General features: G+C 64.9%; 43 protein-coding genes. 34 read left to right on the top strand and 9 right to left on the bottom strand.

The features are described 5' to 3' along the window. Positions 1-1,298 (top strand): ATP-binding protein (locus VME63_RS12100; RefSeq protein WP_325433605.1); only part of this gene is annotated, 1,298 nt, incomplete at its 5' end. Positions 1,299-1,334: 36 nt separating this feature from the next. Next, entirely contained in the window at positions 1,335-2,093 is a 759-nt protein-coding gene (locus VME63_RS12095; protein ID WP_325433604.1) for a hypothetical protein, read from the top strand. A gap of 104 nt (positions 2,094-2,197) precedes the next feature. Here VME63_RS12095 and VME63_RS12090 read toward each other — a convergent pair whose 3' ends face one another. The 7 genes from VME63_RS12090 to VME63_RS12060 all read right to left on the bottom strand — a co-directional run bounded on the left by VME63_RS12090 (position 2,198) and on the right by VME63_RS12060 (position 8,404). Beyond that, positions 2,198-3,319, bottom strand: coding sequence for a hypothetical protein (locus VME63_RS12090; protein WP_325433603.1), 1,122 nt, complete (start codon positions 3,317-3,319; stop codon positions 2,198-2,200). 131 nt (positions 3,320-3,450) lie between these two features. Beyond that, positions 3,451-3,960 carry a peptide-methionine (S)-S-oxide reductase MsrA gene (gene msrA, locus VME63_RS12085; RefSeq protein ID WP_345786036.1) on the bottom strand — a complete coding sequence of 170 codons (510 nt, stop codon included), beginning with the start codon at positions 3,958-3,960 and terminating at the stop codon, positions 3,451-3,453. Positions 3,961-4,180: 220 nt separating this feature from the next. Further along, positions 4,181-5,464, bottom strand: coding sequence for an EAL and HDOD domain-containing protein (locus VME63_RS12080; protein ID WP_325433602.1), 1,284 nt, complete (start codon positions 5,462-5,464; stop codon positions 4,181-4,183). A 74-nt stretch (positions 5,465-5,538) separates the two neighbouring features. Continuing rightward, positions 5,539-5,985, bottom strand: coding sequence for a flagellar protein FlgN (locus VME63_RS12075; RefSeq protein WP_325433601.1), 447 nt, complete (start codon positions 5,983-5,985; stop codon positions 5,539-5,541). A gap of 3 nt (positions 5,986-5,988) precedes the next feature. Beyond that, positions 5,989-6,297 (bottom strand): flagellar biosynthesis anti-sigma factor FlgM, encoded by a 309-nt coding sequence (gene flgM / locus VME63_RS12070; protein WP_325433600.1) that lies wholly within the window; start codon positions 6,295-6,297, stop codon positions 5,989-5,991. 107 nt (positions 6,298-6,404) lie between these two features. After that, complete coding sequence (flgA, locus tag VME63_RS12065) at positions 6,405-7,097, bottom strand: flagellar basal body P-ring formation chaperone FlgA (protein WP_325433599.1); 693 nt, start codon at positions 7,095-7,097, stop codon at positions 6,405-6,407. Further along, positions 7,094-8,404: a methyl-accepting chemotaxis protein gene (locus VME63_RS12060; protein ID WP_325433598.1), complete on the bottom strand. Its 1,311-nt coding sequence runs from the start codon at positions 8,402-8,404 to the stop codon at positions 7,094-7,096. The genes flgA and VME63_RS12060 overlap by 4 nt, the downstream gene beginning before the upstream one ends. A 209-nt stretch (positions 8,405-8,613) precedes the next feature. Here VME63_RS12060 and VME63_RS12055 point away from each other — a divergent pair, with 209 nt between their 5' ends. The 12 genes from VME63_RS12055 (at position 8,614) to flgL (ending at position 20,113) form a co-directional block, all read left to right on the top strand. Continuing rightward, positions 8,614-9,540 (top strand): chemotaxis protein, encoded by a 927-nt coding sequence (locus tag VME63_RS12055; RefSeq protein ID WP_325433597.1) that lies wholly within the window; start codon positions 8,614-8,616, stop codon positions 9,538-9,540. A 182-nt stretch (positions 9,541-9,722) separates the two neighbouring features. Then, complete coding sequence (gene flgB / locus VME63_RS12050) at positions 9,723-10,139, top strand: flagellar basal body rod protein FlgB (protein ID WP_325433596.1); 417 nt, start codon at positions 9,723-9,725, stop codon at positions 10,137-10,139. Continuing rightward, positions 10,139-10,576 carry a flagellar basal body rod protein FlgC gene (gene flgC / locus VME63_RS12045; RefSeq protein WP_325433595.1) on the top strand — a complete coding sequence of 146 codons (438 nt, stop codon included), beginning with the start codon at positions 10,139-10,141 and terminating at the stop codon, positions 10,574-10,576. The genes flgB and flgC overlap by 1 nt, the downstream gene beginning before the upstream one ends. Positions 10,577-10,591: 15 nt before the next feature. Continuing rightward, on the top strand, positions 10,592-11,278 hold the full coding sequence (locus VME63_RS12040) for a flagellar hook assembly protein FlgD (protein WP_325433594.1): 687 nt from the start codon (positions 10,592-10,594) through the stop codon (positions 11,276-11,278). A 49-nt stretch (positions 11,279-11,327) separates the two neighbouring features. Further along, on the top strand, positions 11,328-12,554 hold the full coding sequence (locus VME63_RS12035) for a flagellar hook protein FlgE (RefSeq protein WP_325433593.1): 1,227 nt from the start codon (positions 11,328-11,330) through the stop codon (positions 12,552-12,554). Between the two features lie 20 nt (positions 12,555-12,574). Next, entirely contained in the window at positions 12,575-13,315 is a 741-nt protein-coding gene (flgF, locus tag VME63_RS12030) for a flagellar basal-body rod protein FlgF (protein WP_325433592.1), read from the top strand. A gap of 16 nt (positions 13,316-13,331) precedes the next feature. After that, entirely contained in the window at positions 13,332-14,117 is a 786-nt protein-coding gene (gene flgG, locus VME63_RS12025; RefSeq protein WP_325433591.1) for a flagellar basal-body rod protein FlgG, read from the top strand. Positions 14,118-14,128: 11 nt separating this feature from the next. Then, positions 14,129-14,827, top strand: a complete 699-nt coding sequence (flgH, locus tag VME63_RS12020; RefSeq protein WP_325433590.1) for a flagellar basal body L-ring protein FlgH — start codon at positions 14,129-14,131, stop codon at positions 14,825-14,827. After that, positions 14,827-15,963, top strand: a complete 1,137-nt coding sequence (locus VME63_RS12015) for a flagellar basal body P-ring protein FlgI (protein ID WP_325433589.1) — start codon at positions 14,827-14,829, stop codon at positions 15,961-15,963. The genes flgH and VME63_RS12015 overlap by 1 nt, the downstream gene beginning before the upstream one ends. Before the next feature lies 1 nt (position 15,964). After that, positions 15,965-16,930, top strand: a complete 966-nt coding sequence (gene flgJ / locus VME63_RS12010; protein ID WP_325433588.1) for a flagellar assembly peptidoglycan hydrolase FlgJ — start codon at positions 15,965-15,967, stop codon at positions 16,928-16,930. Between the two features lie 40 nt (positions 16,931-16,970). Then, on the top strand, positions 16,971-18,869 hold the full coding sequence (flgK, locus tag VME63_RS12005; RefSeq protein WP_325433587.1) for a flagellar hook-associated protein FlgK: 1,899 nt from the start codon (positions 16,971-16,973) through the stop codon (positions 18,867-18,869). Next, positions 18,869-20,113 carry a flagellar hook-associated protein FlgL gene (gene flgL / locus VME63_RS12000; protein WP_325433586.1) on the top strand — a complete coding sequence of 415 codons (1,245 nt, stop codon included), beginning with the start codon at positions 18,869-18,871 and terminating at the stop codon, positions 20,111-20,113. The genes flgK and flgL overlap by 1 nt, the downstream gene beginning before the upstream one ends. 225 nt (positions 20,114-20,338) lie before the next feature. On the opposite strand, the gene VME63_RS11995 is transcribed toward flgL, so the two are convergent. Both VME63_RS11995 and VME63_RS11990 read right to left on the bottom strand, forming a co-directional pair. After that, positions 20,339-20,530 carry a hypothetical protein gene (locus VME63_RS11995; RefSeq protein WP_325433585.1) on the bottom strand — a complete coding sequence of 64 codons (192 nt, stop codon included), beginning with the start codon at positions 20,528-20,530 and terminating at the stop codon, positions 20,339-20,341. After that, positions 20,515-25,518, bottom strand: coding sequence for a glycosyltransferase family 92 protein (locus VME63_RS11990; RefSeq protein WP_325433584.1), 5,004 nt, complete (start codon positions 25,516-25,518; stop codon positions 20,515-20,517). The genes VME63_RS11995 and VME63_RS11990 overlap by 16 nt, the downstream gene beginning before the upstream one ends. A gap of 527 nt (positions 25,519-26,045) precedes the next feature. Here VME63_RS11990 and VME63_RS11985 point away from each other — a divergent pair. The 20 genes from VME63_RS11985 (at position 26,046) to fliR (ending at position 44,031) form a co-directional block, all read left to right on the top strand. Beyond that, positions 26,046-27,296: a flagellin gene (locus tag VME63_RS11985; RefSeq protein ID WP_325433583.1), complete on the top strand. Its 1,251-nt coding sequence runs from the start codon at positions 26,046-26,048 to the stop codon at positions 27,294-27,296. 194 nt (positions 27,297-27,490) lie between these two features. Continuing rightward, a complete protein-coding gene (gene fliD / locus VME63_RS11980) occupies positions 27,491-28,972 on the top strand; it encodes a flagellar filament capping protein FliD (protein WP_325433582.1) in 1,482 nt (493 codons plus the stop codon). A gap of 30 nt (positions 28,973-29,002) precedes the next feature. Continuing rightward, positions 29,003-29,431, top strand: coding sequence for a flagellar export chaperone FliS (gene fliS, locus VME63_RS11975; RefSeq protein ID WP_325433581.1), 429 nt, complete (start codon positions 29,003-29,005; stop codon positions 29,429-29,431). Further along, positions 29,428-29,733, top strand: coding sequence for a flagellar protein FliT (locus tag VME63_RS11970; RefSeq protein WP_325433579.1), 306 nt, complete (start codon positions 29,428-29,430; stop codon positions 29,731-29,733). The genes fliS and VME63_RS11970 overlap by 4 nt, the downstream gene beginning before the upstream one ends. Before the next feature lie 120 nt (positions 29,734-29,853). Continuing rightward, complete coding sequence (locus VME63_RS11965; protein WP_325433577.1) at positions 29,854-30,438, top strand: PilZ domain-containing protein; 585 nt, start codon at positions 29,854-29,856, stop codon at positions 30,436-30,438. 363 nt (positions 30,439-30,801) lie between these two features. After that, the gene (locus VME63_RS11960) at positions 30,802-32,256 is read left to right on the top strand and encodes a sigma-54-dependent Fis family transcriptional regulator (protein ID WP_325433575.1); all 1,455 of its coding nucleotides are present in this window, start codon (positions 30,802-30,804) and stop codon (positions 32,254-32,256) included. Between the two features lie 36 nt (positions 32,257-32,292). Then, positions 32,293-32,637 (top strand): flagellar hook-basal body complex protein FliE, encoded by a 345-nt coding sequence (gene fliE, locus VME63_RS11955; RefSeq protein WP_325433573.1) that lies wholly within the window; start codon positions 32,293-32,295, stop codon positions 32,635-32,637. 51 nt (positions 32,638-32,688) lie between these two features. Beyond that, positions 32,689-34,386: a flagellar basal-body MS-ring/collar protein FliF gene (fliF, locus tag VME63_RS11950; protein ID WP_325433570.1), complete on the top strand. Its 1,698-nt coding sequence runs from the start codon at positions 32,689-32,691 to the stop codon at positions 34,384-34,386. Beyond that, positions 34,376-35,383, top strand: a complete 1,008-nt coding sequence (gene fliG / locus VME63_RS11945; RefSeq protein ID WP_325433568.1) for a flagellar motor switch protein FliG — start codon at positions 34,376-34,378, stop codon at positions 35,381-35,383. The genes fliF and fliG overlap by 11 nt, the downstream gene beginning before the upstream one ends. Positions 35,384-35,535: 152 nt before the next feature. Then, positions 35,536-36,177 (top strand): FliH/SctL family protein, encoded by a 642-nt coding sequence (locus tag VME63_RS11940; protein ID WP_325433566.1) that lies wholly within the window; start codon positions 35,536-35,538, stop codon positions 36,175-36,177. Next, a complete protein-coding gene (fliI, locus tag VME63_RS11935; protein WP_325433564.1) occupies positions 36,174-37,541 on the top strand; it encodes a flagellar protein export ATPase FliI in 1,368 nt (455 codons plus the stop codon). The genes VME63_RS11940 and fliI overlap by 4 nt, the downstream gene beginning before the upstream one ends. Beyond that, positions 37,538-37,972 carry a flagellar export protein FliJ gene (gene fliJ / locus VME63_RS11930; RefSeq protein WP_325433562.1) on the top strand — a complete coding sequence of 145 codons (435 nt, stop codon included), beginning with the start codon at positions 37,538-37,540 and terminating at the stop codon, positions 37,970-37,972. The genes fliI and fliJ overlap by 4 nt, the downstream gene beginning before the upstream one ends. Before the next feature lie 70 nt (positions 37,973-38,042). Then, entirely contained in the window at positions 38,043-39,524 is a 1,482-nt protein-coding gene (locus VME63_RS11925; RefSeq protein ID WP_325433560.1) for a flagellar hook-length control protein FliK, read from the top strand. 389 nt (positions 39,525-39,913) lie between these two features. Next, positions 39,914-40,405, top strand: a complete 492-nt coding sequence (locus tag VME63_RS11920; RefSeq protein ID WP_325433558.1) for a flagellar basal body-associated FliL family protein — start codon at positions 39,914-39,916, stop codon at positions 40,403-40,405. A 13-nt stretch (positions 40,406-40,418) separates the two neighbouring features. Then, entirely contained in the window at positions 40,419-41,435 is a 1,017-nt protein-coding gene (gene fliM / locus VME63_RS11915) for a flagellar motor switch protein FliM (RefSeq protein WP_325433556.1), read from the top strand. Beyond that, positions 41,432-41,797: a flagellar motor switch protein FliN gene (gene fliN, locus VME63_RS11910; protein WP_414648252.1), complete on the top strand. Its 366-nt coding sequence runs from the start codon at positions 41,432-41,434 to the stop codon at positions 41,795-41,797. Before fliM ends, fliN begins: the two co-directional genes overlap by 4 nt. Then, positions 41,794-42,177, top strand: coding sequence for a flagellar biosynthetic protein FliO (gene fliO / locus VME63_RS11905; protein ID WP_325433554.1), 384 nt, complete (start codon positions 41,794-41,796; stop codon positions 42,175-42,177). The genes fliN and fliO overlap by 4 nt, the downstream gene beginning before the upstream one ends. After that, entirely contained in the window at positions 42,174-43,001 is an 828-nt protein-coding gene (gene fliP / locus VME63_RS11900; RefSeq protein WP_325433552.1) for a flagellar type III secretion system pore protein FliP, read from the top strand. The genes fliO and fliP overlap by 4 nt, the downstream gene beginning before the upstream one ends. Further along, positions 42,998-43,267 carry a flagellar biosynthesis protein FliQ gene (fliQ, locus tag VME63_RS11895; RefSeq protein ID WP_325433550.1) on the top strand — a complete coding sequence of 90 codons (270 nt, stop codon included), beginning with the start codon at positions 42,998-43,000 and terminating at the stop codon, positions 43,265-43,267. The genes fliP and fliQ overlap by 4 nt, the downstream gene beginning before the upstream one ends. Beyond that, complete coding sequence (fliR, locus tag VME63_RS11890; RefSeq protein ID WP_325433548.1) at positions 43,264-44,031, top strand: flagellar biosynthetic protein FliR; 768 nt, start codon at positions 43,264-43,266, stop codon at positions 44,029-44,031. The genes fliQ and fliR overlap by 4 nt, the downstream gene beginning before the upstream one ends. The last annotated feature ends 241 nt before the right edge of the window (positions 44,032-44,272 follow it).

Genomic DNA, 44,272 nt, shown 5'->3' with positions numbered 1-44,272 from the left:
CAGGGGACGAACGCATGAAGCGCAGCCCGTCCACCTTCTCGCTGATCCTGGGCCTGCTGGTGCTGGCCCTGTTGCTTGCGCTGACGCTGGCGTCGATGCTGTCCACGCGCATCACCCTGCGCGCCGGCAGCGAAACTTACGGTCACCTGGTCGTGGTGGCGGCGCTGGCGGCGGACGAGCTTGCGATGCACAAGGATGTGGATTCGGCACAGACCATCGGCCGCATGGACGAAGTGGGGCTGCACTTTTCCGACACGCCGCCGCCTCCGGCGACGGTCCGCCTGTCGCCGATGGTGACCGACGTTGGCCGCGAAGTGGGGGCGATCCTGGGCGATCCCTCGCGCGTGGTCGTCACCCAGACGCCCGCGCCGCAGATCTGGATCCGCAGTGCGCACGATCGGAAACGCTGGATTGTGTTGCATGCGTTGAGCTATCGGCGCCAGGTGATCGTATCGAGCATGCTGGTGATGATTCTGGCCGGCGTGATCGCGCTGGTGATCGCCTCGTTCGCCGCGCGCATGCTCACGCAGCCGCTGGAACGCCTGGCCACCCACGCGCGCGGATTGCTGGCCGGCGAGCCGGTGTTGCAGACACAGCTCACCGGCAGTCCGCGCGAAGTGCAGCAACTCGCGCTGGCGATCGGGCAGGCCGGCGAGCGCCTGCGCCACGCCGCGCGCGAACGCGAGCTGATGCTCGCCGGCATCTCGCACGATCTGCGCACGCCGCTGGCACGCCTGCGGCTGGCGCTGGAGCTGGGCGACGCCAGCGACGCGCAGCGCCGCCAGGCGATGGTGACGGATCTGGAAGAACTCGATAGCGCGCTGGAGCAGTGCCTTGCGTTTGTGCGCGATGGCCGCGACGAGCCCAGCCGCGACATCGACATCGTCACCCTGATTGGCCAGTTGCTGGCCTTGCGTGCACATTCGGACGACTGGCAATGGCACGGCCCGGCGCTGTTTTCGGCCAGGATCAAGCCGAGCCTGCTGCGCCGCGCAATCGGCAACCTGATGGACAACGCCGAGCGCTACGGTGCGGCGCCGTTCGAAGTACGGCTGCAAACCGATGCCACCTCCTGGACGGTCAGCGTGATCGATCAGGGCCCGGGCGTTTCGCACGAACAACTGGAATGGCTGGGGCGGCCGTTTCACCGCGGCGACCAGGCGCGCAGCGGCAGCGGCACGGGACTGGGCTTGAGCATTGTCGCGCGCGCGGCGGAGATTCATCGCGGCGAGCTCAATTGGCGCAACGGTACGCCGCGCGGCTTTATCGCAAGCATCCGGATTCCGGTGCAGGCATAACGTCATCGGCGCGATGAGATCGCAGCGGGAGCGCATATGCAAAAACGTCTATCCATGTTCATCGGCGCGTTGGCGTTGGGCGGGGCCACTGCCGCGATGGCGCAGTCATTCCCCTTGTGGGAACAGGCGTTGCACGACTACAGCAGCAAGACCGACCAGACACCGGTGCCATCGATGAAGATGGGCAAGCATATGCAGATGTCGCTGAAGGCACCCGCGCAACCGGGCGACGAACAACGCGCCACCGCCATCGCCGCCGCCGCCAAGCGTGTGCTGGCGCACTACGCGGACGTCAATACCGCGCTCGCCGACGGTTACAAGCCTTTCTTTCCCAGCGGCAAGATGGGTGAGGAGGTGCATTACACCAGCTATCGCTACACCCGGCTCGGGCGGCAGCACATTGATTACGATCACCCCGGTTCCATCCTCTACCGGCGCACGCCGCAAGGCATGCAGGCAGTCGGCGTGATGTATAGCGCCGCGCAAAACGCCACTGCCGAGCAGTTGAATGCCATCGTCCCGCTCAGCATCGCCACCTGGCACCGCCATGTGGATTTCTGCGGCGCTCCGAAGAATCTGCCGCTCGGCCAGCAGTACGGGCCGCATGCGGCATTCGGCCCGCAAGGCAGCATCCATACCGAACAGGCGTGCGAGGACGCGCATGGCTTGTGGTTGCCGGTGGTGTTCGGCTGGATGACGCACGTTTATCCCAACGCCAAGAATCCCGCCGATGTGTGGGCGGGGATGACCATGCATATGGATATGAGCGATGACGACAAGGCGCCAGGGACGTAGCGCGCCGCAACTTCGCCCATGCCGCTTCCCGCGCGCCTTCTCGACATCATGCCGCTTGCGAAGCGCATTCCAAGGGGAGAAGGAAAAGCTGGGGCGTGTTTGCCCTAGATGCGCAGCACGGCAATCACGATCTCCACCACGATCAACGCGATAATGGCGATTTCCAGCAACTCCGCGCGCTTGCCGGACGCTTCCTCGTAAAGCGCATCGTACGTATCGCGGATGATGGCCAGCTTCCGGTCCACCGCTTCGCTGACGTGCCGCACGCGAAACAGATCCAGCGCCGAGGCATAGACACGCGCCAGATAAACGTCCTCGGTCACTTGCAGCGCGTTGTCGACTTTCTCGGTGACTTCGGTGACTTCGGCCACCAGCGTATAGAGCTTGCGTGCCAGGTCGGCGAAGCGGCGCGAGGCCAGCGGGTTGCCGGCATGGTGCGCCGCTTCGACCATGTCGTACATGCGCGGCAGTTCAGCGTCGAGCAGTTCGTCGTAGAAGCGCATTTCCAGCAGCTGCGCATTGGCCACTTCCAGAATGTCCGTCACATCCGAATCGCGGCGCGGCTCGTACATGAAAGCGCGGTCCCAGGTCAGCACGACCAGGTCGTCCACGTAGTAGGAAAAGCGCTGCTGCAATAGATCCTTGCGCGCCTGTTCCGATAGCGCACGCTGTTCGCCGGAAAGCAGCGGCACCAGGTCGATGCGCTCGTGCATGCTGCCGGCCGGTATCGCCCTATCGAAGGCATGCACGATGCCCAGCAGGTAATCCTCGTGCAGCGAGGCCGGGCTGGGCCTGGTCAAGCTTGACAGCAGCACGGCGCGTACGGGCTCCAGCAACTGCATCCATACGGGACTGTCGGCGCCGGGTCCGAGCAGGGCATCGACCGCATTGACCAATTGGGAAAATGCCGCCCAATCGCACGACGCCACCGGCACCTGGATCGAAAACGCCGCGGCGCCGAAATCGTACAAACGTACCGTGACCTGGGCGCGGTACGCGCTTCCCAGCAGCGTCAGATCCAGCGGATCGAGCGTCAGCAGCAAGGGCGGCACCCCGAACGTCACCGCCTTTGGCGGCGTGCTGCTGAGTTTGCTGCGCACGCCGGCCGGGCGCTTTTGCTTTTCCCACAGCGCTTGCGCGCCGGGAAGGTCGATCGCATCGGCGATGTCGATCATGTGCATGGCGATCACCGCGGCCGACTGAACAATGGGCTGTTCGTACGTCATAAACACCAGCGACCAGGATGGATGCGCAGAACCGTACTACGAGTACATGGCCGGCGTACAAGCGCGCTACCGGGCAAAGCGGTAGGCGCCGGTCGCCCGGGTCCAATCGGCGGCCGTTCGCCTCGCAGGCTTTATCCCGCGCGCCTGGGCAACTTCCAATCCGGGCGGATGAAGTGGCAGGTGTAGCCGTCGGGGTAGCGTTCCAGGTAATCCTGATGCTCCGGTTCGGCCTCCCAGAACGGGCCGGCGGGGGCGATCTCGGTGACGATCTTGCCGGGCCAGAGGCCGGAGGCGTCGGCATCGGCGACGGTGTCTTGGGCAATGTCTTTCTGCTGGTCGTCCAGATAAAAGATGGCCGAGCGGTAGCTCATGCCCATGTCATTGCCCTGGCGGTTCTTGGTGGTCGGGTCGTGGATCTGGAAGAAAAACTCCAGGATCTGCCGATAGCTGATGCGGCTGGGATCGAACACGATCTCGATCGCCTCGGCATGCGTGCCGTGGTTGCGGTAGGTGGCGTTGGGTACGTCGCCGCCGGAATAGCCCACGCGCGTGGACAGCACGCCGGGGTAGCGGCGCAGCAGGTCCTGCATGCCCCAGAAGCAGCCGCCGGCCAGGATCGCGGTTTGGGTTTGGGTGGACACGGGGCGCTTCCTCTGGGGTCGTAGCCGTTTCGGGCGGGAAGCTGAATATGGTTTTGGTGGGGCGGCAATTCAATGGAGGGGCGTGCCGCCCCTGTGCGGCGCACTCGCTACCACGCACCCTCAGGGCGCGCGGGGACAACCGATAGATCGCGGCCTTTCGGGGGCGAGGCGAGGAACCGTCACGTTAAGCGGCAAAGCCGCCGCCAGCGAAAACCGCCCGTTACTGCGTCCGCTGCTCGGCAAACGAATAAACCTGATCGGCCCACTGCGTAGCCTCGAAATACGCCCCGGCCATGCGCCGGATGTCCTGCGGCTGCATCTGGCTATGCTTGAGGTCGCCCGCCTCCCACACATAAATCTGCGCAAGCAGCGGCGCGAAGGGACCGCGGTCTTCCACCAGCGCCTCGCGAATCTCCGGCGCCAGCGGCAGGTGGCTCAGCACAAATTCCATCGGCGCGCACAACAGCGTGTCCAGCAGCGAGAGCAAGCCGGCCATGAAGGCCATGTCCTGCTGTTCGGTCGGCATGCCTTGCGCGAGTTTTTCGCACATGTGCGCGCGGATCAGCGCGGTGCGCAGCAATTCCGGCGGACGGTCGTCCATGCTGCTCAGCGCCATGGTATTGATCCAGTTGCGCATGCGCGCCAGGCCGAAGAAGATCGCCGCCTGCTGGATCGACTTGAGCTGGCGCGGCAGGGCGAAATACGCGGAGTTCACGCAGCCGAGCAATTTGTAGCTGAGCACCGCGTCGTCGCGGATGATCTCGCCCAGCTCCACCGGGCCGGCGTTGCTTTCCTGCAATGCACCCATCAGGCGCAACAGGCTCAGTCGGCTGGGGGTGAGCACGGGTACTTCGATCTGCTGCGGCACCAGCAGGTAGCGGCCCTGGATGGCCTGGAACGGCAGGTTCTTGCAGCGCGCATAAGTGAGGTGATCGTCGACGTTGCCGGCGATGACGCCCAGGCCGCGTTCGTACAATTGCTTGCAGCGCTCGGCCAGGCTGTCGGCGTCCAGCGCCTTGGCATCCAGGCGCACGTAGCGCACCAGGCGCAGCAGCGGTTCGAGCGGTCCGTAAGGTTCGCAGGCGGACGGATCGCAGGCGCCCAGGTCCAGCATCAGTGCGCAGTTGCGCAGCGCCAGTTGCTGCAGGCGCTGCACCAGCGCCACGTCGCGCACCTGGAAGGGATCCACGATCACGCCCAGGCGTGGCGTGTGCGAGAGAATGTCGGTCTGTTCCAGCAGCAGCGAGCGCGATACGCGCATGAAGGCGCGGTTGCCGCGCACCAGCCGCGTGATCGCGCCATCGGTGATACCCGACACGATGCCGCCCTGCAGCGTGGTGTCGGCATCGGTGCCGGCGCCCTGTCGATAGAACACCAGTTCGTAGGCGAACAGCTCTTCTTCGGTATCCAGCATCGGGCTGCGCACCACCGGCAGCAGCATGTCGCTAAGCGTGGTGGAAACTTCGTGCTGCGGGGCGGGCGCTGTGGCTGTGCTGGTCGTCATGCGTCGATACCGTGCGAGGGTGAAGCAACTTCCATGCGCCGGGCACCGCGCCCGACGCACCAGGGGACTGCTTTTCAGGCCTGGGCAAGCGGTACGGAACGATGCGTGCCCTGGACTGCTCCACTTTGACTGTAAGTGCCCGTTTGCGAGTCGGTGCCGGTGAGCACCGAAAGCGCACGCCGCACTTGTGTCAATCGCTGGCCCACGAGCGCGCCATTGCGCTGGTTCTTGTCGCGGCAGGCGGCGAGCGATTTCAACAATTCGCGCCACGTGCCATCCATCTGCTGCGCGGCTTCGGGGGAAGTGCTGCCAAGGTGCAGGCGTTCGGCATCGAGCTGTTCGAGCCTGCGCATCAGCATCTGCTTGGCTTCGCCGGAGCGGTTTAGCGCTTTGGCGTCGGCGCACATCAGCGCTTCGCGTTCCTCGTCCAGGACGGTGATGAGCTGCGCGATGGTCGCGCTCATCTCGTCCAGGACGGTGCGCAGCGCGGCACCGAGTTCAGCCTGCAGATTCGGACTCATGGCTTACTTGTTGCCGATTTGGTTTTCGATCGAGACGAGGCGGTCGGCGATGGCGTTGGGGTTGACCTGGTAGGTGCCCGCCGCGAGCGAGTTCTTGATCTGCTCCACGCGTGCGGTATCGACCGGGCTGTCGGTGCTGCTGGCCTGCTGCAGGGCGCGTGCCGAGTCGGTCAGCTTCACGCTGTCGTCGGGCGGCGAGGCGGCCGCGTTCGACGACGACGTGCTGGCCGTCTGGCTGGAGGCGCTGCTGTCCGTGCTCGTGGTCGGGAGCGGGAGTTGCGGCAGTCCGTTGGATGAAATAGTTGTGTTCATAGCGCTCGGGATTCTCTGTTCGAAGTGAGCTCTGTTAGGGTTATCGGCGCGGTACGGAGAAACTTTAATCCTGCCGACGGGGGCCAGCATGTCCGCGTGCGGAAAGCTTAGGGCAGTGCCTGCACTTCCCCCTCGCCGACTACTATCCCATTGATAATACGGCCGGAATCTCCGTTCCGCACGCGCAGTTGGGCACCCGTGTCGCCGCCGTCCAGCGCCATGCCGGAGGTGCGTACTTCTATGCCGTCGAGCTGGGCGATAAGCGACACCTGCTCGCCGGCGTGCACGGTCTGGCGCCCGTTCAGGTCGCCCGGCTCCAGCACCACCCCGGCGATCAGCGGGTGGGACAGCGAATGGCCGGCGATCTGGTCGAGGCTTTCCACATAGCCGTAGCCCAGCCGGGCCACGTCGCGTTCTTCGCGGTGCACGTCGGCCGGGCCGACGATGTCCCCGCGCGCCAGCGGGCGGCTGGTTACCAGCACCTGGCGAAACACCTGCATCTGCACGGGCACTTCGATGGACCAGCCCGGGCTGCCGTTGCAGCTCACCGCCACCGCCACGCGCGAGGGCGTGCCCTGGCGCGCGGGCAGGTGCGTCTGCAGCGGATGCGCACACGCGGCCAGCCGCAGGCGCCGGTTGAGCGCGGCCGGCACGATCACCACCCGGCTGCCTGCGTCCGCGTATTGGGCGCGCACCGCTGCCTGGGCGGCGGCGCGCAATTGCGCGGGCGTGGTCGTGGCGCCCGGCGCGGTTTTCGCGCCGGCGGCGACCATCAGCAAGGTGGCGATTAGCGCGGTCATGTCAGGTCGTCGGTGAGGATCGCGGCGAGTTGATGGTTGATGGCTTCACGTTCGGCTTCGAACTTGCCGCACAACTTCTTGGCCAGGTCGAACTGGCCGGTGTTGACCAGTTCAAGGAAAGCCTGGCCGTGTTCCTGCAGGCGCGCGGCCGATTCGCGCAAGCCCTGGTTGGATGGGTGCTGGCTGTGTCGCGCGGTGAGCCGGTCCAGGCTGCGCACCAGCACGTCGGTGTCGAACCAGCGGCGGTCCAGCGAGGTCGGTTCCTGCAAGGCCAGCTCCACGCTTTGGCGCAGGCCCACCACCGATTCGCGGACGGTGAGGCTGAGGCTGGCGGTGTCGTTGCCGCTTTCACCTTCCAGCCAGCCCAGGCTGGAGCGATGCGCCAGCGCGGCGGCGCGGCCGAGCGCTTCGCCGAAGCGGCGTGTCTCGTAGGCGCGGCGTTGCAAGGCGCCCAGCGTGGCTTTCATGGTGGTGGCGCGCACGTGCGAGGCGTCCTGCGCTTCGCGCAACGCACGCAAACGTTCGCCGCTGTGCTTGAGCGATTGGCCGCCTTGCTGCAGCGAGCGCTCGGTTTCGCCGATGCCCGCCTGCGCGCGCTCCAGCCGCTGCAGGCCCAATTGCACGTTGCCGTTCATCTGCAGCGAGAACTCGCCGATGGAACTGGTGACCGATTCGATTTCCGCCGTGGCCTGCGCGGTTTTCTCGGCCAGCTGTTTCACTTCGTCAGCCACCACGGCGAAGCCGCGGCCGGCATCGCCGGCGCGCGCCGCTTCGATCGCGGCGTTGAGCGCCACCAGGTTGGTCTGGTGCGCGATTTCCTGCACGCTGGTGGTCAGCGCGCGGATCTGCGCCACCTGTTCGGTCAACAGGCTCTGGTTCTGGTTCATCGCCGAGAGCGCGCTGCGCAGCAGGCGCAGCTGGCCGTTCAGTTCGCCGACGCTGGCCGTGCTCAGGCCGCCGGCATCGGCGGCCTGGTCGATGCTGCCCTGGGCCTGCTGCAGCATCGTCGACATCCCGGCGCTGTAGTCCGTCAACTGGCTGACGCTGCCCTGGGCCTCGCCGATCGAGGTTTCCAGTGAAAGCTGATCGCGATGCAGGGTCTGCGCATGGTTCAGCACCAGGCTTTGCTGCTCCAGCGACTGCAGCGCCACCGCCGCCGGCGCACGCGGCGCCAGGCGCGCCAGCAATGGCGCCAGCAGGCTGGCCGCGGTGGGATGCTTGCGGCTCAATCGCGCCACCTCGGCCTGGTTGCCGGCGAGGTTGGCTTGTATCAGGGCGGCCAGATGCTGGCTGCGGATCAGACTCATAAGCGAAGCATTTCCGTTCGTAGGTTCCCTGAAATCGTCGGGAAGCGTTGGAACTTGAGGAAGCAAGGCGTGTGCCATGTGCGGAGCGGTTGTTCCTCCCCCCGCTTGGAGGGGGAGGGGGTCAGTCCTCAAGTCCGCCGCCACTGGCGCCGATAAAGGCGCACGAGCCGCTGCGCGCGGCGCAAGGCGCAACCTTTAAGAGGAACACCATGACGGCCGGGGCCCTACTGGACAGCGTGGAAAGTCACACCCGGCTGGCCGGTCACAATCGCGTGGCCATGCTGCTGTTCCGGCTGGGCGATGCGCAGCTGTTTGGCATCAACGTGTTCAAGGTGCGCGAAGTGTTACGCAAACCGCCGATGGAACGCCTGCCGGGCATGCACGAGCTGCTGGCCGGCAGTTTCGACTATCGCGGCAAGACCATTCCGGTCATCGACCTGGCCGCCGCGCTGGGCTACCGGCCGCTGGTCGATGACGATTCGGCACACTTGGTGGTGACCGAATTCAGCCGTTCGATGCAAGGTTTTCTGGTCACCGACTTCCAGCGCATCGTCCATTGCACCGGCCAATCGCTGGAAGCGCCTCCCAGTACGCTGGGTTTCGGCAATCGCGTCAGCGCGGTGTCGCGCGTGGATGGCCGCCTGATGGCGGTGGTGGATGTGGAGCATGTGCTGGCCAGCATCGATGGCGCACCGGCCGAGCTTTCCGCGCATATCCAACAGGAAGCCGAGCACCGCGAACTGCCGCAGCGGCGCATCATGGTGGTGGACGACTCGACCGTGGCACGCCTGCGCCTGGTCAACCTGTTCAAGCAGATGAACATCGATTGCCTGGTGGCGCAGGACGGCTGCGAGGCGCTGGACATGCTCAACCAGCTCGCCGAAAGCGGCGAGGAGATGCTCAAGCTGGTGATCTCCGACATTGAGATGCCGCGCCTGGATGGCTATGCGCTGACCCGCGCGATCCGCGACACGCCCGCCTTGCGCGGCTTGAAGGTGGTGCTGCACAGCTCGCTCAGCGGCGTCTTCAACGAAACGCTGGTGCGCGAGGTGGGCGCGGACCGCTTCATCGCCAAATTCCAGCCCGATTTATTGGCCAAGACGGTGCTCGAGCTGATGCTGCCGTCAACAAATTGACGGTCGTCCTGGCGGCGAAATGCCGTCGGGATTCCGTCCTCGCCGCGCCGGTATACCGTCGCCGCGCTTGGCGCCGCACTGCTGTGTGATGCGCCAAATGGCCGCGCCATGCGGTTTTTTGCGCGTGGCATGCAACTTGCTCCTGATCCTTCGCAAGCAGTCAACGCTGCGAGGAATCGATCATGGGCATCGTCAGTACAGTGCTAGACAACGTCTTCGGGCTGAGCGGCCAGGCTCTCGGGCTGTGGCAGCAACGCTCGGAAACGATCGCATCCAATATCGCCAATGCCGACACGCCTAACTATAAGGCGCGCGACGTGGATTTCCGTTCGGCCCTGCAACAGGCCAGCGGCGATTCGACCAACCTGCAGCTGGCGACGCCCAGCGAAGGGCAGATCGGCAGCGACAGTACCACCTCCACCGACGATCTGAAGTACCGCGTGCCGCTGCAGCCGTCGATGGACGGCAACACCGTCGACACGCAGGTGGAGCAATCGCAGTTCGCCAGCAACATGGTGCATTACCAGGCGAGCCTGAGCTTCATCAACAGCTCCATCCAGACGCTGCGCCTGGCCATCAACGGCGGAGGCCAAAGCTGATGTCGCTGATGAAAATCTTCGACACGGCCGGTTCCGGCATGGCCGCCGAATCGCTGCGGCTGAACACCGTCGCCAGCAACCTGGCCAACGCCGACAGCGTCAGCAACAGCGCCGACTCTGCCTACAAGGCGAAGGAACTGCTGTTTGCACCGACCCAGGACGGCGATGGCGTAGGCGTCACCGGCGCATCCAGCGACGGCGCCGTCAACAATGGCGTGCGCATGGTCGGCGTCACCGAAAGCCAGCAGCCGGTGGAGTCGCATTACGAGCCGGGCAATCCGATGGCCGACGCGAACGGCTACGTGTACGGCAGCAACGTCAATCCGATCGATGAGCTGGTGAACATGATTTCCGCTTCGCGTTCCTACCAGAACAACGTCGAAGTGATGAATACCACCAAGCAGCTGATGATCAAGACCATCGATCTCGGCAGTTAATTTTCGGAGTCAACCATGTCCGCCGTAGGCAGCAGCACCAGCAGCAATTCCGTTACCGGCCTGAGCCTGACCGGCAGCACGGTCACCAGCACGCCGACCGGCTCGACCATGACGCAATCGGATTTCCTGCAGCTGCTTACCACGCAGTTGCAGGACCAGGATCCGACCCAGCCGATGGACAACTCGCAGATGGCCGCGGAGCTGGCGCAGTTCGCCACGCTATCGACCGACCAGGACATCGACACCAACGTGCAGACGCTGAACAGCAACCTCAGCAGCGGCATGCAGACCTCGCAGGTGCTGAGCGCGTCCAACCTCGTCGGCAAGCAAGTGCTGGTGCCCTCGTCCACGCTCGATTACAGCGGCAGCGCGGTCAACGGCGGCGTCAACGTCACCACCGCCGGCGACGTCGTCGTCACGATCAAGGACAGCAACGGCAACACCATCGACACCATGGACCTGGGCACGCAGCCGGCGGGGCTGGCGCAGTTCAGCTGGAACGGCACCGACAGCAATGGCAACGCGGTGGCCAACGGCACCTACAGCATCTCGGCCAACAGCGGCGGCAGCAGCACGGCTTTGACCACCTACGCCTCCGGTGCGGTTACCGGCGTGGGCTACGGCGGCAGCAGCACGGGTACTTACCTGCAGGTGGCGGGCGTCGGCGGGGTGCCGCTGAGCCAGGTAGCGCAGATCAATTGACGAACGTTCGGCGTTTCGCTCGCCGGTATCTCATTCCGAGGAATACAGCATGGCTCTCAATCAGGCACTCAGCGGCATCAACGCAGCCGAATCGCAGCTCAACGTCATCTCCAACAACATCGCCAACGCCGGCACCGTGGGCTTCAAGGGCTCCACCGCGCAGTTCGCCGAAGTGTATGCGGTCACAGGCTTGAATCTCAGCTCCGCGGCCGTGGGCAGCGGCGTGGAGATGACCGGCTCCGAGCAGCAGTTCGCCCAGGGCGATCTGGAAACCACCAACGGCAGCCTGGACATGGCGATCAGCGGCAACGGTTTCTTCGTGGTCAACAACGGCAGCGGCAATCAGTACACCCGCGACGGCGCGTTTACCGAAAACAGCCAGGGCTACGTGGTGGATGCCAGCGGCGGCTATCTGCAGGTGTATCCGCCCAATGGTTCGGGCACCGGCTTCAACACCAGCACGCTCAGCAATCTGCAGCTCAACACCTCGCAGGCGGCGGCCACCGCCACCAGCACCATTACTTCCACGACCAATCTCGACGCATCCGATTCGCTGCCGACCGACACGCCGTTCAGCACCACCGACGCGAACAGCTACAACAACGCCTCCACCTTCACCGTGTACGACTCCCAGGGCGGTTCGCACAACGCCACGGTGTACTACGTCAAGACCGGCAACAACACCTGGGACGCCAACCTGTACATCGACGGCAACAGCGCCGGCACGGCGACGATGACCTTCAACAGCGCCGGTACACTGGTGTCGCCGGCCAACGGCAACCTCAGCTTCACGCCGACGCAGCCGTCCAACGGCGCCACCTTCCCCGCCACCATCACCATGAATGCGTCGAACATGACGCAGTACGGCTCGGCCTATTCGCCCGACTACGACCAGAACGGCTACGCGGCCGGCGTGCTGGAAAACGTGGAGGTCGGCACCGACGGCATCGTCACGGCCATCTATTCGAACAACGACACGGTGCAGCTGGGCCAGATCGCCGTGGCCAACTTTCCCAACCTCAACGGTCTGCAACAGGTCGGCAACAACAACTGGGTGGCGACGCAGGCGTCCGGTATCGCGACCATGGGCACGGCCGGCGTGGGCCAGTACGGCGACATCGAGCAGGGCCAATTGGAAACCTCCAACACCTCCGACACCACCGCGCAGCTGGTGGACATGATCCAGGCGCAGCAGGACTACCAGGCCAACTCGCAGATGCTCGGCACGGTCAGTTCGCTGGACCAGGCGCTGTTCCAGGCGGTTGACCGCAGCTAAGCCAGATAAGGCCCTGACCCATGGATCGTTCCGTCTACATCGCGATGACCGGCGCCACGCAGATCATGCGTGCGCAGGATGCGGTGAGCCACAACCTGGCCAACGCATCCACGGTCGGCTTCAAGAGCGAGCTGGCCTCGTTCCAAAGCGTGCCGGTGCTCGGCCCTGGTGCCCAAACGCGCATCAACGCCGTGGCGCAGGGCGTGGGACAGGACGAAACACAAGGTTCGATCCAGCACACCGGCCGCTCGCTCGATATCGCGGTGAACGGCCCGGGCTGGATCGCCGTGCAGGCCGCCGACGGCAGCGAGGCGTACACGCGCGCGGGCAACCTGCAACTGGATGCGCAAGGCAATCTCACCGATAGCCGCGGCAATCCGGTGATGGGCACCGGCGGCCCGATCACCGTGCCGCAGAGCGCACAGATCAGCATCGGCAAGGACGGCACCATTTCCACCGTGCCGCTGGGGCAGGGGCCCGACACCATCGCGGCGGTGGGGCAGATCAAGCTGGTCAATCCCGACGTGACGCAGATGTCCGAAGGCGCCGACGGCTTGATGCACATGAACGATGGCAGCACCGCCGATGCCGACGACACCGTAACCGTGACATCCGGCGCACTGGAAGCCAGCAACGTCAATCCATCGTCGGAGCTGGTGAAGATGATTTCGCTGTCGCGTCAATACGAAATGCAAGTGCGTTCGATCAAGACCGCCGAAGACGACGCCGACAGCAGCACCAAACTGCTGCAGACCAGCTAACGATAGGAGCTAATCGATGTTTTCCTCTCTTTGGATCGCCAAGACCGGCCTGGACGCGCAGCAGACGGAGATGGATGTCATCTCCAACAACCTGGCCAACGCCAGCACCACCGGCTTCAAGGCCTCGCGCGCCTCGTTCCAGGATTTGATGTATCAGAACGAAGGCCAGCCCGGCAGCCAGACGACCGAGCAGACCGAGGCGCCGTCGGGCTTGTTGCTAGGCACGGGCGTGAAAGTGGTCGGCAGCGAAAAACTGTTCACCCAGGGTGCGGTCACGCAGACCGGCAATTCGCTGGACGTGGCCATACAAGGCAACGGTTTCATCCAGGTAAGCCTGCCCGACGGTACGGTGGCCTATACGCGCGACGGTTCGCTGCACGAAGATTCCACCGGCCAGATCGTCACCGCCGACGGTTATCCGCTGGTGCCCTCGATCACCCTGCCGGCCAACGTCAACAGCGTCACCATCGGCACCGACGGCACGGTCAGCGCGACCAGCAACGGCTCCACCGCCCCCACCCAGATCGGCGTGATCCAGCTGGCCAACTTCGTCAATCCCGCCGGCCTGGAAGCGATGGGCCAGAACCTTTACCTGGAAACCGAATCCAGCGGCACCGCGCAGACCGGCCAGCCCGGCGTCAATGGCATGGGCACGCTCGCGCAGGGTTCGCTGGAATCGTCCAACACCAACGTGGTTGAGGAAATGGTCAACATGATCCAGGCCCAGCGCACGTACGAAATGAATTCCAAATCGATCAGCGCCGTCGACGACATGCTGTCGTTTGTCATCCAACACACCTGAGTCGTATCGCCATGTCTTCTTCTTCTTTTTACGCGCGTATCGTTTTGGCTTCGCTGGCGCTGGCTGCGCTGGCCGGCTGCGGCAGCATGCAGGAGCGCAACAAGCAGGAAGAGGCCGAATGGGCCGCCACCGCGCCGGTGCAGCAGACCACGCCGCCGCCGGCCGATGGCTCGATCTATCACGACATGCAGAACATGGAGCTGTTCAACGACCCGCGCGCGCACCGCGCGGGCGACATCCTCACCATCAACCTGGTCGAGGCGATGCAGGCGAGCAAAAAGTCTGAAACCACCACCGCCAAGACCGACAAGAACACGCTCAGCGCGCCTGAACTGCTGGGCCATACCTTGAGCGTGAGTGGCGGCAACACCGCCGACAGCAATCTCAACTCGGCCAACAGTTTCGACGGCGCCGGCAGCAGCACGCAGAGCAACCAGCTCACGGGCGAATTCACCGTCACCGTGGCGCGGCGCCTTTCCAACGGCAACCTGATGGTGCGCGGCGAAAAGTGGCTGACCATCAACCAGGGCCAGGAGCTGATCCGCCTGTCCGGCATCGTGCGCCCGGAAGATATCGAGCAGGACAACTCGGTCGATTCCACCCGCGTGGCCGATGCGCGCATCACCTACACCGGGCGCGGCGTGCTCAACAGCGCCAACCAGCAAGGCTGGCTGGCACGGTTCTTCAATTCCAAGTGGATGCCCTACTGATGAACGCATCGTGGCGCAAACGCATTTCCCTGGGCACGGTCGCGGCGTTGCTGGTGTCTTCGCTTGCGTTCGCGCCCAACGCACACGCCGACAAAGTGCGCGACCTGGTGCAGGTGGCCGGCGTGCGCAGCAACCAATTGGTCGGCTACGGCCTGGTGGTGGGCCTGGACGGCACCGGCGACCAGACCACGCAGGCGCCGTTTACCACGCAAAGCCTGGAAAACATGCTGAAGGAATTTGGCGTGTCCATTCCCAGCACCGGCATCCAGCCGCAGCTCAAAGACGTAGCGGCGGTGACCATTACCGCGGAACTGCCGCCCTTCGCCAAGCCGGGCCAGACCATCGACATCACCGTTGCCTCGATCGGCAACGCCAAAAGCCTGCGCGGCGGCGAATTGCTGATGACACCCCTGCGCGGCGCCGACGGCAACGTCTACGCGATGGCGCAGGGCAGTGTGGTGGTCGGTGGCGTCAGCGCATCGGGCAAGAGCGGTTCCAGCGTGCAGATCAATGTTTCCGCCAGCGGCCGCGTTCCCAACGGCGCCTCGGTGGAACGCACGGTGCCCAACTCGTTCAACAAGCCCGGCGACATCGTGCTCAATCTCAACAGCGCCGATTTCACCACGGCGGGGCGCATCGCCGATGCGATCAATCATCTTTATGGCGCCGGCACCGCCCGTCCGCTCGACGGCGGTTCGGTGGCGGTGCGCGGTCCGGCCGATGCCAGCGAAAAAGTCGCCTGGCTCGGCGCGATCGAGTCGCTGGACGTCAATCCGGGCGACGCGCCCGCGCGCGTCATCGTCAACTCGCGCACCGGCACGGTGGTGATCGGCTCGGATGTGCGCGTAAGCGCCGCCGCGGTGGCGCACGGTTCGATCCAGGTCACCATCAGCGAACAGCCGCAGGTGAGCCAGCCCAATGCCTTTAGTAACGGCGGGCAGACCACGGTGGTGCCCAACAGCTCCGTGTCGATCAACCAGTCCGGCGGGCACATGTTCAAGTTCGGTCCTGGCGCGAGCCTCGATTCGATCGTGCGCGCGGTGAACCAGGTGGGTGCGACACCGACCGATCTGATCTCCATTCTCGAAGCGCTGAAACAAGCCGGTGCTTTGCATGCAGACCTCGTGGTGATATGAGATGGCCGATATCGGCAACGCCGCCGCGCAAAGCCTGAGCACCTGGACCGACCTGTCCGGGTTCAGCGCCTTGCGCCATCAGGCCGAAACCGATCAGAACGCCACGCTGCCCGCCGTCGCCAAGCAGTTCGAGGCGATGTTCACGCAGATGCTGCTGAAGTCGATGCGCGAGGCGAATTTCGGCGACCCGCTGTTCGAAAGCCAGGCCGGCGATCAGTGGCAGGACATGTATGACCAGCAGCTCTCGCTCAACCTGTCGCAGCATGGCAAGGGCCTTGGGATTGCCGAGCTGCTGATCCACCAGCTTGGCGGCCACAACGCCCATGGCGCCGACCATAGCGGCGCGGTCGATCCCAGCACCACCGGCATGGTGGACAACTGGAAGCAGCGCCTGTACGACCTGGGCGACGCGGCCCGCTCCACCGGCCGCGCGATCATGTCCTGGGTGCCGGCCGATGCGGAGACCTTCGTACGCGAACTGGCGCCGCAGGCCAGCATCGTGGCCAAGCAGCTGGGCCTGTCGCTGCGCACCGTGCTGGCACAGGCGGCGCTGGAAACCCACTGGGGCAAGCACATGCCCACCCACGCGGACGGCAGCAGCAGCTTCAACCTGTTCGGCATCAAGGCCGGCAGCAGCTGGGGCGGCGGGCGCGTGAGCGTGCCCACGCTGGAATACGAGGGCGGCATCCCGGTGCGCAAGCAGGCGCAGTTCCGTTCCTACAAATCCACCGCCGACTCGCTGGCCGACTACGCCGACCTGATCGTCAGCGACCCGCGCTATGCGCAGGCGCGCGGACGCGGCGACGACGTGCTCGGCTACGCCAAGGCACTGGTGGAGGGCGGCTACGCCACCGATCCGGACTACGCGGGCAAGGTGGCGGCCATCGCCAACAGCTCCGTCATGCGCCAGGCGCTGGATGCGCTCAAGAAAACCCCGTCCCCGCCGACACTTATGCGTGACCCCTGACGTTCGCGCGACCTAAGGCCCTGTTACTAAGGATTGCTCCATGTCTAGCATGCTCAACATCGGCATCTCCGGGCTCAATGCGGCCCAGGTAGCCCTGAGCACGGTCAGCAACAATATCGCCAATGCCGGCACCAGCGGCTACAGCGAGGAAAGCGTCGAGCAGGCCGAAAGCTACACGCAAAGCAACGGCGTCTACACCGTGGGCAGCGGCGTCGATGTGGTCGCCGTGCAACGCGCCTATAGCCAGTACCTGACTGCCGCGCTGTGGAGCAGCAACAGCAGCATGCAGGGCGCCACCACCACCAACGATCTGGCCAGCACGCTCAACAGCGTGTTCAGCGACAGCGGCAACTTGCAGACGGCGCTGGACAATTTCTACAGCGGCTTCAGCAATGTGGCTTCCTCGCCCAGTTCCAGCTCGGTGCGCACCGCGGCGCTGGGCGATGCGTCCTCGCTCGCCAGCGTGTACAACACGCTGGGCCAGCAGCTCAGCGAACAGTCGAGCCAGGTCAACGTGCAGATCGCCAACACGGTGACCAGCATCAACAGCTTAAGCTCGCAGATCGCCGCGCTCAACGGGCAGATCCTGCAGGCCGGCACCAACGGCAACCCCAACTCGCTGCTCGACCAGCGCGATCAGCTAGTGCAGCAACTCGCCGGCCTTACCGGGATTTCCGCCACCACCAACAGCAACGGCTCGGTCAGCGTGTACACCTCGGCCGGCGAATCGCTGGTCAGCGGCACGCAGTCGTATGCGCTGTCCTCCGGCGGCAACCAGTACGACCCCACCAGTACCGACGTATTCGACAGCTCCGGCAACGACGTCACCGCGCAGATTTCCGGCGGCACGCTGGGCGCCTTGATCGACTACCGCGACACCGTGCTGGAGCCGGCGCAGAACGCGCTGGGCCAATCGGCGATCGGGCTGGCCTCCAGCGTCAACGGACAGCAGGCGCAAGGGCTGGACCTCAGCGGCAACCAAGGCCAGGCGATCTTCAGCGTCGATTCGCCGACAGTGCTGCCGTCCAGCAAAAATTCCAGCGGCGGCGCAACCATCAGCGCCTCGGTCAGCGACGCCTCGCAACTGACCTCCTCCGACTACATCCTCACCTACACCGGCTCGGGCACCGGCACCAACGGCTGGAGCCTCAGCACCACCAGCGGCCAGAGCGTGGCGCTCACCGCCAACGCGAACGGCACGCTGTCCGCCGACGGGCTTACCTTCAGCGTGTCCGGCACCGCGCAGACGGGCGACAGCTACGAAATCGAACCCACGCGCAACGCGGCCACCTCGCTCAGCGTAAGCTTGACCAGCGGCAACGGCATTGCCGCCGCCGCGGCGCTTACCGCCACCGCGGCGACCAGCAACACCGGCAGCGGCGCGGTCGGCAGCGTCAGCGTGACCGATACGACCAACGCGAACCTGCTCTCCGGCGCCACCATCACTTTCGGCAGCGGCGGCAGTTACACCATCACCGACGGCAACGGCAACACCACCACCGGCACCTACACCTCCGGCCAGCCGATCACCGCCGACGGCTGGAGCTTGAGCCTCAGCGGCACGCCCGCCAGCGGCGACACCTTCACCGTCGCGGCCAACACCAATGGCCTCAACGACAACACCAATGCCAACGCGCTGGCCGCGCTGTCCGATGCCGACGTGCTCGACGGCGGCACCACGTCGGTGGTCGGCAGCTACACCAACCTCACCACGCAGGTCGGCGACGCCGGCAGCCAGGCCAGCAGCAATCTCACCACGCAGACCAATCTGTACGACGAGGCAGCCAGCAACCAGCAAAGCGCCGCGGGTGTGAACCTCAACCAGGAAGCGGCCAACCTCGTGCAATTCCAGCAGGCTTACCAGGCTTCGGCGCAGGTCATTACCACCGCCCAGCAGATCTTCAACAGCCTGATCACCGCGATACAGGACGGCGCCTAATGATCCGCATCTCCACCAGCTGGATGTACCAGCAATCGGTGTCCACCATGCTCGCCCAGCAAAGCGAGTTGAACGAGACGGAAAACCAGGTGAGCACCGGCATCGCCATCAACGTGCCTTCCGACAATCCGACCGGCGCGGCGCAGATCGTGGGGCTGAACCACATCATGGCCGAAAACACGCAGTACAGCACCAACATCACCAACGCCAATACGCAGCTGTCCACCGAATCGAGCACGCTCAGCTCCGTCACCAACCTGCTCAACAGCGTCAACGACGTGGGCCTTTCCTCGATCAACGGCACCATGTCGCAAAGCGACCTGAGCAACCTGGCCACGGAACTCACGCAATACCGTGACCAGCTGCTGCAGCTGGCCAATACCACCAATGCGAACGGGCAATCGCTGTTCGCCGGCACCAGCACCGCGACCACCGCGTTCACCCAGGACAGCAGCACCGGCGCGGTCACTTACGCCGGCAACGACCAGCAAACCTTTACCACGATCGGCAGCGGCCTGCAGGTTGCCACCGGCGACCCGGGCAGCTCCCTCTTCATGGACATTCCCGCCGGCAACGGCTCGTTCGTGGCCAGCGCCAACAGCAGCAACACCGGCACCCTGGTGGTCGGCGCCAACAGCGTTACCGATCAAAGCGCGTGGAACGCGGCCAACGCCTCGGGCCCGGTGGACGACACCATCACCTTCGGCGCCAACGGCACCTACAGCGTGACCGATGCCAACGGCAACCCCGTCACCGACAGCAGCGGCAACCCGATCACCGGCACCTACACCGCCGGCGGCAGCATCAGCTTCGACGGCGTATCGATCAGCCTGAGCGGCACGCCCGCTTCGGGCGACACCGTGAACGTGCAGGCCGACACCGCGTCCAACACGCAGAGCGTGTTCACTACCCTCAACAACATGATCAATGCGTTGCAGAGCGGCGAAAGTTCCACGCAGCTTACCAACACCATGAACCGCCAGCTTGAATCGCTCAGCCAGGCGATGAGCGCGGTGTCCAACACCAGCGTGTCGGTCGGTACGCGCATCGATACGCTGACCCAGCAAAGCTCCGATTATTCGGATCTGAACACGACCTACCAGACCGCACTGACCTCGGTGCAGGACGTGGACGCGGCCACGGCCATCAGCAACCTGTCGCTGCAATCGACCGCGCTGCAGGCGTCGCAGGAAGCCTTCGCCAAGGTTCAGGGCAACAGCCTGTTCAATTATTTGCAAGGCTGATCTTGCGCCGGGCGCAGCCCGCCGAGAGTGCCATTTCCTTGCAGCGGTCAGTGCGGTTTGCTCGCCGCCGTCCTGGGGCGTATCAGCGCGCGATCAAAGCCGCCTCGCCCGATCCGGCGGTGGCGCTGCGGGCCGCCAAGGCGGATTTTGCCATTCGCCGCCGATAGCCGGGCAAAAAAAGGGGCGCGCAAGGTGCCCCGAAATTCCAGTCCAAACTCAGTTGCGCTAGTGGCGGTGAGCCTTGGTCGCGGGTAGGGTGTAGGCATGCACCGCGTCGTAAAGCACGCCGTGGCGGCGTTGTTGTTGCATGCGTATCTCATGCGGTCCGGGTGTCTGCTTCAGCCACAGGTTCACAAACTGGCTGTGTTGCATCACGGAAGGGGAGAGGGTGGTGCGGCGGTTTAGTTTGGTAGCCATGCGGTGCGCCATTCGATGAGTTTGTCTTCGCTCAGCATCCAGTCTTTGTGCACGGCGTCGCGCAGGGCGTCGCCGGTGCGTGCGGTTTGGTCGAGGTCCGCCAGGTGCATGCGGATGGCGTCGACCCAATCTTTGTAACGGTTCCTGACGCGGGTCACGGGCAGATCGGTCTGGTAGCAGACGATATCGGTGGCGATCACGGGGAAGCCGCACGCGCCGTACTCCAGCAGGCGCAGGTTGCTTTTGCATTCGTTGAAGATGTTGTTTTCCAGCGGGGCCAGCGCAAGGTCGAGGTTGAGCGAGGCGAGTTTGCGTGGGTATTCTTCGATCGGCACGCCGTTGTGGAATTCGTGGATGTAGGGGCGCAGTTTGTCCGGACACATGCCGAAGAACACCCATTCCACTTCGTCGGCGAGATCGCGCACCACGTCGGCGATCAGTTCCAGATCGCCACGGTGGCTGGAGCCGCCGCCCCAGCCCACGCGCGGCTTGCGTCCCACGCGGCGCTCGCTGGCGGGCAGGTTGCCCCACCAGTCGGTCGGCAATCGGTTCTGCACGACGCGGATGTCCGCATGGAAGCCCTTGAACTGTTCGGCCAGCGCATCGGTGGAGACCACGAAGCGATCCACGGTGGAGAGCGAACGGCGCAGCGACTTGACGATGTCCTTGGGCATCAGGCCGTGGAAGTGGCTCTTGATCGGAATCTGCTGGATCAGGTCGTCCAGTTCGAACACCTTGAACGCGCGCGAGAAGTCGCGGTAACTCTCCAGCAGCTTGATCTGCTGGTCGGTGACCTGGCGCTGCAGCACCAGCGAGGTCGGCTGGAAGCGTTCCATCGCCACCGGCGACAGATGCACGCCGGCAATCATGCCTTCGGCCAGGCCTTTGCGCTGCATCGAGTTGAACGGCTGCACGATGCGATAGTGGCCGCAGCCGTGCGAGTCGGCCGCCACGCAGAACAGGCGCGGCAGCAGGGGCTTGCTGAAGGGCTGCCAGCCTTTGACGCGTTGTGCGTCCAGTTCAAAGCCCATGCCGTCGATGCTCAGGTTGATGCTGTAGGCGGGGTCTCGCGCGATGCGCGGCAGCCACTTGCGGTACATCGCGTTCTGCTCGCCCTGGAAGCGCTTCTGCTTGGCGTCTTGTGCGGTCTTGTCCACCTTGGTCTGGCTGACGCTGCCCAGGTGCATCAGCCGGGCATACGGCGTCCACACAGTGAGATAGCCGGCCTTGTCCACCTTCAGGCACAGATCGACGTCGTTGTAGGACACCTTGAAGTCCTGCTCGTCGAGCCCGCCTACCTGCTCGTACACCGATTTGCGGATCATCAGGCAGGCGGCGGTGACGGCGGTGTAGTTTTGATCCACGCGCAGGCGATGCATATAGCCGTCCGCTTCCATCGGCTGGCCGATGAAGGGATGGTCGGCCGGGCCGCGCAGGCCCAGCACTACGCCGCCGTGCTGGATGCGGCCATCGGGGTAATGCAGCTTGGCGCCGACGATGCCCACTTCCGGCCGCTGCGCGTGATTGAGCAGCGCTTCGATCCAGTCGCCGTGCAGCACGGCGGTGTCGTTGTTGAGCAGGATCAGGTATTCGCCGCGCGCCTGCGCGGCGGCGAAGTTGTTGATCGCCGAGTAATTGAACGGATGCGGATAGCGCAGCACGCGCAACTGCGTGCTGTGGAGTTGCTCGATGCCGGCCAGATACGCGAGCGCGGCCGGTTCCTCGGTGTTGTTGTCCACGATCAGTACTTCGTAGTTCTGATACGTGGTCTTGGACAACAGGCTGTCGAGCAGGCCGTTGAGGATCGGCAACTGATCCTTGGTCGGCACGATGATCGATACGGGCGGCTGCCGATGGTGCTGGTACAACACGCGATTGAAGCCGGGCAGGGCGCCGGGTTCCATCGTGTGCGCAATGCCCAAGCGCTGCAAATGACTGGATACGATGCTGGCGCTATGCACCTTCACCGCTTCGCCGGCCAGCCACTGCGCATACGGCAACGCGGCGCGATGCATCACCTCGCCAATGTGACCGATCGCATGCAGGCCGTCCGCTTCCAAAAGGCGAAACAGCAAGTCGTAGCTGGCCAGATCGCCGTAGTTTTCCTGCAGCCCGCCCAGCGCGACGAAGCGTTCGCGCTTGAACGCCAGCGCGCGGCCGGCATAGGGGTAGCTGCGTAGCATGTCGAGATTGAAATCGGGCTTGAAGATCGGCTGTTCGAACACGCCTTTGTTGTGCGTGTCCTCGTCGAAATAGATCGCCCCCAGCTGCGCCTGCGTGGCTGCGCGTTCGGCCAGGAGCAGCAGCATCGCCGGATGCAGCATGTCGCCCGCGTACACCACTTGCACCCAGTCGGCGTCGCTGTCCTGGATCGCGCGGTTCAGGCGCGGTATCAGGTCCTCGTCTCCGGAAAGGACGGCGAGCCGGTGCTGCGCGTAGTGCTGTGCCGCGAGGCTGGCCTCGGTGAAGGCCACCGCATCGGCGTCGCCGGCCGGGTCGATCACCGCGATCAGAATACGTGGCGTGCCATGGCGCTCGATATGCCCCAGCGCCTGCTTGATCGCTACGTCGCTCAGTTGCTGCTGTGACTGCCAGTGCTTGTATAGATCCGACGGCGGTGGCGGCACCAGCCAGTCGGGCAGCACTTTCAGGTGGCGGTCGGTGCGGTTCCAGCAATCGCCCTCGTGAATTTCGCGCGCGAACGATTCGTTGATGTTGCGGCCGTGGCCGATCCACTCGGCGGAGGCGTCGATCAGCAGGCGCTTGCACAGCCAGGTAACGCGCTGTATCGGCGAGGCGATGCCCAGCAGCGCTTCCAGGCCGTCTTCGTAGGCGATCTGCCACAAGCCCACGTACACCGGGATCTGTTTCTCGATCGGCTGCTGCGCGCGCCATTCGCCGTGGCGGAACGCCAGGCCGCCGTCGGTGCCGATGAAGACGTTTGCGGGCAGGGCATCGAGCCATTCGGGTGGAATCTTGTCTTCGTCGTCGGCTTGCGCGTAGACCAGCGCGCCCCACTGGCGCAGCAAGGCAATCATGCGATCGGTGCGGCGCGCGTGGATGGCTTTGCGGATCTCCACCAGCAGCGAACGATCGTCGTGCGTGTAGGCGTGCGCTTGGTGTACCTGTTCGAAGCCGGCGGTCTGCCAGTGCAGGTTGGGCAGCAACGGACGCGGCACCACGTCGATGCCATCGCCGCCGCGCAGGTAATCGGTAACGGTATTGAGCGCAGGGACGCGGTTGTCCACGTAGACCTGTGCCAGCAAGTGGGCACGCAGCGGCGAGGGTACGCCTTCACGACGCGCCACCAGCAGCAGGCCCGGCGCGTATTGACCCAGGGTGCCTGCTTCATGGTGCCGTGCCCATTGCGCCGCCTCCTGGCCCGCATCGCGCAGCAGCGGGCGCTGGGCGATCAGTTCGTCCACGCGCAGGGTGCAGTCCGCGGCAAGCGCCGACGCGGCGATCAGCAGTTCGGGCAGCTGTGCATCGGGGAAAGCCAGGTGCGTGTCTATCTGCACCAGGCCCGCCGAATGCAGCGCCGCTTCCAGTTGATGACGCGTAAGCAGCGTGCCGTTGCCCGGATCGGCCATGCGGTTGCCCGCCGACAGCCACAGCACGCCGTCCGGTTTGAGCGCACGGGCGGCGACGGCGATGGCTTCGCGCAAGGCATCGCCGCGTGGCCATGCTTCGGCGTAATCGTTGTTGAAATCCAGTGCGACGAGGTCGTATTCGGGCCGCAGTTCCAGCTCGCGCAGGCTGGCCTGGAACACGCGCGCGTTGGGCTGCTCGCGCAGGCGCGCGGCGGCAACGCGTGCCCAGTGCGGCGCAAATTCCACCGCATCGACATGGCAGCCGCGTTCGATCCACGCCTGCGCCAGCACGCCGCCGCCGACACCTAATTGCAACACGCGGCTGCCGATGGCGATGTCTTCGAGCGCATGCAGGGCGTTCGCGCGCCGCGGCGACAGCTGCGGTGCGGCGGTGCGGCCATGGATTTCCTTGGCCAGCACCGGCGAAAAAAGGCTGGTATCGGTGGATTGTTGCATCACGTCGAACAGGCGCATGGCGGTGCCATGGATGCCCTTGTGCGCGGGGCGGTCGCGCAGCGGCGAGTGATACACGCCTTCGTCGTTGCGCACGAAGCTTTCCAGCGGCCACGTGGGCGGCTCGGTGCCGAGCTGCGCGACCACGCGCAGCACGGTGTCGTCGTGCACGCTGTTGAGTACTTCCTCGTGCAGCAGGTATTCGTTCCAGTCGCGGCTGCCGTTGCCGTCGGCGAAGCCTTTGCTGAACTTGTAGCGGCACTCTTCTTCGGACTTGCTCCAGTAGTGGTTGATGCGCAGGTGCTGCACCGACACCGTGTCGGTGAACGGGCCGTCGATCGGCCGGCCGTTTTCGTCGACCGCGCGCGCATCGTTCTTGTAGAGCATATAGTGCGGATTGGGGCAGCTGGCCACCTTGGACGGCTGCACGATGCTCTTGATGTGCGAATTTTCCGAGCGGTAGCTGCCATCGGGCAGGCGCAGGTGCGCGTATTTCACCCCGCCGTTGATGTCGCCGCGGCGCAGGAAATTTTCCAGCACGCCGCCTTTGGGTTTTTCCTTGTGTCCGCCGGAGCCGAACATCACCCAGTTCACGCCCACGGCGGGGTAGTCGGCGTAGTCGGCCAGCACATCGGGCAGCAGTCGCGCTTTGGGCGAGAACAGGAATTCGTCCACGTCGAGGAAAGCGATCCAGTCGGCCTCGCCGCCGTGGGTCTTGAGGCAATGTTCGTAGACCTGCAGCTGTGCCGGATGCTGCGGCCATTCGTGCAGCACGACCGCGCCGGACTCGATATGCGTCTGCAAGGCGTCCAGGTAACGGTCGGAGCTGTTGTTGTTGTAGAGGTAGAACCGCTCCACGCCCATCAATTGATGGAACTCGACCCATTCGCGCAAATACGCGACCTCGTCCTTGAAGACCGCGCAGATCGCAAGCACACACCGCATGTGATTTCCTCGCCTAAAGTCATGAGGTGCGGCGCGCAAGCGTCAGAATTCCGACGCTTTGGCGTGCCGGCACCGGCTACGGGAGGTAAGGAGCAAGCTTGGTGCCAAGTGCGGCGATGCCCGGGCCGCGATGCCGGCGAAGGCCGCAGCAAGCGCGCAATGTTCCACGGACGGTCCCGGACGCGGCGAGCGGAGCAAGTCATCCGGCGCAAATGGACGCCCGCAGGGCACGGCTTCTATATAGGGAGGGAGTGCTCGGCGCGCCAATGAGCCCCGGATGGCGGCCGTCGCCGCCATGACGACATGCCAAGGGAGAGGGCGTTCGGCGTCGTCTTCGACAGCAACCGCAAAACCTTTAGGCGCAATGCATCACATTTTTTTGCTCATCTCCTTGAGCGAACAGAAGATTTCTTAGCGCCATGCGCTTAAGTATTCCCGGCGTGCGCCGAAAAAGTCTCCGAGGCGGTTGGCATTGCAGCCACTGGACCGCCGGCTTGAGTACACATTACCGGTTCCAGGAGACTTCCATGTCACTTATTCTCAATACCAACGTTTCTTCGCTGCAAGCTCAGAACAACCTGACGACTTCGTCCAGCCAGCTGAGCACCGCGACCGAAGACCTTTCCTCGGGTCTGAAGATCAACACCGCCGCCGACAACGCGGCCGGTTACGCCATTGTCCAGAACTTCCAGACCCAGATCGGCGGCCTGAGCCAGGCCAGCCAGAACGCCACCGATGCCATCAACCTGTCGCAGACGGCCGGTTCGGCGCTGAGCCAGATCACTTCCAACCTGCAGTCGATCCGCGATCTGGCGGTGCAGTCGGCCAACGGTACGTACCAGGCTTCGGACCGTGCGGACATCAACACCACGGTTCAGCAGTACCTGTCGCAGATCAACACCATCGCCAACCAGACTTCGTTCAACGGCATCAATGTGCTGAACGGCTCCTCCAGCAGCCTGTCGTTCCAGGTCGGCGCCAACGTCGGCCAGGCCATCGATGTGGGTCTGGGCGGTGGCGCCACCACGAGCCAGCTGGGCCAGGTGTCGGAAATCTCCACCGGCAACATCAGCGGCGCGTTCGTCGATGCCACCGGCGGTACCGGCGCTTCGCTGAGCCTGAGCGGCCTGTCGATCACCGGCGCGGACGGCACCTCCTTCACGTTCACCGGCGGCACGGCTTCGAGCTCGCAGGACGTGGTCAACGCCATCAACGCCGCGGGTATCGACGGTGTGAGCGCGGCCGTGAATGCCAGCGGCGGCATCAACATCTACTCCTCGGGCGAACTGGCCGTTGACGGCTCCAGCGTCACCGGTGCGTCGGCGGGCTCTTCGGGCGCCGGCTTCACCACCCTCACGGCCAGCGGCAACACCACGGCGTTCGGTGCCAGCGGTCTGGGCAGCGCGGCCACGGGCCTGGCGGCCACGGGTGCGGCCTATGTCGGCGGCGCGCTGTCGGCGTCCGGTTCGCTGTCGGGCGGCGATGTTTTGACGGTGGACGATGCCAACCAGCTGATCTCCCGCGTCGATGCGGCCCTGTCGCAGGTCAGTACGCTGTCGAGCACCTTCGGTGCGGTGCAGGACCGCTTCCAGTCCGACATCTCCACGCTGAGCTCGCAGCAGACCAACCTGACCTCCTCGCAGTCCTCGATTCAGGACACTGACTTTGCCGCGGAAACGGCGGTGTTGAGCCAGGCGCAGGTGCTGCAGCAGGCGGGTATCTCGGTGCTGGCAACGGCCAACTCCGAACCGCAGAACATCCTGAAGTTGCTCCAGTAACAGGCACCACCGGCCATGGCGATCAGGCCATGGCCGGGATTTTGCTTAAAAGGGTTCTGGCGGCGCACGCGCCGCCAGAAAACTTACGCGAGCGGCGGCTAAAGCCTTCAAGTCGAATGTGAGGGTTTTATCGGCAGCTTGGCGAGCGGCGGCGACTGCGCCCCCATTCGGCAGGATGAATTGCGAGGTCTCACATGAGCAGCATTTCCAGTGTTGGAAGTTCCTCCAGCGCGCTAGCCAGCGCGGTGACCGGTTCTTCCTCCAGCACGTCTTCCTCGGGCAGCACCGGTTCCTCGGTCGCCAATATTTCCGGCACCGGCATCCTAAGCTCGCTGGGCCTGGGTTCGGGCCTGGACGTCAGCTCGATCATCACCGCGCTGGTCAATGCCGCCGAATCCGCGCCGCAGGCGGACATCACCAACCAGACCAATACCGACAACGCGCAGATCGCCGGCCTGACCGCGCTCAGCACCGCGCTCACGGGCCTGCAGACCGCACTGTCGGAGCTTACTTCCAGCAGCACCTACCAAACCTACAACGCCACGTTCTCCGCCAACAGCACCTCGGCCAGTGGCGTGGGCACCGCTACCACGCTGCCCGATGCCACGCCCGGCAGCTACGCCATCGACGTGACCCAGTTGGCCACGGCGCAGACCAGCGTCAGCAGCGCCTACGCCAGCGGTGCCGGGGTGGGCGGCGGCGAGCTGGACATCACCGTGGGCGGCAAGACCCTGGACCTGACGGTGTCCTCTTCCGACGACCTGGAAACCATCGCCAGCAACATCAACAGCGCCAGCGACAACCCCGGCGTCAGCGCCGCGGTGGTGGCGGGCACCGGCGGCGAGCAGCTGGTGCTGACCTCCACCGAAACCGGCACCGCCAATGCCTTCACCGTGAGCGCCGGCACCAACAGCAGCAGCGGACTCACCACGCTCGCCAACCAGCTCAATTCGCCTGGCACGGGCGCGGCCCAGGATGCCGAACTCACCGTGGATGGCATTGCCGCCACCAGTTCCAGCAACAACGTCAGCGGCGTGCTGACCGGCGTGACGATGGATCTCACCTCCACCGGCACTTCCACGCTCACCATCGCGCAAAGCACCACGCCGATCACCACCGCGGTGAACGACTTCGTCACCGCCTACAACGCCTACAACAGCGACGTGAGCGAGCTGGCCAGCTACAACAGCTCCACCGGCGAGGCGGGCGTGCTGCTGGGCGATCCAACCCTGGCCGCGATCCAGAACCAGATTTCGCAGGTGATAAGCAACACCTTGCAAGGCAACAGCATCGGCAACCTGGCATCCCTGGGCATCACCCGCAACAGCGACGGCAGCCTGTCGCTCAACAGCGACACGCTCAGCAACGAACTGAGCAGCGACCCTTCGGCGGTGCAGAACCTGTTCAGCAGCGCCAACGGCGTCGGTACCCAGCTGAGCAACCTGGTTACCAGCTACACCAACAGCAGCGGCATTCTTCAAACCCGCATCAACGACCTGCAGACAGATGTCACCAACCTGGGTACCCAGCAGACCGCGCTCAATGCGCGCATGGCCACCTACCAGGAGCAGCTGGTCAAGCAGTACTCCAACCTCGATACGTTGATGTCCTCGCTCAACAACACCAGCTCCTACCTGACTGATCTGGAAAAACAGAGCAGTAGCAGCAGCGGCTGATCGAAGAACAGGGAGTAGGGATCAAGCACCATGAGCTACGCGATGCGAAATCCAAGCGCGCTTTACCGCCAGACCAAGGCGCAGGGCAGCGTCGAAGGCGCCGACCGGCACCAGTTGATCGCCATGCTGCTGGATGGCCTGGTCGATCGTATCAACCAGGCCAAGGGACACATCCTGCATAAGGACATCCCCGCCAAGGGCCAGGCTTTTTCAAAGGCGATCGGCATCCTGGGCGAATTGCGCCGCAGCCTCAACCACGACGTGGAGCCGGTGCTGACCGGACGGCTGGATGCCTTGTACGACTATATCGGCCGCCGGCTGATCCATGCCCAGCTCAACGACGACCTGCGCGCGCTGGACGAAAGCGAACGCTTGATCAAGCCGATCCGCGAAGCCTGGGCCGCCATCCGCGTCCAATTTCTGGCCGAGCAGGGCAAGCTGCAGGCCGTCACGCCATGAACGAGCCGGCATCGGCCCCGCTCACGCGTGCCCTGGAGCTGACCGTGGGCATGCTCGATGCCGCCGCCGGCGACAACTGGGACCGCGTCAGCCAGCTCGATGCCGAGCGCCAACGCAGCCTGCGCAAGTGCGGCGCCGAGCCGCTGGGTGCGGGCGAGCGACAGCTCGTGGCGGCCCTGCTCAAGCACAACCAGACCTTGCTGGCCCTTGCCGAGGGCGCGCGTGCTGCGTTGCACAAGCAGCTGGACCAGCACCGGTACAACCATCGCGCGCTGCGCACCTATATCGCCTCGTCCCGATAGGCCGCGTGCCTCCCTTGGGGGCGCGGCGTAGCCCGGCGCGACGCATAGCATCCACGGCATCGGTTATGCGTAAATCCGGCATGCCGCCCATTCCGCCCTGGCCTGGCCGGGAGTCGCATCATGCAAACATACGAAAGATGGCAGGAATTCTCCCAACGGATGGCCTATCAGGGGCAGCCGCATGTGGCGGCCGAGGCGTTGGAGCCGGTCCCCGAGGCGATCGCACGCTATAACGAACGCAACCTGCACGTGCTGCGCGCGCTGGCCTCGTTCGACGAGCGGCGTGTGGAAAACCCCGACGACGACAGCCCGCTGATGCAAGAACTGCAGCGAATGGACAGCAAAATCAATGTCTTGCTGGACATTATCGACCGCACGCTGGTGCCCGACAGCCTGCTGCCGGCACGCCATGCGGTGCGTTTCAACGCGGTGGGCGCGGTGCTGCCCGAAAGCCTGTTGCCGCCGGCCGACACCTTATTGGTGCGCCTGCACTTCGACGCCTGCCGCGCCTTGCCGCTGGAATTGGCCGCCCGAAAGGGGCATTCCCTCGGTAACGGCAACGCTTTCGTTTACTTTTGTGAAATGAGCGAACTGGTCGAGGATGGGTTGGAACGTTTCGTTTTTTGTCACCATCGCCGCAAAGTGGCAGAGGCCCGTTTGGCGGGCGCGACGGAAAGTGTGTTGGGCAGCAAGCACGGAATGTGATCGCTATCACGCGACGGAACATCCATGCACGCCGAAATCCCGCCGGCCCGGGTTTGGCACGAGGAAAACGCGGCGTCGGGTGACGTTTCAGGGCACACCACGAAAACGTTCTAAGTGGTTGATGTAAACGTATTCTTGCGCGCTGCAACAGATTCGGCGATGTGAATTGGCGCAACGATCGGGAGAGAAATTCGTCACATAAGGCACGAGCAGACACTTTGGGCAGCAATTTTTTTGGCGTTCTTCTTGCTCACCCATTTCATGTGTCGCGACGGATACCTGACACGCAGGGGACAACACGCTTGGGATGGGAAACGTGATTGTTCAACAGTAGTCAGCGGTAACGAAGCAGGACTCGTACTCATGCCAAACAGCAACGTGCTTATCATCGAATCAAACGAAACGCGCGCCGACATCGTTGCGTCGGCCATGCAATTTATGGGGTATTTCCCTCAGCGTTGGGACAAAGCGCAGCCGGCCGATTCGATTGAGCGCGAATGGCGCGCCGTTTATATCGGAACCATCGCCGACGCCGCGGCCTGCGAACAACTGCTGGCATCGATCGACGTGGCGGCCAACCAGACCCTGGTGCTCGTCGGCGCCGACTCCCCACAACTGGCGCGCATGACAAGCGCCGATGCTGCCCATGGCGCGCAGGTGGAAGTGCTCGACTTTCCGCTGCGCTACGAGCGCCTGGCCGAAGCCGTGCGTCGCTCGCCGCCGCCGCGCATCAACAGTTCCGTGCTGCGCCTGGTCGGCGGCTCGCCCGCGATGGGTCGCGTCAATGCGCTGATCCGCCAGGTGTCGCCGTTCGATTCCAGCGTGCTGGTGCTGGGCGAATCGGGCACCGGCAAGGAAATGGTGGCGCGTGCCATCCACGACTGCTCGCCGCGTCGCGACAAACCGTTCGTTGCGATCAACTGCGGCGCAATTCCCGCGGAGCTGCTCGAAAGCGAACTGTTCGGCCATGAGAAGGGTGCCTTCACCGGCGCGATCAGCACGCGCAAGGGCCGCTTCGAGATGGCCGAGGGCGGCACGCTGTTCCTGGACGAAATCGGCGACATGAGCCTGCCGATGCAGGTGAAGCTTTTGCGCGTGCTGCAAGAACGCGTGTACGAGCGCGTGGGCAGCAATCGCACCCAGCGCTGCGACGTGCGCATCATCGCCGCCACCCACCGCAACCTGGAGCAGGCCACCACCGACGGCCGCTTCCGCGAAGACCTCTATTACCGCCTGAGCGTGTTCCCGCTGGAAATGCCCGCCCTGCGCGAGCACCTGGAAGACATGCCCGAGCTGATCGGCGAATTCAACCAGCGCCTGCAGCGCCGCGGCCTGAGCACCGTGCGCTTTAGCGGCAGTGCGTTGCAGGCACTGCGCCAGCACACCTGGCCGGGCAACGTGCGCGAGCTGTCCAACCTGGTCGAACGCCTGGCCATCCTGTATCCCAACAGCGAAGTGCGCGCCGGCGACCTGCCGGAAAAATACCGCGGCATGCAGCCGATCGACGAAGCCAGCGGCAGCATCCTGCGCGCCATGCTCGACGGCCAGAACAAACCGGCGCCCTCGCAGGGCCGCGTCGCGCTGGAGACGGAAGTCCTGCTGCCCGAAGGTGGCGTGGACCTCAAAGACCATCTGGCCGACATCGAAGTGGGCTTGATCCGTCAAGCACTCGACATCACCGACGGCGTAGTGGCGCATGCGGCCAAGTTGCTGCGCATGCAGCGCACGACGCTGGTGGAAAAGCTGCGCAAATACGGTTTGCAGTCGTGCGCGCGCGCCAACGATACGTCGGCGCAGAATGGCACGGCCGTTGCTTGAAGCCCTTCATAACCGTTCACGCGTTGGAAATTCGTCATGAGTCAGATCGACGTCAGCAGTGTGCTTTCGCAGATGCGCGCGCTTAGTGCGCAGGCATCGGGAACGTTGTCTTCCACTTCGCCGGGCTCGGCTTCGCCGACCTCGGGCAGTTCGCCCGGCGTGGATTTCGGTTCGATCTTCAAGCAATCGCTCAATGCGGTGGCTTCGCAGCAGAACGACGCGCAGCAGCAGATCAATGCCTTCGAGCGCGGCGATCCGGGTTCGGACATCGTCAAGACCGCCATCGCCGGACAGAAAGCCGACCTCGCGTTTCGTGGCCTGGTGGAGGTGCGCAACAAGCTCACCGACGCCTACACCACGATCATGAACATGCAAGTCTGATCGACGCCTTTGCCCCCACCCCGCACGACGCCCACAGGTTGAGTAGTTTTCATGGCCGAAAACGCTATCGCGCCCGACAACGCTTCGCGCCAGGATCAGCTCAAAAGCATCCTGCGCAATCCGACTACGCGCCTTTTGCTGTTGCTGGTGGGCGTGGCCGGTGCCGTGGCGCTGGGCGTTGCCATCGTGCTGTGGTCGCGCGGCCCGAACTTCGCCTTGCTGTATGCGGGACTTGATCCGAAGGACGCCGCCGCAGTAACGCAGGCGCTGCAAACCAGCAATACACCCTATCGCCTGGGCCCCGACGGCGCTTCCATTTCGGTGCCGGCCGACGTGCTGGCCGATACGCGCCTGCGCCTGGCCAGCCAGGGCCTGCCGCAAGGCAGTACCGCCGGCGGCACGATGCCGCAGAACGATTCGCCGTTCGGCATGAGCGACATGGCCGAAAGCAAGCATTACCAGGAAATGCTGGAGACGGACCTGGGCAACACCATCGCCGGCCTGCAGTTTGTGCGCGCGGCGCGCGTGCATTTGGCGCTGCCCAAGCAGTCGGCGTTCATTCGCGACAATCGCCCGGCCAGCGCTTCGGTGCTGCTCACCTTGTATCCCGGCCGCCAGCTCGACAGCAGCCAGGTTTCGGCGATCGTGCATCTGGTGTCGGCCAGCGTGCCCGATCTCGATCCCTCGCAGGTATCGGTCGTGGATCAGCAGGGCGTGCTGCTCACCACTTCCGATCCCGATAGCCCCGGCGCGATCGACGACACGCGCATGCGCCTGGCCACGCGCATGGAAAACAGCTACGCACAGCGCATCGAGGATCTGCTCACGCCGCTGGTTGGCGTCGGCCGCGTGCGCGCGCAAGTGGATGTGGATCTGGATTTCAGTCAGACCGAAAAAGCCAGCGAGAGCTACGACAGCGACAAGCCGGCGCTGCGCAGCGAACAGACCAGCAGCGACCAGAAGCGTGACGGCGGCGCCGGCGAAGTGGCCGGCGCGCTGAGCAACCAGCCGCCCAATACCGTGGCGCAGCCCACCGCCGCCAAGCCCAACGCGGGTGCCGCGCCCGGCACCGCCGCCGCTCCCGCCGCCAACGCGGCCGCTGCGCAGGCGTCCACGCCTATCGATACATCATCCAGTTCCACCCGCAATTACGAACTGGGACGCACCATCAGCCACGTCAGCGATCCGGCCGGGCGCCTGGCGCGCCTGACCGTCGCGGTGGTGGTCGACAACAAGGCCCCCGTCGATGGCAAGGGCAAGAGCGTGCCGCTCACCGCACAAGAGTTGCAGCACCTTACCGAGCTGACCAAGAACGTGGTGGGTTTCGACCAGCAGCGCGGCGACAGCGTAAGCGTCGTCAACGAAGCGTTCTCCGATACGCCGGTCGATAACAGCGCGCCGGTCAGCGAGTCGTTCTGGCAGCGTCCGGGCGTGCTCGACCTGATCAAGCAGGGCGCGGGCATCCTGATCGCGGTGCTGATCGCCTTCGGCTTGTTGAAGCCGATGCTCAAGGGCTTGTTGCGCGGGCCCGAGCCGATGCCGGCGCTGGCCGGCCCCATTCCCACCGTGTCGGTGCGCATCAATGATGATCCGCAGGACGATCGCCCAGACCAGGTACGCATCAGCCAGCCGCAGATCCAGAGCATGGCCTACGAACAGAAAATTGGCCTGGCGCGCAAGCTGGTGCAGGAAAACCCCAAGCAAGTCGCTCAGGTAGTCATGAATTGGGTGGGCGACGATGGTGGCTGAGGCAGCGCTCAACGGCGCGCAGCGCGCCGCCATCCTGTTATTGACGCTGGGCGAGCAAGATGCCGCCGAGGTGCTCAAGCACCTGAGCGCGCGCGACGTGCAGGCGGTCGGTACGGCCATGGCCACGTTGAGCAACGTCTCGCGCGACCAGGTCGAAATGGTGCTGGGCAAGCTCAGCGACGACATCGGCCGGCAGACCGCGCTGGGCGTCGGTACCGAGGAATACATCCGCAAGGTGCTGGTCAACGCGCTGGGCGAAACCAAGGCCGGCAGCCTGATCGACCGCATCCTGCTCGGCCGCTCCACCAAGGGCCTGGAATCGCTGAAGTGGATGGAAAGCCGCGCCATCGCCGAGATGATCGGCATGGAGCACCCGCAGATCATCGCGCTGGTGCTGGCGCATCTGGAGCCGGACCAGGCCGCCGAAGTCATCGGCTACCTGCCCGCCCGCACGCGCAGCGACGCGGTGATGCGCATTGCCAATCTCGATGGTGTGCAGCCGCAGGCGCTGAACGAACTCGATGAAATCATGGAACGCCAATTCTCCGGCACCTCCTCCAAATTGAAATCGGCCACCGTGGGCGGCCTGAAGGCGGCGGCGGCGATCCTCAACGCGATGGAAACCTCGCGCGAACAGGAACTGATGAGTGCGATCCGCACCCAGGATTCGGGCCTCGGCGGCAAGATCGAAGAACTGATGTTCGTGTTCGAAGACCTTGCCGACATCGACGACCGCAGCATGCAGACGTTGCTGCGCGAAGTGCCTTCCGCGCGCCTGATCGTGGCGTTGAAGGGTTCGGAGCCCGCGGTGCGCGAAAAGATTTTCGCCAACATGTCCAAGCGCGCCGCCGACATGCTGCGCGACGACCTGGAAGTGAAAGGCCCGGTCAAGCTCAGCGAAGTGGATGCGGCGCAGAAAGAAGTGCTGGGCATCGCGCGCAAGCTGGCCGATGCCGGGCAGATCAACCTCACCGCCAACGGCGATGAGTTCGTGTGATGGCGGACACCACGAAAATGTTCTCCACGCCAGGCGCCTTCCCTTGCATGCCGGGAACGGCTGGCGCGCCGGCTCGCACGCGCGCGCAAGCGCTTGCCCTCCCCTCAACCTCCTCCTGCAAGCAGGGGGAGGGAATGGCGGGGAGGTAATCCATGGCCGGCGTACTTAGCCGCGACAAAATCGCCGGCTTCGACCGCTGGGAGCCGCCTACCGTCGGCGATCCCCTCGCGCGACCGGAAACCGAAGCCGAGGCGGCGCCCGGTCCCACCGTCTACGAATTGGAAGAAATCCAGCGCCAGGCGCGCGAGGAAGGCTATGCCGCGGGCGTAGCCGAAGGGCGCGCCGCCGCCAAGCAACAAACCGATGACCGGCTGGCGCGACTGGATGCCATCTGCACCGCTGCCGCGCGTCCGCTGACCAGCCTGGACGATGCCACCGAGCGCGAACTGGCCTTGCTGGCCACGGTGATCGCACAGCGCGTGGTCGGGCGAGAGCTGCAACGGGATCCGGCGCTGATCGCCCTTGCCGTGCGCGAAGCGGCGGCGGCACTGCCAGCGGCCACGCGCGAACTGCGCGTGTGGGTCAATCCGCAAGACATGGATCTTTTGCGCGAACTGGGCGCGGAGGAACCGCATTGGCGCTTCGGTGCCGATCCGGCCTTAAAGCGCGGCGACTGCGTGCTGGAAAGCCAGCGCTCGCGGCTGGATGCGCGCGTCAGCACGCGCCTGGCCGCCGTGGTCGATGCCGTGCTCGGCGACGATCTGGACGAGGGCGAAGCGGAGGTTCCCGCATGAACGCGCAAGCCGCCGCACACGCGCGCCGCGAACGCTGGCTACAACAGTTCACGCGTCGCGCGCAGCGTGCGCACAATGCGCAACTGCTGACCGTGGAAGGCCGCCTGCGCCGCGTCGTCGGCTTGACGCTGGAAGCCGAAGGCTGCGAAGCGCCGCTCGGTTCGCGCTGCATGGTCGATGCCGCCGACGGCAGCGAACTGGATACCGAAGTGGTGGGTTTCGCCGACGAACGCCTGCTCTTGATGCCCGTCACCGAAATGCATGGCGTGTTGCCCAATGCGCGCGTGCGTCCTTGCGCGCGCGTGGGCGGCTTGCCGGTGGGCGAGGCGCTGCTGGGCCGCGTCATCGGCGCCGACGGCGTGCCGCTGGATGGCGAAGGCCCGCTGCGCGCGGAAGGCCACGCTAGCCTCAAGCGCGAACCGATCAACCCGATGGCGCGCAAGCCGATCGATACTCCGCTGGACACCGGCGTGTGCGCGATCAATGCGATCTTGACGGTGGGACGCGGCCAGCGCCTTGGCCTGTTCGCAGGTTCCGGCGTAGGCAAATCGACCCTGCTCGGTATGATGACGCGCTATACCGACGCCGACGTGGTGGTGGTGGGCCTGATCGGCGAACGCGGCCGCGAAGTGAAAGAGTTCGTCGAACACACGCTGGGCCACGAAGGGCGCGAGCGCGCCGTGATCGTGGCCGCGCCCGCCGACGCGCCGCCCCTCAAGCGCCTGCGCGGCGCGCAATACGCCACCGCGATCGCCGAATGGTTCCGCGACCGCGGCCAGCGCGTGCTGCTGTTGATGGATTCCTTGACGCGCTACGCCCAGGCGCAGCGTGAAATCGCGCTGGCGATCGGCGAGCCGCCCGCGACCAAGGGTTATCCGCCGTCGGTGTTCGCCATGCTGCCGGCACTGGTGGAACGCGCCGGCAACGATGCCGAAGGCCGCGGCTCCATCACCGCCTTCTACACCGTACTGACCGAAGGCGACGACTACCGCCACGATCCGATCGCCGACGCGGCGCGCGCGATTCTGGACGGCCATATCGTGCTGTCGCGCGATCTCGCCGAAGCGGGCCACTATCCGGCGATCGACATTGAAGCCTCGATCAGCCGCGTGATGCCGTCGGTCGTAAACAAGGAACAGATGCGCGCCGCGCAGCGCTTTCGCCAGGTTTATTCGGCCTATCGCCAGCGCCAGGACCTGATCGCGGTGGGCGCCTACCAGAAAGGCTCCGACGCGCAGGTCGACCAGGCCATCGCCATGTGGCCGCGCCTGGTGCGTTTCCTGCAGCAGGAAGTGGACGACCCGGTGGACATGCGCGCCGCGCAGGAAAGGCTGGGCGCGCTCGCCAAGGAGATCGCCGGATGAGTTCGCGGTCCGAACGCCTGCAGCCGGCGGTGGATCAGGCACAGCGGCACCAGAAAGACGCCTTGCAACGCCTGGCCGAGCAGCAGCAGAAGCTGGCCCAGGCCGAGCAGCAGATGGCCGACCTCAAGCGCTACCGGCAAGACTACAGCGTGTCCGCCGGCGGGCTGACGGTGAGCGCCTTGCTCAACCGTCAACAATTTGTCGAACGCATCGACCAGGCCATCGCGCAGCAGGCCCGCACGGTCGAGCGCCTGCAGCGGCAAGTGGATGGCGCGCGCGAGCGCTGGCTGCAGGCGCATGCCCGCGAAAACGCGCTGGACAGCGTGGTTGAGCGGTTCCGCACGCAGGAGCGGCAGCGCGAAGATCGGCGCGAACAGTCCGAGGTGGACGAGCGCATGCAGCATCGCCGCCGCCCCGCAGGTACGCCATGAACGGCGCGTTTGGTCTTGGCTTGGATTTTGCTGCATCCATGCCGATGCCCCTCTTGATGAGTATCCGCGCATGAGCGCCAGTCCGTTATCCGCCGTCAACCTCGCCAGCCAGTCCGCCGCCGCCAGCGCGGCGCAGGCCGCGTCGGCGCGCGACAGCCAGAGCGCCGACGCCGCGTTCGACGCGCACCTGCAACAGGCCCAACAGCAGGCCCAGCAGACCGAGCAGACGCAGCAAGCCGAGCAGGTTCAGCAGCAAGCGCAGCAACAGGCGCAGCAGGCGCAACAACAAACGCAACAGGCCCAACAGCAATCGCAACAGCAATCGCAACAGGTCCAACAGCGGGCGCAGCAACAGGCGCAGCAACAGCAACAGGCATCGAACGGCGCACGCGCGACGCAGGCTGGCCAGAACGGCAGCCAGCAAACCAGCAGCCAGGCCGGCGCTGCACAAGCTGCCGATACCCAGGCCACACAGGCCGCGACCCCTGCCGGTACCACCGGCACGGGGCAGGCCGGCGCGGCGGACAGTGGTTCGGACGACACCAGCACCGACTCGCTGGCAAGCGCAGTGCTGAGCCTGATCGACCAGGCGGCCGGCGACAGCTCAGGCACGCCGACAGCCAAGCACGCGCCGGTCAAGCTCGCCGGCGGCCACGCGCAGCAGACGGCGCATGCCGCGCAGGCGGGAGCCGGCGCGGCGACCATGGTTGAGCGCAGTGCATCGACGGCCGCGCGCACAAGCAAGGGCAGCGACCAGGGCAGCACCACGACCACGCAGATCGGCGGCGCGGCCGCGGGCGGTACGGCGTCGGCGCTCGTCCAGGCCGCCACGGCTGCGCAGAAATCTTCCGGTAACGATGCCGATGCCGGCAATGGCGCCGATGCCGGCAACAGCGCCGTCAACGCCACCGATGGCAGCAACGCGTCCTCGCCAAGTCCCGATGCCGCCGCTCAAGCCTTGGCCGGCGCGCTGTCGGCCGGTACGCATGCAGCGGCCCAGGCATCGCCGGTCGCTGCAAGCAGCCAGGCGCAAAGCCCGAACGATTTGTCCGCGCTGCGCGGCGTGTTGGCTACTTCCGCGGTTGCAACGCCGGCCGGCACGAGCGGCAGCACCGCCACGCACAGCCTTGCGGTGGAGTCGCCGGTCGATTCCTCCAGTTTCGCCAAAGAACTGGGCCAGCAAGTGACCTGGCTCAGCGGACAGGATCTGAAGCAGGCACAGATTCGCCTCAATCCGCAGGACCTTGGGCCGCTCGACGTAAAGGTCAGCGTGCAGCACGGCCGCGTCGACGTGGCCTTCATGACGCAGCATCCGGCCGCCGCCGCCGCCGTGCAGCAGGGGCTAAGCCAGCTCGGCCAGATGCTGGGCGGGCAGGGCCTTTCGCTGGGCCACGCCACCGTGGGACAGCACGGCGCGCAGCAACAGTCGGGCGGGCAGCCGCAGCAGCAATCGGGCGGGCAGTCGGCCAATGGCGCGGATGACAGTGCGGACCATTCCATCGTCACCACCGCGCAGCGCGTGGCGGTGGGTTTGCTCGACGCCTTCGCCTAAAACGTCGCTCTTCGCTCACGATTCCGGCGCATGCCGGAATGCTGCGACAGCACCCATCGTGGCCTCGCGCTACACGGGGCTTTTCGTCGTTGGATTCGGGCCTGCGCCGGAGCGACGGCGAGGAGCGAGTGCGTGTCCGGCCAGGGATATGGCGAGTGACCCTGCAAGATGCCGACGATATCGCCGCCACCGCCAGAATCACCACACCCATGCCGCGTCCGCATCCCGACACGCGTCAATAAAACGCCATCGTCCGCCGCGCCGCAGCTGAAAAACCGCGCTACGACGCCATTCCTCCCGGTGGCACGCCGCTTGCTAAAACCCCTGCAGACCATGCCCGATCGTTTCCGGTCGCGGCGTCACTACATGCACAGGAGTTGGGGTTATTCATGGCTAGCGCCGAAGAGATTCAGGAAGAAAATGCTGCCGGCAAGAAGCGCGGCAGCCGTATGCCGTTGATGGTCGGCGTGATGGCGGTGTTGTTGCTCGGTGGCGGCGGTGCCTGGTGGTTCACGGGCCACGGGCAGAAAGCGGCAAACGCGGAAGCGGCGGCGGCCAAGGCGCCGGAATTGTTCGTACCGCTGGATCCGGCCTTCGTGGTCAATTTCCAGGATCAGGATTCCACCCGCTACTTGCAGGTGGGCGTGACGGTGATGACGCACGATCCGGCCGCCGTGCAGGCGGTGAAGGACAGCGATCCGGTCATCCGCAATGCGCTGGTGATGCTGTTCAGCAGCCAGACCTACGCGGGCCTGAGCAACACCGCCGGCAAGGTCAAGCTGCAGAACCAGGCGCTGGATGCGGTGCGCAAAGTAGTGGCCGACAAGATCGGCAAGCCCGACGTGGATGCCCTGTACTTCACCAGTTTCGTGATGCAGTGACGAGGACGGCTCGATGAGCGATCTGTTATCCCAGGAAGAAATCGACGCCCTGCTCAACGGCGTGGACGGCGGCAAGATCGAAACCGAAAGCGACGTGCCGCCGCCGCCCGGCACCGTGCTGGACTTCGATTTCACGCAGCAGGACCGCATCGTGCGCGGTCGCCTGCCGACGCTGGAAATGATCAACGACCGCTTCGCACGCTTCTTCCGCACCGCCCTGTTCGGTGTGCTGCGCAAGACCTGCGAAGTGTCGGTGCTGGGCGTGAAGATGGTGAAGTTCAGCGAGTACGTGCATGGCCTGGCCGTGCCGAGCAATCTCAACCTGATTCGTGTCAAGCCGCTGCGCGGCACCGCACTGGCGGTGATGGAGCCGCGCCTGGTGTTTACCGTCATCGACAACTTCTTCGGCGGCGATGGGCGCTATCACGCGCGCATCGAGGGCCGCGATTTCACGCCGACCGAAAACCGGGTGATCCAGATTCTGCTCAACGAAGTGTTCGGCGCGATGGTCGAGGCGTGGGCGCCGGCCATGCACGTGCAGTTCGAATTTCTCAACTCCGAAATCAATCCGCAATTTGCCAACATCGTCAGCCCGACCGAAACGGTGGTGGTGTCGCGTTTCCATGTGGAACTGGACGGCGGTGGCGGCGAAGTTCACCTGACCCTGCCTTATTCGATGGTCGAGCCGATTCGCACCATGCTCGACGCGGGCGTGCAGAGCGACCGCATGGGCGAACGCGACGAACGCTGGATCAATTACCTGCACGAAGAAGTGATGGATGCCGAAGTGGAATTAACTTCGCTGCTGCTGGAAACGCAGATCAACATCGGCGACTTCCTGGGCCTTCGCGTGGGTGACGTGATTCCGGTCACGCTGCCGGAGGTCACCACCATCTTCGCCGAAGACGTACCCGTGTTCCGCGGTCACTACGGCCAGTCCAACGGCCGCTACGCCGTTCGCTACAAGACTCCGGCAGGCCGCCGCGCGCCGCTCCCCAACCTCGACTTCACACCAGAAAAAATCGTATGAACCAGAGCAACGATACCGCCAACCTTCTCAACGGCGCCGCGAAAAACGGCGAGAGCCGCGTCGAGTTCGACAACCTGGATGGCGCGGCCGCCGAAAACGCCGACGTGCGCCTGGACATGATCCTCGATGTACCGGTGACGCTGGCGATGGAAGTGGGCCGCACCCGCATCAGCATCCGCAACCTGCTGCAGCTCAACCAGGGCTCGGTGGTGGAGCTGGACCGCGCCGCGGGCGAGCCGCTCGACGTGTTCGTCAACGGCACGCTGGTGGCGCACGGCGAAGTAGTCGTCATCAACGAGAAATTCGGCATCCGCCTGACCGACGTGATCAGCCCGGCCGAACGTGTGCGGAAGCTGCGATGAGCATGGCTTTGCTGACGCTCGCACGCGCGCCGATGGCGAGCGTGCCCGACATCAACGTCACCGGCGAACTGATTCGCGTGGTGCTGAGCCTGGGCGGCATCGTGGCGCTGATCTTCGCCGCGGGCTGGCTGACCAGGCGCCTGCAGTCGCGCCAGACCGGCGGCGGCCGCCGCCTGCGCTGCGTGGAGGCGATGCAGCTCAGCGCGCGCGAACGGGTGCTGTTGATCGAGGCGGACGGCAAGCGCCTGCTGGTGGGCGTGGGGGCGGGCGGCGTGCGCGCGCTGCACGTCTACGAAGGCACGGTCGCCAACGAAGCGCCGCAAGTGCCCGCGCAGCCGCCGTTCGCGGAACTGCTTGGCCGTTGGAGGCGCAACGGATGAAGATCTTCCTGCGCCGGCTGTTTGCCCTGTCTTTGCTGTTGTTCGTTTCGTTCGGCGCGCAGGCGGCGGTGACTGCCACCACGGCGGCGAACACGAACGCTTCCAACGCGATCGCACCCATTGCCCCGATTGCGCCGATTTCCTCCTCCGTCGGCATTCCCGTGCTGACGGTACAAAACGCGGGCGGGGGCCAGAACTGGAGCCTGTCGCTGCAGGTGGTGGCACTGATGACAGTGCTGACCCTGCTGCCGGCGGTGCTGCTGATGATGACCTCGTTCACGCGCATCATCATCGTGTTGAGTTTTCTGCGCCAGGCGCTGGCCACGCAGTCGGCGCCGCCCAACCAGGTGCTGCTGGGCCTGGCCTTGTTCCTGACCATGTTTGTAATGTCGCCGGTGTTCAACCGTGCCTACCAGGACGGCGTCAAACCGTACATGGACCACAAGATGAGCGCGGACCAGGCCCTGCCTGCCGCCACCGCGCCGTTCAAGCGTTTCATGCTGGACCAGACCCGCGATGCGGATCTGCAGCTGTTCAGGCATCTGGCCAGGGAGCAGCCGTACGCCAGCAAGGATGATGTGCCCTTCCGCGTGGCGATGCCCGCGTTCGTCACCAGCGAATTGAAGACCGCGTTCCAGATGGGCTTTCTGTTGTTCATCCCGTTCCTGGTCATCGACGTGGTGGTGGCGAGCGTGCTGATGTCGATGGGCATGGCGATGGTGTCGCCATCGATCATCTCGCTGCCGTTCAAGATCATGTTGTTCGTGATGGTCGACGGCTGGTCGCTGCTGATCGGCACGTTGGCGGGGAGTTTCTACACATGACGCCGGAATGGGCGCTCAACTTTGGCCAGCACGCGCTGTACGTGGCGATGATGGTGGCCGCGCCGCTGTTGCTGACCGCACTGCTGGTGGGTCTGTTGGTGGGCGTCATCCAGGCCGCCACGCAGATCCACGAAATGACGCTGAGCTTCATTCCCAAGCTGTTGGCGATGGCGGCGGTGGGTTTGCTGCTGGGCCCGTGGATGCTGCGCACGCTGATCCAGTTCACCCACGAGGTGATCGTCGGCCTGCCGGGGGCGGTCAAGTGACGATCGAAATGTCGGCGCTGATCCACTGGCTGTCCGGCATGCTCTGGGCACTGGGTCGCGTCGGCGGCTTTTGCATGATCGCGCCGGTCTTTAGCGCCACGGTGATCCCGATGCGCATCCGCGTGGCGATCATGCTGGTGCTGACGATGGTGCTGGCGCCGTTGGCGCCCACGCAATTGGATCTGTTCAGCGGCACCGGTGCCGCCACGATGGTGTCGCAGGTGTTGATCGGCGGCAGCATCGGCTTTGTGCTGCAACTGGTGTTCCAGGCGGTGTCCTACGGCGGCATGCTGATCGGGCAGAGCATGGGCTTGGGTTTTGCCGAATTGGTCAATCCCACCAGCAATACCAGCGTGCCGGTGCTGGGCCAGTTCTACCTGGTGATGGTGACCTTGCTGTTCCTGGCGATGGACGGCCATTTGCAAGTGATCTCGCTGCTTGCCGACAGTTTTCGCTCGCTGCCGCCCGGCGCGACGGGGCTGGATGAAAAATCGCTGTACGCGGTAGCCGCGGCGGGCGGCAATCTCTTTTCCGGTGCGCTGCGCGTGGCCTTGCCCGCGATGACGGCGCTGCTGCTGGTGAACATCGGCTTCGCCGCGACCAGTCGCGCTTCGCCGTCGATGAACCTGTTCTCGGTCGGTTTCCCGATCAGCATCTGCATGGGTTTCATCGCGCTGTGGCTGGCGCTGCGCGGACTGGGCAGTGCGTACAGTTCGCTGCAGAGCGTGGGTTGGGATCTGATGCAGCATTTGGCAGGGTTTTGATATGCGCCGCCCTATTTTCAGCAGCGCGCACCCTCTTGCTCCTCCCCTTGCTTGCAGGGTGAGGCTGGGAGGGGGTGATGCTCTTGCTTCCCATGACGGGCTTCACCCCACCCCAACCCTCCCCTGCTGCACGCAGGGGAGGGGGCAGGTTGCGGCGAGATGGAAACGCTACGCCGTCGATTCACGCCCACGCTTGCTCTTGGCTCCTCCCCCTGCTTGCAGGGGGAGGCTGGGAGGGGGT

This window comes from Dyella sp., from assembly GCF_035503745.1.
In the GTDB taxonomy this organism is placed as follows: domain Bacteria; phylum Pseudomonadota; class Gammaproteobacteria; order Xanthomonadales; family Rhodanobacteraceae; genus Dyella_B.
This window is presented reverse-complemented; position numbering and strand designations above follow the sequence as displayed.

Bases quoted from the DNA above. Each gene is read 5' to 3' on its own strand.
- VME63_RS11970 (WP_325433579.1), top strand. From the start codon at position 29,428: ATGAACGAGCCGGCATCGGCCCCGCTCACGCGTGCCCTGGAGCTGACC.
- fliQ (WP_325433550.1), top strand. From the start codon at position 42,998: ATGACGCCGGAATGGGCGCTCAACTTTGGCCAGCACGCGCTGTACGTG.
- fliI (WP_325433564.1), top strand. From the start codon at position 36,174: ATGAACGCGCAAGCCGCCGCACACGCGCGCCGCGAACGCTGGCTACAA.
- VME63_RS12040 (WP_325433594.1), top strand. From the start codon at position 10,592: ATGTCCGCCGTAGGCAGCAGCACCAGCAGCAATTCCGTTACCGGCCTG.
- VME63_RS11965 (WP_325433577.1), top strand. From the start codon at position 29,854: ATGCAAACATACGAAAGATGGCAGGAATTCTCCCAACGGATGGCCTAT.
- flgF (WP_325433592.1), top strand. From the start codon at position 12,575: ATGGATCGTTCCGTCTACATCGCGATGACCGGCGCCACGCAGATCATG.
- flgL (WP_325433586.1), top strand. From the start codon at position 18,869: ATGATCCGCATCTCCACCAGCTGGATGTACCAGCAATCGGTGTCCACC.
- fliM (WP_325433556.1), top strand. From the start codon at position 40,419: ATGAGCGATCTGTTATCCCAGGAAGAAATCGACGCCCTGCTCAACGGC.
- fliJ (WP_325433562.1), top strand. From the start codon at position 37,538: ATGAGTTCGCGGTCCGAACGCCTGCAGCCGGCGGTGGATCAGGCACAG.
- flgH (WP_325433590.1), top strand. From the start codon at position 14,129: ATGTCTTCTTCTTCTTTTTACGCGCGTATCGTTTTGGCTTCGCTGGCG.
- flgM (WP_325433600.1), bottom strand. From the start codon at position 6,297: ATGAACACAACTATTTCATCCAACGGACTGCCGCAACTCCCGCTCCCG.
- VME63_RS11985 (WP_325433583.1), top strand. From the start codon at position 26,046: ATGTCACTTATTCTCAATACCAACGTTTCTTCGCTGCAAGCTCAGAAC.
- VME63_RS12060 (WP_325433598.1), bottom strand. From the start codon at position 8,404: ATGAGTCTGATCCGCAGCCAGCATCTGGCCGCCCTGATACAAGCCAAC.
- fliF (WP_325433570.1), top strand. From the start codon at position 32,689: ATGGCCGAAAACGCTATCGCGCCCGACAACGCTTCGCGCCAGGATCAG.
- VME63_RS11990 (WP_325433584.1), bottom strand. From the start codon at position 25,518: ATGCGGTGTGTGCTTGCGATCTGCGCGGTCTTCAAGGACGAGGTCGCG.
- fliG (WP_325433568.1), top strand. From the start codon at position 34,376: ATGGTGGCTGAGGCAGCGCTCAACGGCGCGCAGCGCGCCGCCATCCTG.
- VME63_RS11920 (WP_325433558.1), top strand. From the start codon at position 39,914: ATGGCTAGCGCCGAAGAGATTCAGGAAGAAAATGCTGCCGGCAAGAAG.
- VME63_RS12080 (WP_325433602.1), bottom strand. From the start codon at position 5,464: ATGACGACCAGCACAGCCACAGCGCCCGCCCCGCAGCACGAAGTTTCC.
- VME63_RS11940 (WP_325433566.1), top strand. From the start codon at position 35,536: ATGGCCGGCGTACTTAGCCGCGACAAAATCGCCGGCTTCGACCGCTGG.
- flgG (WP_325433591.1), top strand. From the start codon at position 13,332: ATGTTTTCCTCTCTTTGGATCGCCAAGACCGGCCTGGACGCGCAGCAG.
- VME63_RS12055 (WP_325433597.1), top strand. From the start codon at position 8,614: ATGACGGCCGGGGCCCTACTGGACAGCGTGGAAAGTCACACCCGGCTG.
- fliN (WP_414648252.1), top strand. From the start codon at position 41,432: ATGAACCAGAGCAACGATACCGCCAACCTTCTCAACGGCGCCGCGAAA.
- fliE (WP_325433573.1), top strand. From the start codon at position 32,293: ATGAGTCAGATCGACGTCAGCAGTGTGCTTTCGCAGATGCGCGCGCTT.
- VME63_RS11995 (WP_325433585.1), bottom strand. From the start codon at position 20,530: ATGGCTACCAAACTAAACCGCCGCACCACCCTCTCCCCTTCCGTGATG.
- flgB (WP_325433596.1), top strand. From the start codon at position 9,723: ATGGGCATCGTCAGTACAGTGCTAGACAACGTCTTCGGGCTGAGCGGC.
- flgC (WP_325433595.1), top strand. From the start codon at position 10,139: ATGTCGCTGATGAAAATCTTCGACACGGCCGGTTCCGGCATGGCCGCC.
- flgJ (WP_325433588.1), top strand. From the start codon at position 15,965: ATGGCCGATATCGGCAACGCCGCCGCGCAAAGCCTGAGCACCTGGACC.
- VME63_RS12075 (WP_325433601.1), bottom strand. From the start codon at position 5,985: ATGAGTCCGAATCTGCAGGCTGAACTCGGTGCCGCGCTGCGCACCGTC.
- fliS (WP_325433581.1), top strand. From the start codon at position 29,003: ATGAGCTACGCGATGCGAAATCCAAGCGCGCTTTACCGCCAGACCAAG.
- flgA (WP_325433599.1), bottom strand. From the start codon at position 7,097: ATGACCGCGCTAATCGCCACCTTGCTGATGGTCGCCGCCGGCGCGAAA.
- VME63_RS11925 (WP_325433560.1), top strand. From the start codon at position 38,043: ATGAGCGCCAGTCCGTTATCCGCCGTCAACCTCGCCAGCCAGTCCGCC.
- VME63_RS12035 (WP_325433593.1), top strand. From the start codon at position 11,328: ATGGCTCTCAATCAGGCACTCAGCGGCATCAACGCAGCCGAATCGCAG.
- fliO (WP_325433554.1), top strand. From the start codon at position 41,794: ATGAGCATGGCTTTGCTGACGCTCGCACGCGCGCCGATGGCGAGCGTG.
- VME63_RS12095 (WP_325433604.1), top strand. From the start codon at position 1,335: ATGCAAAAACGTCTATCCATGTTCATCGGCGCGTTGGCGTTGGGCGGG.
- fliP (WP_325433552.1), top strand. From the start codon at position 42,174: ATGAAGATCTTCCTGCGCCGGCTGTTTGCCCTGTCTTTGCTGTTGTTC.
- fliD (WP_325433582.1), top strand. From the start codon at position 27,491: ATGAGCAGCATTTCCAGTGTTGGAAGTTCCTCCAGCGCGCTAGCCAGC.
- VME63_RS11960 (WP_325433575.1), top strand. From the start codon at position 30,802: ATGCCAAACAGCAACGTGCTTATCATCGAATCAAACGAAACGCGCGCC.
- VME63_RS12090 (WP_325433603.1), bottom strand. From the start codon at position 3,319: ATGACGTACGAACAGCCCATTGTTCAGTCGGCCGCGGTGATCGCCATG.
- VME63_RS12015 (WP_325433589.1), top strand. From the start codon at position 14,827: ATGAACGCATCGTGGCGCAAACGCATTTCCCTGGGCACGGTCGCGGCG.
- flgK (WP_325433587.1), top strand. From the start codon at position 16,971: ATGTCTAGCATGCTCAACATCGGCATCTCCGGGCTCAATGCGGCCCAG.